Here is a 53,642-nt window from a genome sequence, read left to right as displayed (position 1 = left end):
CCTAAAAAAGATGACACCTGCACAATACAGACATCATCTTCTTCAAGTTGCCTAGAGCTTTTTTTAAAATGTCCTTTACAAAGGGTACACTTTAGTGACAAGAGGGCTTTCTTTTCTTTTCAATATGTGTTGTACCATGTACAATAGAAGGTAGAGAAAGATTGGAAGAGAGGGATCGTGCAAGTGTCAGAAAATATTTCAGTATTAGTAGTAGATGACGAGGATCGTATTCGACGCTTATTAAAAATGTATTTAGAGCGAGAAGGGTACCTTGTTGACGAAGCAGAAAATGGTGAACAAGCGATCGAAAAATCTTTAGAAAAAGAGTATCACTGCATCTTATTAGATATAATGATGCCTGAAAAAGACGGACTAGAAGTATGTGCGGAAATCCGTGAACGTGCAGCAACACCGATTATTTTATTAACTGCGAAAGGTGAGGAAGCGAACCGTGTACAAGGCTTCGAGCTTGGGGCAGATGATTATATTGTTAAACCTTTTAGTCCTCGTGAGGTTGTGTTGCGAGTAAAGGCCATTTTACGTCGTTCACAAGCGTTCTCACCTTCTACAAATGCATCTTCTTCAAAAGATCTTGTTGTGTTCCAACATTTAATGATCGATCATGATGCCCATCGTGTAACAGCAGAGGGTATTGAGGTTAATTTAACGCCTAAAGAGTATGAATTACTTTATTTCTTAGCGAAATCGCCTGACAAAGTATTTGACCGTGAACAATTACTGAAAGAAGTTTGGCACTATGACTTCTTTGGCGATCTGCGTACTGTTGACACGCACGTGAAACGTTTACGAGAAAAGCTCAATCGTGTATCTGAAAACGCTGCAAAGATGATTGTTACTGTCTGGGGCGTTGGCTACAAATTTGAGGTTGTCAATGAATAGAATATGGAATAGTGTTGTCGGGAAGCTATGGGTAACCATATTGCTTCTCGTTTCATTTGTATTATTTGTTTTCACGGTTTTAATGCTGGAGTTTCTTCAAAATTACCATATGCAGCAAGCAGAAATTTCCTTGCGCCAAACTGCTGCAACAGTTGCAAGTATTGTAGATGATAATGAAACAGCAGAATCGACCTCGGAGTTATTAAAAGATATTTTACCTGAAAGTACGAATGCGCTAATTGCAACGGGGTATGATGTAGTATCGTTTGCTTTACAGGAAGGCGTAAACAAAAAAGAAATACAAGATGCGATATTAGCGAATAAATCTTTCCAAGGGATTTATCAATCTGATAAACCGATTATTAAGGAAATGATGATGCCGTCTTCTACAGATAAGGAAAAAATGGAATCATATGTCGTGCTTGGATTTCCAGTGAATGTGGAAAATGCAGTGCACGGGGCTGTTTTTATTTATCAAAGTCCAGATGCACTACATAAAACATCGAAAGAGACGACGAAGATTGTCTTTTTGTCAGCTTTCATTGCCTTTGTGCTTACGACATTTTTCGCCTTTTTCCTATCATCACGTATTACCTCTCCATTACGTAAAATGCGTGAATTGGCATTTGAGATTGCTAAAGGAAATTTTGAAGCGAAAATGCCGACAACACAAAATGATGAAATCGGTCAGCTTGCCGTTGCCTTTAACCAAATGGGCCGTCAACTGAAACATAATTTAGAAGTTATTAATCAAGAAAATGAACAACTATCAAATATTTTGACATCGATGACAGATGCAGTCATTACATTTAATCGTGATCGTACAATATTACTAAGCAACCCACCGGCTGACCGCTTAATGCAAACATGGTTTGTCAATAAGGGTTCACAAAGTGCAAAACCGATTCCACCAGAGCTTTATCATATGCTCGATCATGTATTGATGTTTGAGGATAAGCTTGAAGAGGAAATTGAGATGGACGGAAGCTACTATACGTTTACAATTAGTCCCCTTTATAGTGAGGAATCGATACGTGGAGCCGTTGCAGTTATTCGTGATATGACGGAACAACATCGCTTAGAAAAACTCCGTTCAGATTTTATTGCCAATGTGTCCCATGAGCTTCGTACGCCGATATCAATGCTTCAGGGCTATTCAGAGGCTTTAATGGATGATGATTTTATTCAGGATCAAGAAGAACGTAATGAGATTACCAAAATTATTTATGATGAGTCGAAGCGTATGGGACGTCTCGTAACAGATTTATTAGATCTTGCACGAATGGAATCAGGTCATATGACACTATACAAAGATGAGTTACCGATTAATTCAACCTTTGAACGGATTACACAAAAATTTGCGCAGGTTGCAAAAGAGAAGCATGTCAATCTGGTATTTGATAGTGAATTTAATGATGAGGCCATGATTAGCATTGATGAGGATCGGATTGAACAAGTGTTAACGAATTTAGTTGATAATGCCCTTCGTCATACAGATGAAGGATCAGTAACAGTAAAGGTTGAACAGGAGCCAACCTTTGCCAAGATATCTGTTCAAGATACCGGGCATGGGATTCCTCAAGAAGATCTGCCGTATGTCTTTGAACGTTTCTACAAAGCAGATAAGGCACGTACGCGTTCTAAAGGAGGAACTGGCCTAGGGTTAGCTATTGCTAGAAATATTGTCAAAGCACATTCAGGCAATATTATGGTAGATAGTGTGATGAAAGAGGGTACTACCTTCACGTTTTATTTACCATTTGATTAATATCATCTCTACATTTAGTGGTATTAATTGGATGAAACTTCTGTGAACATTAGACGACAAATTTATAGAACGGGGGTGGAGTGCTTTGAATGACTCCGTGTTCCATCGACTATACGATGCATACCATAAAGATGTGTTCCAGTTTCTTATTTATTTAGTAAAAAACCGTACACTTGCTGAGGATTTAGCCCACGAGGTTTATGTTCGTGTATTGCGCTCATATGAGCAGTTTGCGGGAAAAAGTAGTGAAAAGACATGGCTTTTTGCTATTGCTAAAAATGTCGCGATCGATCATTTTAGAAAGCAGGCTGTACGCCAAAAGCATTCACTTGATTTTTTTGACTGGGAAACGGAACAGCTACATTCAACCACACCATCACCGGAAGAAATGCTACAGGCCAGTGATGAATTTATGCAGGTAGAGTCAGCACTTGAAAACTGTACAGGTGACCAAAAAATGGTCATTATTATGCGTTACTTTCAAGATTTATCAATTGCAGAAACAGCGCAAATACTAGATTGGACAGAAGCAAAGGTAAAAACCACACAGCATCGTGCTATTAAATTTTTAAGGCAACAGCTACAACAGGCTAGAGAACAGGAGGCGAAACGGCAATGACACATAACCAATTTGATGACGACCATCTTGAACATGTACTGAACAATGCCCCTAAGCTCTCTGACCGCCGTTCCAAAGAAGAAGTATTAAATCGATTATTGGCAGATGCTCGATTGCAGGATAATATCCATCTTCAAGAAGCTATAAAACTACCAATAGATGAAGAAAAAACATTGCAAGAACAGCAACACCAGGAAAGTACTGAGACAGCAGTGACAACAAAACGTAAAGTACGTAGATGGCCAATCTTTATGGGTGTTGCAGCTGTTTTCGCCCTAACAGTAATTGTAGGCTCCATGTCTTTGAAAAATAAAGATATAAACGTGGATCAAGCTAGTGCTCCTGAAACTGCTAATTACTCTACAATGCAGGATGAACGAGCTGCAAAAAGTGTTGAAAAACATGACGCTTTAATGGATTCTAACATTGTAGCAGAACATGAACGCATTATGTCACTGCGATCATCTGTATATGAGGAAGATTTGACAGATGCAGTTGTATTCCATATCGGTTTAGCAAGCCGTGATGCGGAAAGTGTACCGATGACATATATCATTCCAAATGAACGAGTTGCTACTGATTTTGGAGAAGATAAGCCTACAACTTTAAAAATGTATGAAAAGTATGCTCCACAAATTGAAGAGGAAGCGAAGGGTTTTACTTCCTATCATCCATATGAAGGGGAATTGAAAGAAAAGGGCGATAAAATTATTCATGTATTGCCAGAGAATAATGATTATGATATTGCTTCTGCGGCAGTTAATGAGTACTTGGGAACATTACAGGATACATTCTCAGATTCCGAGTATAACGATATTGAGTTTGAAAATCCAGATGGTACAGCTTATGAATTTTCTCAGGAAGGAGAACCTAGTAAGTCCATGGCGTTAACAAGCTCAAATCACTTTAATTATTATTTATACCAGAACGAAGATGGAGCAGAGTATTTATCCCCTGATTTTCGTCGAGCTTTTCCCACTGTTACAGAAGCTATTACAGATATGAGTAATATAAATGATGATATATATAAATCAGTCGTGCCTGAAAATATGACATATACTGTAAGTGAGGTAGCGGAAGGTGTTATCGTTACATTTGAAGAGCCTCTTGATTTAACAGCAATGGATCCAGTTCGTGCGACACAGTTAATTGAGGCAATGATGCTCACTGCTGCAAGCTTTGATAAACAATTACGTCTAGACAATGTTGTACAGGAAAGCTGGGAAGGATTTGATTTAACAAAATTCTTACCAAAGCCAGTGGGAGCCAATAAACAATATATGCCATAAACTTCAACACTTGAAGAATAGGCTGGAAAATCAATTTCAGGAGCATTCTTGCGTAGTCGAGAATGCTCCTGTCAGTTTATCTGTACCAGAAGCGAAACGTCAGATAAAGACTCCCACCTCAACGGTCAGCGAAAGCAAAAGAGGCCGTAAAAGCCCGATTAGTGAAGACTAATAATTAGTGAGGATGAAAAAAACACTGATTAAGTTTCTCTCTATGTTGCAATTGTCGACTCTATAAACAACAGGGCATCCACAAAACATATGAATCTAATCGGATTTTTTAAACAGAACTATTTACTTTTCCTTAATAATTCATTATAGTAAAGCTGTAGTATAAAATAATATTGATTCATCTTCGGGGCAGGGTGAAAATCCCGACCGGCGGTAATAGGGTTGTAAATCGCTAATGTTTTCTATCAGAGACATTGGCTCGAATGGTTTACAAAAGACTCTTCAGCCCGCGACCTGTGCAAAGTTTTTTGCATGGCTGACTTGGTGCAATTCCAAGGCCGACAGTTATAGTCTGGATGGGAGAAGATGGAGGTACGATCGTCATTCGTTGTTATGATTTTAGCTATTACGAGTGTTATTTGATGTGACTTTCACAGCTTGCTCAAAATGGCTAATCAATGGCGTTTTTTAATCATGCCTTTTCTCCCTTATGCTCTTTTGCATAAGGGTTTTTTATCTTCATTCAGTAGAAGACTCTCACCTCTACAGGTGGGGAGATGAATGCGGTTTTGTTTCCTTTTCAGTGGTCGAAACATCTACTGAATGAAGATAAAGCCTCCGGCGGATGTCACGGATTTTCAAAGGAATGAATTGTGCCCGCACAATTCAAAATCCGGACGCAATTACGCCAAGGCGAAATTGATAAATAACAATGGATCGTAACCTTTCTTCTTGCGAGATTGAATCAGCAAAGAGGAGAGAGTTTTCGATGAAGAAAAATGTTAAACTTCAATCGTTTATTACGATTGGCATGCTGAGTAGTATTTCGTTTTTATTAATGCTTTTTAACTTCCCAATTCCACCATTCCCGGCGTTTTTGGAAGTGGATTTTAGTGATATGCCAGCATTACTAGCGGCTATCACAATGGGGCCAGTAGCCGGTATTTTAGTAGAATTATTTAAAAATATTTTAGATTGGATCTTCTCGGGTACACCAACGGGAGTGCCGGTAGGACATATCGCGAACTTTACTACAGGTATTTTGTTTATTTTACCAGTAACGTTTATTTTTAATCGCTTTAAGACAATGGCGGGTCTTGTTGGAGGTTTAGCAGCTGGAACAGTCGTTATGGCAGTGGGTATGAGTTTTCTAAACTATGCAGTATTTTTACCGATGTACACTTACTTTTTAGGTATGGAACCTGTTGTAGGTGATTCACTATATAAAATGATTGTAGCTGGGATTTTACCATTTAATATTGTGAAAGGTGTTTTATTAACTGCCGTTATGGCATTACTATTCACAACTATGCGCAAATGGATTGTAAAACAGCGTTCAGTGTATGTAACTAAATAATATAGGAAGAAACCTCGAGTGATTAAATGCTCGAGGTTTTTTTGTATGAGACGGATAGAGCAATCGAAATGATGGATAGAAATGTAAAAGTGACGGGTAGAACGTATAAATTGGCGGATAGAATTGCAAATGTGACGGATAGATCATCCAAATGGGCTGGAATTTAGGTAATTTAGGTAATTAGGTAATGGAATTTGATATAGTCGAGCGTAGTATTTTCGTGTAGAATAAGGTAGAGTTTAGAAATGAGGAGTTTTGTAGAGATGAGTGAAAAAAAGGGACAGTGGTCTAGTAAATTAGGCTTTATTTTAGCATCAGCAGGTGCAGCAATCGGATTAGGGGCAATTTGGAAACTTCCATATGTTACTGGACAAAGCGGCGGGGGAGCATTTTTTCTTATTTTTGTTCTATTTACATTGCTGATTGGTTTACCGATGCTATTATCAGAATATGTTTTAGGTCGTGGTACACAGTCTGAGGCTGTCACTGCATATAAAAAAATAGCACCAACGAAAACAGGCTGGGCATGGATTGGTCGTATAGGGGTGCTAGGCTGTTTTTTATTATTAACTTTTTATAGCGTTGTTGGAGGTTGGATTTTTATTTATAGTGGCCTTGGTGTGACTGGGGCTGTTATTGATCCTGCCAACGATCCTAGTGAACTTTTTGGAAAGATTATAGGTACGCCTTGGATTACATTGCTAGGCTTAGGGTTGTTTACGCTAGCAAACGTACTAGTGATATCCCTTGGTGTGCAAAATGGTATCGAAAAGGCCAACAAGTTTATGATGCCATTGTTATTTATCATGTTTATTGTGCTTGTTGTGCGGGCGGTAACATTAGATGGGGCGATGGAAGGTGTCAAATTCTTCTTATGGCCAGACTTTTCTAATATTACTGGAAAGGCTCTATTAGAAGCGTTAGGACAATCCTTCTTTGGCCTGGCAGTAGGATTTTCTTGTCTTGTGACGTACAGCTCCTATTTAAAGAAGGATGTGAGCTTACCAAACTCAGCGGGCTCAGTTGTTCTTTTAACTGTGCTTGTATCGTTATTAGCAGGATTAGCGATTTTCCCTGTAGTATTTGCTTTTGATTTAGAGCCGGCATCTGGACCGGGCTTATTATTTATGGTGCTGCCAACCGCATTTAGTCAAATGCCGTTTGGCGAAGTGTTCTTGGCGATGTTTTTATTATTATTTTTATTCGCAACGTTAACATCTTCCTTCAGTTTATACGAAATTATCGTTGCTGCATTTATAGAAAAAGGGCGAATGTCACGCTCAGCATTGACACTGTTACTAGGTGTAGTAGTCTTTATTGCTGCAGTTCCAGCGGCACTTTCATCAAGCACCTTAGTGGATGTATCGATCTTTGGGAAAACAATTTTTGATGCAACTGATTTTTTAGTTTCAAATTTAATGCTCCCATTAGGTAACTTACTGATTGCTATCTTTATTGCGCATGTAGTTGATAAAGAATTTGTGAAGAAAGAATTACTAATGGGGAGTCATATGGGGCAGGGTTATTACTCAACGTATCGTTTATTAATGTTAATAGTAGTGCCTATTGTCATTATTGTTGTTTTATTCAATATGCTTATACAATATTAAAGAATAGGGTGTATTCCATCTAACAGGAATACACCCTACTTTTTTATAATGATGGGGCAACAATAGAGTTAATACTCGCTAAGTGATAGTTCGCCCAGCCAACCTTCTTTAATAATCTTTCTTGCTTGCTCCTCGCTTTTCGTAATAGGGAATACTTTATCGACCTGCGAAATAGCAAACAAGTTGCGAATGAAATCATCGACGACAATAATGGCGATTTTCTTTTCTTTTACAGATACCTTTTTAGCGAAATTGACAATCATGCCAAAGCCGGTACTATCAATATTTGTTACCTTTTGCATATCGATAATATATCCAAGCTTTGTATCCAAATTGAGCGTTTGGAGCTCTTTTTTTATTTCTTCAATCATCCCATATTCTAAATCACCAGTAAACGCAATCAAAATATAATCAGCCCTTGTGTCAATATCCATCGCAATTTTCTTCTGATTCATACTATAGCGCCTCCATTTTCTTTTTCGTGTTTGGGAATTCGTAAAACATTAAAACTTGAATTTATTGACTTCATTTTGTAATTTATCAGCAATTGATGCTAACTCATCTGAGCTTTGTGTGATTTCTGCAACAGTTGCATATTGTTCTTCGGATGTTGCAGCAATTTCCTCTGTTGCTGCTGCAGAGTCTTCGATGATACGTGAAATATCTTGGACAGCCTGTTGCACATTTAAGGAGTTATCGTTTACATGCGTAAATGCAGCCTTCATTTGCTCAACACCTTTTTCCGTTTCGACAACTTTCTCCACGATTTCTTTTAAAGCAGTTCCTCCTTTATTAATAATGGTTACTTGCTCTTCTACTGCCAACAGATTACTTTCCATCGTCCGCACTGTCACGGACGTTTCAGCTTGAATATCATTTATGAGGCCAGTGATTTGTCCTGATGCTAAACTTGATTGTTCCGCTAGTTGGCGAACCTCTGAGGCAACGACAGCAAAGCCTTTTCCTTGCTCACCTGCTCGCGCTGCTTCTATAGCTGCATTAAGTGCAAGTAGATTTGTTTGCTCCGCAATGCCTGTGATAACGGTAATAATGCCACCGATTTCTTCGGAGCGTTTACCTAACTTTTGGATAGAATCAGTTGCATAAGACACTGTTTTCGTAACATCACTTAAATGCTTAATAGCTTCGTTAATAGCTTCTTCACCTTTACGGGCAATATGGGTTGATTCTATAGCATTATTTAAGGTACTCTCGGCCTTTTGTAAGCTGCTGGATACTTCTTCAATCGTTTTTTGCATCATTGTTACTATTCGTTCGGCCTGATCAGATTGAGTCGTAGTGCCAACTGCAATTTCATTCATCGTAAGTGCAATTTGGTTAGAAGCCTCACTTGTTTGATGTGATGATTCTGCTAAAGAGTGTGAGGAGTTAGCTATTTGATTGGCGCTACCAGCAACAATTGTCATCGTATCCGTCAAGCGGTTTTTCATATTACTAAAGGCGCTTGCTAGATCCGCAATCTCATCTTTGCCTTTAGGGTTTAATAATTTTACATTTAAATTTAGATCTGCTAGATCTTTGGCATTCGTACTTAAAATATTAATAGGGTTGACAATTTGTCTTTGTAAAAACCAGCTAATTCCTCCAATCATTAAAGTGGCAATTACTAAGGAAATCGCTACATTTTCGAGGGCGGATTTTGTAGCAATGCTGATATAGGGAGCAGTTGGAACAGCAGTCGCCCATACCCCGATAACATCTCCTTGACTATTTAAAATAGGATCATAGGCTGCTTGGTGCATACTTCCTAAGACATTTGCGGAACCGATAAAACGCTTTTTTTCTCCTAATACAACAGTTGCAACTTCATCAGAAACCTTTGTATTTAATGCACGTTGGCCATTATCGACTATATTTGTACTAATACGAGTATCGTTTTGAAAGATTGATACAGCGTTGCCATTTGTGAGCTCTCCAACTTTATCAGCTACCTCAAAATTGTCTGCCATTTTGATATCGCCTTTATATAGTTGGTTGTTCTTAATGGACCATTCTCCGGGGAACTTAGCATTTAAATATTCGTAGCTTACCTGAATATCTGATAAAAGTTTTGTATTAGCACTTTCTAAAAGATTGTTCTTGGAAACATAAAAATTTATTCCTGCCAAAAGGGAAGTAAGTAATAAAATACAAACAAATATCAGCAAATTTATTTTTCTTCGGATAGACAGCTTCATAAAAAATCCTCCAATTTTATGTGTACTTTATACATGAATCTTTTTTGAAATACCAACTAAAAATTTTGTTTCAGAAATTTTTTCAAACCAAATATGATCGACCATATTTTGAACAAACAATAAGCCGCGTCCGCGATCCGCATAATCGGGTTCGTTTAAATCAAATTGCAGAACTTTATCCCAATCATTTTCTGCAATTCCTTTCGCTTCATCAGTGACTGTTACTTTTATTTCTTCGTTAGATTGGGTTACGTGTACTTGAATTTCCTTTTTAGAGCATGTATTAATTTTTTCCATAGCCTCAACAGCATTTATGACTAATTCATGTACGACAAAGCGTAATTCTCGTTTATAAGGTAGATTATATAAACTTGTATAATTTTCCATAATTTGATCTATAAAGGCTATAGCTTGTGTATCAGGATTTACATTGAGTGTGAATTCCATCACCAATCACCTACCCTGTAATGTAATTGTTATTGAAACTACTGTTATATCATCACTGTAATCACTATCAAATAAATCGTACTTTTGCGAAAATTTTTGAAGGGCGTAACTATTATCTTGCGAAGCATAAGAATAAAAAAAGTCCATATCAATTACGTTTTGCTTGTTTAATGTCAATAATCCATCCGTATAAAGGATAATACGATGCCAACCAGATAAAGGTATTGTTTTTTTATTTATTTGAATAGTAGGGAATAGTCCGAGGATCGACGTATTCGAAGGAAGAAACACCGTTTCTCCGTATTTTCCAAATAAAAAACCAGAAGGATGAGCCGCGTTCACATAGTGTAAAGTTCCGTTTTTTGTATCGATAAGTATATAAATTGCCGTCAATAAAAAACGATCCATATCTTCATCAGAGAATAGCTCATAAATTTGCCGGTTGAGTTCTCGCATTACTGCCACTGGATCAATTAATTTCGTAATGATGCCTTTTAATAGAGATCTAATGGACATGGTTACGAGTGATGCGGCGATACCATGCCCCATCGCATCGTATAGAAGAATTGCTGTTAAATGTTCGTTAATCCTAAACCAGCAGTACATGTCACCTCCTAGTGAATTGGATGTCACGTAAAGCCCATCAATTTGAATATGCTCGAGATTTAATGGGGGTGATAATGCATTTTTTTGAAATTTTTTTGCGATCAATAAATCCTTTTGAATCATACTTTCTTGCTGCTTTCGAAGCTTGGCTTCCCACTGATATTTTAAGGCTACCTGAATCCGAGTCTTAAATTGAGTGAAATCAAATGGTTTTAAAATAAAATCGAAAATACCAGCTTCAAAAACCCTATCAATGGTAATGGTTTTTTCATAAGTAGTAGAAAGAAGGATAGGGACGTCAATCCAGTTTTTCAATGCGTTAATGTGCTGACAAATTTCCTCGCAATTTTTGAGCGTCATTTTGGCATCGAGAATAATTAATTCCAGCTCTTCTTGTAAAGAAGAATCTAATAAATAGTTCATTGCAGCTTCGGTCGTTGAAAAGCAATGAATATTTTTGATGTCGATACGATGAAAATACTTTTGCAGACGCAACACATCATTACTTACGCTGCCAATAATTAATACTGACATGCCTACTACATTCACCGCCTTATGTATCTTTAACAGAAGATTTCTAGGGAGCTAACATAATAATTTCTAACTATAAGTATATACGCCATAATTACTTATAAAATGAATAATTTAGAAATTCTAATTTGCTATAAATTTACCAATAAATATGGCAATATACAAGACTTTTGTGATATAAAGTGTGCTTAGCTTATGGTTTCACCTTTCATGCTTTTTTAAGAAGATCAAAAAAATACTTTTTAACATCTTTAAGCACGTGTCCAAACACCCGCTGAAATAGAGGAACTCAGTCTAAGAACGCCACGTCCTGTGGCAATTTATCTGTGCGATAGCGTAGTGCAAACGTAGCGGCAACAACAACTGCTCTATCTATCTAAAAAAGGGATTAATATATTCGGAAAAAACTATGTAATAAAACATAACATACATATTGCGTAATTTACGTTTTTAATGTAACTTAAAATCAGTTATAAATGAATGATGTTAATTAAAATTACATTGGAGTGGTGAACAATGAAACATTATACAAAAGAAGGTATTATACGCCGAGTGAAGGAAGAAAATGTTAAATTTATTCGCCTTCAATTTACTGATATATTGGGAACGATCAAAAACGTTGAAATACCTGTTAGTCAATTAGAAAAAGCATTGGACAATAAAGTTATGTTTGATGGCTCATCCATTGAAGGCTTTGTCCGTATTGAAGAATCAGATATGTATTTACGACCAGACTATAACACCTTCGTAATTTTCCCTTGGACCGCCGAAAAAGGCAAAGTGGCACGTTTTATTTGTGATATTGCTAGACCTGATGGTACTCCGTTCGGAGGCGATCCACGCTCCAATCTTAAGAGGATTTTAAAGGAGATGGAGGAGCTAGGCTTTACATCATTTAATTTAGGGCCAGAGCCGGAATTTTTCTTATTTAAGCTAGATGAAAAAGGGCATCCAACACTTGAGTTAAATGATAGTGGAGGATACTTCGATTTAGCCCCAACAGACCTAGGGGAGAACTGTCGACGTGACATAGTGCTGGAGCTAGAAGGAATGGGCTTTGAAATCGAGGCATCTCATCATGAGGTTGCACCTGGTCAGCATGAAATTGACTTTAAGTATGCGAGTGCTATCGAAGCATGTGATAATATTCAAACGTTTAAGCTTGTTGTCAAAACAATCGCCGCACAGCATGGTCTACATGCGACATTTATGCCAAAGCCTCTATTTGGCGTCAACGGTTCCGGAATGCATTTCAACTTATCTTTATTTGAAGGAGATAAAAATTCATTTTATGATGAAAATGCAGAATTGCAATTGAGCCAAACAGCGCGAAGCTTTATGGCAGGTATTATGCAACATGTACACGGTTTTACAGCAGTAACGAATCCACTCGTTAATTCCTATAAACGATTAGTACCTGGTTATGAAGCTCCTTGCTATGTAGCTTGGTCCGCTCAAAACCGTTCTCCACTTATTCGAATTCCAGCCGCAAGGGGACTTTCAACCCGTATTGAGCTTCGTTCTGTTGACCCAGCAGCAAATCCATATTTAGCGATGGCCGTTATTTTAGCATCTGGGCTTGATGGAATTCGCAAGGATTTAACGCCTCCAGATGCAGTGGATCGTAATATTTATAAAATGTCTCCAGCTGAACGTGAATTAAACAGAATTGACAGTCTCCCATCTTCCTTGGAATGTGCACTTCTTGAATTAGAAATGGACCATATCGTACGTGAGGCACTTGGAGATCATATCTTTGAGAAGTTCACTGCTGCAAAAGAAATAGAATGGAATAAATACCGTACACGCGTCCACAATTGGGAACGTGAAGAATATTTGAGAATGTACTAGAAACGAAGTGTTGGGGCTTAGGAGACTCCAACACTTTTTTATGTGTTCCAAGAAAGTGACAATTCCTTCCTTTTGCACTATGATTGAGGAAAAAAGGGGTGTATGAAATGGCACAAGTGACTCAAGTAGTAACCATCCAAAATAATGATATTGTGCATTTTGAAAATGATATCAATAACGCTCTAGTAGATTTAAGTGATTATTCGATAATAGACATTAAATATAATACCCTATACATAGGGGAACAGACTGTCATTCATTCTGCTTTAATTATTTATAAATAGTAAGTGAAACTATTAATACGGTAATTCCGTAGTTACTAAAGGGGGATGTAATTTGCCAAAAATTTATATGCTATCCATCACTAAAAGAACGGATGAGCTAGAAGTTGAGCAGAATATTATTGAAAAGCTATTTGCCAAAAAATCTGAGCTAAAAGATTTTTTAGAAAAAGAAGGCTACTGCAGGGCATCAAAAAATCAATTTATGAAAATCCATGAAGGATCGATATATGAAGCGACATTTGAAAAAATTAAAATTAAATAATCATCGAAGCAGGGGAATACCCACGGGATCGTGGTAATTACCTGCGTGGAATGGAAGAATAACTGGGGAAGAGGGGAATACCCGCGCGAAATGGAAGAATACCCGCGGAAGAAGGGCGAATACCCGCGCGAAGTGGAAGAATACCCGCGGAAGAAGAGTAAATACCCGCGCGAAGCAGTAGAATACCTGCGGAAGAGAAGTAAATACTCACGCAACAGGGGTATACCAGAACTAAATGAAGAATCATTTGCAATCCTATGTATCTTCCTTGTCCCTGTTTTTCCCGAGTCATGTTCAGTTGAACGTGACTTTGTTTATTATATTTGAATAATGTAAAAGAGATTGCTTATCTGTAAATATTATCGAGCATTGATCAAAGACCTGTTGTCCCCTTCAAACCCTTCCAACCATACAAAGACCTGTTTAGAGTGGAGTTTAATTAAATCAGGCATATGGTTCTATATGAAATAAATCCCACTCTTCTTTACATAAAAATAATACCAATGTTGTAATTAAATAGGCTAGGCCTGGATATTAAATACTTTTAATGTAAGCTGTCCAAAGATAGCATAAAAAGACAGGATTAAATAATTTAGATACTTTAAGCTATAAGCAGGGAGTGAGAGCAAATGAGTTGGATTGAGTCGATTCAAAAAGCCATTAATTTTATCGAGAACAATTTATTAGAGGACATCACCATGGAGCAAATTGCGCGAGAGGTAAATTCTTCCGTCTTTCATTTTCAACGGACTTTCTCAATCTTAACGGATATGTCTATTGCAGATTATATAAGACGTAGAAGACTAACTTTAGCTGCACAGGAATTAATAAATTCAGAGCAAAAAATAATTGATCTCGCTTATAAATATGGCTATGACTCCCCAGAAGCTTTCACAAAGGCATTTCGTAAGCAGCATTACGTAACACCTAGTGAAGCTAGAAAGAAGCAAGGTCAATTACAATCATACAATCGCCTGGTTATTCAGGTAAGCCTGAAGGGAGTAGAACCAATGAAGTATAAAATCGTAGAAAAAGAAAAGTTTCAAGTAGTTGGGATAAAAAGAACATTTAATTGTCTTGATGGTGAAAATACGAGAGGTATTCCTCAATTTTGGGATGAGATGAACAGCAAAGGTTTCGATCATCGTTTAATTCAATTAAATAATGGGGATGTCAAAGGAGTACTAGGCGTTTGTATGCCAGATGCAAGCTATCCAAAAAATGGCCTGATTGATTATTGGATTGCAACTGATCATATTGGGGATGTCCCAGAAAATATGTTAGCAATGGAAGTACCTGCATCGAAATGGGTTGTATTTGAGGTGCATGGCCCTATGCCGGATGCTATGCAAAATACTTGGAAGCAAATATACTCTGAATGGTTCCCCTCTAATCCGTATGAACCTACAGGAACGGCTGAGCTAGAAGTATATACAGACGAAGATCCATTTAGTCCGGAACTTTACTCTGAAATTTGGATTCCGATTAAGTAAAAACGATTGGAAACAGCCAAGAATGTTTACTTCGAACATTCTTGGCTGTTATAGTTTTATTTTAATAAAGAATAAACATTAATATCATAAAAAGAGTCTTTTGATTCGTCATATTCTTGACGTGTTCCTTCAAAAGAAAAATGCAATTTCTCTACTACTTTTATGGAGTTTATATTACCAGGTTCAACTTTTGCTTCAATTTTATTTATGTTTAAAGTGGTGAAAGCATAATCAACCAAAGCCGAAATACACTCTGGCGCATAACCATTACCCCAATAGGCCTTAGCAAGATCATAGCCAATTTCTGCTGTGGCATTTTCTACGTCAAAAGAATTAAATCCACAAGAACCGATTATCTCGTTTGATTCTTTCTCTATAATTGTTAAGCGAATCGCCTTGTGCTCCGTAGCTAATTGATTAATGAAGTCAATCATTTCCTTCGCCTGTTCTTCATGAGTGAAATTTGTGATGTTCATAAATTTCGTAACATCCGGGTCTGACCAAATATTAAATAAACTATTGCTATCTGCCATTTTCATTTTTCTTAAATATAATCTTTTGGTATAAATTTGTTCTATCAATACTCTTACCTCCAAGTGTTGAATTAAGTTTAGATGAAAAATATGGCTATCCGCGCATAGTTCAGTCCCTTCAAATTATATGTATTCATTATACAATATTGAAATATTATATAAAAGTTCTTGGGTCCCTTATAAATGTTATAATAAATTAATTAGGCTCACGGTGAAGCAATGACACCGTGAGCTTTCTTTATATTAGGCGAATGAATCAGTTTAAAAGAATCTATTGCGCACTTCAAAGATATTGTAAAATAATTTGGCATCTCTAGCCATTTTATTATTAAAATTCATATGGGGTAACAAGCAATTTTGAAACAATTCATCACAATATCTTTTATTTCCATATCGTTCATAACATTCGTCATGTTGCTTACAACATGAATCTACTGCATTTATAGGTCTACCTGGCCCTGAACATCCTGGTCCACAGTATTTATAACCAGGGTAACAAAAACCAAAATTACGTCGTCTGTTCATCCTCTAATCTCCTTTCCTAAAAGATATTGTTACTATAAAATATGAAATTTTAGCTTTTAGAAGGGGATTAACAACTAATGAATGTGAAAAAACGTAAGACCTTATGACCGTTCCTTACTAATTGTATTTGTAAGGTTACTGTAAGCTTTAAAAAAAACTACTGTAAGGATTGGAGGCTATGATAGCTATAGAGCAATAAAGTTGAAAGATAAGGAGTTTTAAAACATGAATCCATCCGTACCTCAAAAAGAAAGAATCGTTTCCTTAGATATTATTCGAGGGCTAGCGTTATTTGGCATTTTACTTATAAATGTAGCAGCCTACCAGATAAGGATAGAGGGAGGTCCGATACCTGACGATAGTGGAATTAATGGTATTATTGATAGGCTTATTGGTATTTTCATAGAGAAGAAATTCTTTTCTATTTTTTCATTCCTCTTTGGTGTAGGTTTCTATATTTTTGCTTCGCGTGCAGAAGCTCGTGGTGATAAGCCAAGATGGCGTTTTGCAAGACGTTTACTAGCTTTATTACTAATCGGTATTGTCCATATTTTTGTTTTTTGGGGCTCTATCCTTGCTATTTATGCAGTAATAGGTTTTTTACTCATACCATTCTATAATGCAAAGATTACAACAATTAGTAAATGGCTATTTGCTATCATTACTGTTCATGTCCTTTGCATCCTTGGGCAAATATTTCTGCCAAATCAAGAAGTCTTTTCAACTGTTTTTGGATTATTTGGAAATGATGCAATTACTATTTTCATCATGTTTTTAACTGGTTTTTTAGTAGCAAAAGCTGATTGGATTAGTCATGTAAGTGAATACTCAAAACAAATAAAGTGGGTACAACTTGTGACATTCCCATTCTTTATAGGTATCTCAATCTGGATTTGGTTTGCATCTCAAGGTGAGTATCAAAATCTAAATTCCATTATTAGTTTAGGGGTAATTCCAATAACGTATTTTTATTTAGCTTGTCTATTTATGATTTTGGAAAATAATAAAATCGCGAATCTTCTTAAGCCAATTGGACGAGTTGGTCAGATGGCATTTACAAACTATTTGGCTCAAAGCTTTATTGGTCTAGCTATTATTTCTTTCATGGGGCTTGAAGTTGTTTCGCCTGCTGATGTGGTTATCATAGCTATCTTAATTTTTGTCATTCAAATTATCTTTAGTGTTATCTGGTTCAAATTCTTTAAAATGGGCCCATGTGAAAAGCTATGGCGCTTTATGACCTACGGAAAAAAAGTAATGTCAAATAAATAACAATCGAATAATTGTGCAAAACTCCCTGACAGTTTATCTGTTAGGGAGTTTTAGTGATATAAGAAAACGTTTGAAACTTAAGAGGGAGATATCCATAAAATAGATATCGACATGAAGGGGATTTGACGCTTTGCTTTCGATACAAATAAATTACTGCCCGGTAATGGGGAAAATCGGCGAGACCTTTTCTAAAGTTTCGCCGATAATTTTGGACTACTATTCGTTCCAACCTTTGCAAACGTCTATCCATCCTTGATTTGGTGTATAAGTTTCAAGTTCACAAATAGTGAGCTCAATAGCAGAATTGCTACTACCACATGCAGGGAAAACTGTTGTAAAGCGTTTAAGTGATTCATCTAAATAAATTGCAACGCCCTCATTCACACCGAAAGGACAAACACCCCCTACCTCATGTCCAATCTTGTCATTTACTTCATCCTTTGCGAGCATCTTTGCCTTTGTGCCAAAAACAGCCTTATATTTGGCATTGTCGATTTTGGCATCGCCCGCTGCAACAATTAATATCGCCCCATCGTTCACGAGAAAAGATAAAGACTTTGCAATGCGTTCAGGCTCGCATCCGAGTGCTTGGGCTGCTAATTCAACAGTTGCCGAGCTTACATCTAGCTCCTGTATTCTGTGCTCCGCATGCCATTGTGCCAAATGTTTTCTTACTTTTTCAATTGCCATATGTAAATTCCTCCTTGCTGCTCTATTTTAACATAATTTTCAGAATATATAGTTGTTTAACTTTAGAAAATAGCCCAATTTAAATGTGGTGGGTGTAAATTACACTTTCGGAGATAAGAGGATGCTTAGAGTGGGGGGCCTTGCCACGCTTAGATATGAGAGACAGTGTAGTTATCGTTATGACGTAAAAAGAATAATAGCAAATGAGGGGCAAGTACTAGTCGAAAAAGTTGGCTATGTACCAGTAGAAAATGATTCAATAGTTTGCTATACTAGTGGCACAATCATATATGAAAGTTTTCTAGGGTTCCGTAGCATTTGCTAGTCTGGTCCGAGAGAAAACCGCAAATTGATTTTGTGACACGGAAGGATAAAAGCCTGGGAGATACTGTTGATAGCAGTGTTCTCTAAGGCTTTTTTTGTTTGGCTAAAATAAATGTTGTGAGAAGGAAGTTTAAGTTGAAATCATTTTACTCGAATCAGGTTTCGTAATGCTCAGGAAGCAGGGAAATCGCTCGGTTAAGAGAGAGAACCGCTCAGGAAGCGAAGAAATCTGCTCGGCTATAGTTTAAGAATCGCTCTGGTAGAGAGGAACCCAAACATCATGCGTCCGTGTCCAACAATATAATGGAGGAATTCACAATGAACAAACAATGGTTAAGTGTCATAATTGCCGCTTTTTTTGAAGTAGGTTGGGTTATTGGATTAAAGCATGCAGGTAATGTACTCGAATGGATTGGTACAGCCATTGCAATTTTTATTAGCTTTTATTTACTAATTAAGGCAGGGGAAAGCTTACCGGTTGGGACTGTTTATGCCGTATTTGTAGGCTTGGGAACAGCGGGTACTGTGTGTGCTGATAGCTTACTATTTGGGGAGCCATGGAAATTAGCCAAAATTTTATGTATCGTAGTTTTACTTGCAGGGGTCGTTGGCTTAAAGCTTGTGACAGGAGAGCCTAAAGCTAAAGGGGTGAATGAATAATGGCGTGGGTTACATTAGTAATAGCGGGACTATGTGAGATGACGGGTGTCTATATGATTAGTAAATATAATGATGTAAAAAGTATTAAAAATTTAGTGTTATTGATTTTGGCATTTAGCTTAAGCTTTGCTGGTCTTGCGTATGCCATGGAATCATTACCGATGGGCACAGCCTACGCTATTTGGACAGGAATTGGAGCAGCGGGAGGTGCTTTACTCGGTATGCTGTATTTCAATGAATCGAAGGACTGGAGACGTATTGTTTGTATAGTCCTTGTTTTAGGGGCAGCGATATCTTTGAAATTACTATCATAAAATCTCGAAGATGTAAAAGCACTTCCATATCAATATACGGAAGTGCTTATATCAATTAGCCTCAGCATTATTGTTGCTGTCGCTTCGCTTTCGCACAGATAAACAATGCGTCCGGAATCGGCTATGTGCTTGCATAAAGAGGTTTGAGATTTTTGTATCTGCGCTGTCGCTATGCTTTTGCGCATAAAACATTTGTACCTGCCACTACGCTTTCGGTACCAAAACATTTGCTGAAAGAAGTTAAAACTTATTTTTTAACATCCTTCGTCCATTCAGCAACTTTGTCTGCATTGGTTTCTATCCAGTCTTTAGCAGCTTGTTTTGGATCTTTGCCATCCATAATTTCAAGCATTACATTCTCTAAATCTTCAGATGTCCAGTGGAAGTTATCTAATACTGAATAGACATCTGGTTGATCTTCCTTCAAGCCTTTGCGGACGAATGTATTAATGGTTTCCGCTCCGCCATAAACACCTTCTGGATCATCTAAGTATTTAAGATCATATTTTGCGAATTTCCAGTGTGGTGACCAGCCTGTCACAATGATTTCTTCCTTATTTTTAATTGCTTTAGCAAGGGAAGTTGTCATTGCACCAGATGAAGATGTTAATAGATTCCAATCTGCTAAGTTATCGTATTTTTCTAAAGCTTTTTCTGTAGCAGCAGTAATCCCTGCACCAGGCTCGATACCTGTGATTGTATGATCAGCTTCATTTGTTAAATCCTCAATCGAATTAACATCCATATAGCTTGGTACTACTAATCCTATTTTGGCACCAGCAAGGTTTTCGCCTAACTCGTCTAGATTATCCTTATATTTTTTGTATTGTGAGGCGTGCGTATGTGGAAGCCATGCAGCAACCATACCATCTGCTTCACCCTTTGAAACAGCTTCCCACATAATTGCATTATCAAGTGGCGTTAATGTCACATTATAACCTAAATCCTCAAGCACCTGCCCAACGACATTTGTTGACGCAATTTCTGTATCCCATTCGACGTAGGCAAGGTTGACCTCTTTTGAGTCACCACTAGTTTTACTAGAATCATCACCACTAGTTTTACTAGAATCATCACCACTACATGCAGCTAGTAAAAAGCCAAGTCCTAAGGCCATCCCTAATTTAGATAATGTTTTCAGTTTCATCGAATCTTCCTTTCTTATTTACTAGTTTTATTCAACTACAAAAGCTATACTCTATACGGATTTCTTCTTATTAAAACTTTGTGTTAAGCGGTCTATAATAATGGCAAAAATGACAAGACCTAAACCTGCAACGAACCCATTCCCAACCTGTGTACGTTGTAGTGCAGTTAATACTTCACGTCCAAGACCAGGTGCACCAATCATTGAGGCAGTTACAACCATTGACAGTGATAGCATAACAGTTTGGTTAATCCCTGCCATTATTGTTGATTTGGCAAGAGGGATTTCAACTTTAAATAGTTTTTGACTTGAGGTACTTCCGTATGAATCAGCAGCTTCCACTAATTCTTTTGGTACTTGGCGAATTCCTAGGTTTGTCATACGTACAGTTGGTGGTAAGGCAAAAATAACGGATGCAAAAACACCAGGTACTATCCCAATACCAAAGAAGGCAACGGCAGGAATCAAGTACACGAAGCCGGGCATTGTTTGCATGAAATCGAGTAGTGGCTTAATCACGTTTTCAGCTACACTTGACTTTGACATTATAATGCCAAGTGGAATACCTAAAATGATAGAGATGATACTTGAAAAAAGCACGAGCGTAGTTGTTTCCATAAGATGTGTCCATAAGCCTTGATTATAGATAAAAAACAAACCAATTAATGAAAACGTTGCTAGCCCGAATTTTTTACCGGTAATGAAAAAGGCAAAAATGACAATAAGTACAATAAGAATAATTGGAGGAATGTTAACTAATAAATCAGTGACCTGATTCATGAGTAGTTTTCCATTTTTTTGAATCAAGTTAAAAAACATTGAAAAATTACTCGTCAACCAGTCCATAACTGATTCTACCCACGGTCCAAGTGGTATAGTTGGTATATTGTCTAAAAAATTATTCATGTGCAACTGCCCCCTCATCGCTAGTTGAAAGTGCTTCGATGACAACGCCACGGATCAGAACACCCAGTAAGCGCTCATCTTTTACAACTGCAATAGGAGTAGGACAATTATGAATCAAACCTAATATATCCTGTAAAAGCATATCTGGTGGAACGGTCAATATATCTGATTGAATAATGGAATGTACCGTTTGTTCTTGTCTTTTAGCTGCAGCCAGTGCGTCGTCAGCAGTAATATAGCCTTTCAAATGTCGATTTTTATCAACAGCCATTAGTAAACTAACAGTTTCCTCACGCATTCTTTTAAGTGCTACGGTCGGTCCATCTAGGTCCACATTGACATAGACAGGGCGAACCATAACATTTTCAGCTGTTAATACTTTTGAGCGGTCGACGTCTTCAACAAATGTTTTAACATAATCATTTGCTGGATTCGTTAAAATTTCTTCACCTGTACCAATTTGAATGATTGAGCCGTCCTTCATAATGGCGATACGATCACCAATCCGCAATGCTTCATTCAAATCGTGGGTAATAAATAAAATTGTTTTTTTCAATGTGCTTTGTAAATCAAGTAACTCATCTTGCATTTCTTTTCGAATTAATGGATCAAGTGCTGAAAAAGCCTCATCCATTAGTAATATTTCAGGATCGTTGGCAAGTGCACGCGCTAATCCAACACGCTGTTGCATACCACCCGATAATTGGCTTGGATATTGATCTTTATAAGCGAGTAAGCCTGCATTTGCCAGTGCCTGTTCCGCTTTTGTTTTACGTTCTTCTTTTGAAATACCTCTGATTTCAAGGCCATATTCCGTATTTTGAAGAAGTGTACGATGGGGGAATAAACCGAAGTTTTGAAAGACCATACTCATTTTGTTTCTTCTTACATTACGTAGACTCTCTTTACTCATTTTTGAAATATTTTCTCCATCGATATAAATATTTCCGCTTGTAGGTTCGATGAGACGGTTTAAAAGCCGGATAAGTGTCGACTTTCCACTCCCTGATAATCCCATAATAACGAAGATTTCACCTTCATTCACAGTAAAACTTGCATCGTATACGCCAACGGTTGCACCTGTTTCTTTTAAGATATCAGTCTTGCTTTTTTGCTGCTTGACGAGTTCTAATGCTTGGGGAATATGTTTCCCAAAAACTTTAGAAACATGCTCCACTTTTATTTTTTCCATAGAACCACTCCTTTCGTAGATCACTTTCGCCACAGATAAATTACTACCTGTTAATGCGGGATAAATTCTATTTGAGGATAGCGATACCCAAAAATGAACAAGTAACAACTTAACGTTAACAAAGGGTTGTTACTTTTGTCAAATCAACAAATAAGAAAAAATCCGCTTAAACGCTGTTATATCAGCGCTTAAGCGGATTTTAATTTGGATATAAAAAGCTCTGAACTCGAGCAAAGCTTTCGTCATTACCGATAAAGTAAATGATATCTCCTTCTTCAAATGATACATATGGGCCAGGCGATAGTAATAATTCATTTCCACGACGGATGCCGACAATTGTGCTAGAAGTATTTTGCCAAAAATTCAATGCTTGTACTGTTTGATGGATACAAGGACTTTCAGCTGTCATTTCTAATTGATAAGGGATAAATGGATTAACAGATCGGAAATGCTCAGTACGACTAATAAGTTGTTTGGTCTTTTCCTGTAAGTTCGTTAATTCTTGGTGCTGTTTCTGAATACTAGTCATAAGTTCATTTTGTAGTTCGTGGACAGATTGAACATCCTGGAATTGTCGGACAAAATGCGCTGCTTTTTCATATGATTTAATAATGACCCCACTGCCTTTTGAGGCCTCCACAATTTCCAAGTCCTGCAAAACGGCAATCGCTCTTCTTGCAGTTTCCGCAGATACATTATATTGGCTAGCTAGAGATGATCTTGCGTAAATTTTATCGTCGATTCGATATTTTCTCTCCACGATTTTTGAGGCAAGATCAACAGCAATTTGCTGATACTTTGGCTGCTTCACCTGGACATTTTTTTCTAAGTTCATTCTTAACTTCCTTTCATCGTTACAGTTATCTCAGCTTATTATAGACTAGCCTGCACAGAAAAAATAGCATCTCCATAAGCTATTAGTATATGATGAAAATATTTAGTAACCATTATCATTACGAATATTTATTTAATAGACTAAGAGCTGATGTTTGACAGCGTTTAGTTATTATTATAAACTTGGTTACATTATGTAAGTGTTATAAAAAACAAGTGTTCAGTTAGTAAATTTAGCTAGCTGTTTATAGATAGAAGGTTGGAGAAAAATATGACAATTACTACTAGAGTTATGGATATAGTGAAAGACAAAATGACAATTGTGAAGCAATCTGAAACTGAAAGTATATGCCTAGTTGGTCCTGTAAAATTGCCAGTAAAACAGGGTGAATTTTCAGCTACATTTCAATGGTATAACTGGTTAAAAGTAGATGCCAATCTATCGAAGGAGGAAATTATTGACGGATTAGCAACCGCAAATTTAGCTTTTTTACAGCAGTCATCAGTGCTTGTTTATGGAGATTTTGCACGTGCTAATGATGCATTAATTCGTATGCACAGCATATGTCATACAGGTGATATCTTCGGTAGCCAACGCTGTGACTGTGGTTATCAATTACATGAATCAATGAAAATGATTGTGGAGCATGGCTGCGGTGCTATTTTCTATTTAGCAGATCATGAAGGTCGTGGCATCGGTCTATTCTCAAAATCTTTAGCTTATTTATTACAAGAAGAAGGCTTAGATACGGTTGAAGCAAACCATGCTCTTGGCTTCTCAGACGATACTCGCTCTTATGAGGATGCCATTACTGTGTTAACTGCACTTCGCTCAAAACCAGTGACACTAATTACGAATAATCCGAAGAAGCTTGCTGCATTACAGGCACATGGCTTAGCGGCAGAAGGCCATATCCCGTTATGGGGAGGATTAACGGAGACAAATCGTTATTATTTAGATACAAAAGTTGAAAAATCTGGACATATGCGTGAAGACAAATAAGTGGGGTGCGAAGATGACAACAGATGAAAAATATATGCAGCTAGCACTTGATTTAGCTGCTAGTGCAAGAGGAAATACGAACCCTAATCCACTTGTAGGGGCAGTCATCGTAAAAGATGGCGTAATTGTTGGAACGGGTTTACACAGAAAAGCAGGTGAACCACATGCTGAGGTGCATGCCTTTCGTATGGCTGGAGAACATGCTAAAGGTGCCACACTTTATGTAACGCTTGAGCCATGTTCACATTATGGAAAAACACCTCCGTGCGCAAATTTAGTGAAGGATTCTTTAGTTAGGCGTGTTGTTGTAGCCATGCAAGATCCAAATCCTTCTGTGGCTGGGCGTGGCATTCAACTACTACGAGATGCTGGTATTGAGGTAGAGGTTGGTGTGCTAGAAGCTCAAGCACAACGCTTAAATGAACGCTTCATTCATAATATGTTAATAAAAAGACCATTTGTTATTTCAAAATTCGCAATGACATTAGACGGAAAAATAGCTGCACATACAGGACATTCCAAGTGGGTGACAGGGGAAGTAGCACGTGAGGATGTTCACCACATACGTCATGAGGTGGATGGGATTTTAGTTGGTGTAGGTACAGTCATTGCCGACAATCCTTCCTTAACGACAAGATTAAAGGAAGGCTATGGTAAAAACCCAGTACGCATTATCATGGATAGCGCACTTCGTACACCTGCCCATGCCAATGTACTAAATGTTGAAGAAGCCAAAACGATTATTGTTTGTGATGAAAATGCTAGTTTAGAAAAAATAGCAGCTTTAAAAGAACAAGGTGTAACGATAATGCCTGTTCGCAGTAAACAAGATGGATTAGTGATTGATGATATGCTTGAACAGCTTTATCAGCATGGCATTACTGATATTTTAGTAGAGGGTGGAAGTACCGTAAATGCTTCATTTTTACAACAGGGTGCTATTAACAAATATGTTATTTACATAGCGCCTAAAGTTCTCGGTGGTCGTTTATCATTAACACCTTTTGCTGGTCATAATCCGTCTACAATGGATGAGGCATGGGATGTGGATTTTGATTCCTTTGAGCAGGTAGGGCAGGATTTGCGCATTATTGCCTATCCAAAAAAAGGTGAAGAAAAGTGAATTACGAAGCGGATGTTTGTATTGTAGGAGCTGGGCCAAGTGGTGCACTTCTTTCATATTTACTAGCTAAAAAAGGTCTTTCTGTAATACTACTGGAAAAAAGCGTAGCACTTGGGCAGGCATTTCGTGGAGAGCATTTAAATGAGGAGGGCGAGGCTGTTTTAAAGAGTCACCATCTTTTTGGAGCAGTCGAGGCACTCGGTTTATTACGTATGGAAAAGCTTGAATATTACGCAGAAGGTAGAGCATTTAAAACGATTCTTCCTGATGAAGCAGTAGGGCATCTGGGAATTCATGTGCCACAGGCAAATTTATTAAAGGGAATTCTACAAGAATCACAACATTTTGCGCATTTTTCATGTTTTCTTAATACAAGAGTGACACAGCTTATCATTGATTCTTCTGGCAGATATACGGGTGTCATTGCATCAAAGGATGGAGAAAAAATTAAAATTGCTAGTCAGATAATTATCGGTGCTGATGGCCGTTACTCTACTATTCGTAAGCAAGCACAAATTGATATGCAAAAGCATAAACATGGCTTTGACTTACTTTGGGCAAAGATTCCTGCACCACAGGGATGGGAGCCATCTATTAAAATGGCATTAATAGACGATAAGCAGCTATCATTGTTTACCCAGGTAGGTGGCTTTATTCAAATTGGATGGAATATTAATCAGGGAAGTTTCCTACAGCTGAGAAAACAAGCATTTACACCGTTTATCAATCAGCTCTCTGAGGCATTTCCAGAATTAGCGGTGACAGTGAAGACACATATAACTTCTTGGCATGACTTTGTTTTGCTTGATGTCTTCAGTAGCCATTGTAACAGCTGGGGGACAAAGGGACTTGTGTTGTTAGGAGATGCTGTTCATACGATGACACCAACTGGGGCATTTGGGCTTAATAGTGCACTTAAGGATGCAGATTGTCTAGCGTCCCTACTAAATAAGGATACGATAGTACAATTTGACGTACAAGATTTTCAACAAATGCGCGAGCAAGCAATTGAGGAAGTATTAGCAAAACAAATTGAAAAAGAGCAAACATTTGCGGCTAACTTCATAAACAAGGCTTCTTGAAGGGAAGAACAACTAGATGAAATTTGGCTTTGATATAGATGACACACTAATTGATTTACGAGCACACGCCTTTTCACTTTACAATAAAAAATTGGATAAAAATATTTCACAAGAAGTATTTCAGACCTTGGAAAGAGTTGAAATCCACGAACCATTTGGACTATCAGATGCTGAAGGATCGGCGATGTGGAATAGTTCTTTAGAGGAGATTTATTTTACGAACTGTCCTTCTTTTGAAGGGGCTCTAGAAATGCTCCAAACATTGGTGCAGCAGGGTCATGAAATTTACTATATTACATCACGTCCTAAACAGTATTGTCAGCAAACAAAAGTATGGATGGAAGCACAAGGTTTTCCGATAACAGAAGGTCACTTTTTCTGTGGTATGCGAGATGCCGAAAAAGTAGCTATCATAAAAGAGCTCACTTTAGATGTTTATGTAGATGATAAACCAGCAGTACTAGAAACACTTCACGATATAACTACAAAAGTGATTTTGAAAAATCAATCTTATAACCAGCATGTAGAATTGCCGCGCTTGAATCATTGGCATGATTTTATAAAATTAATGAAGTGATTGTATGAACGAACCCCGAACAGAGGGCACTTAAATAAGTGAGCCTATTCGGGGTTTGTTTTAATACAATTGCTTTTCAATTTCTAACGCGACATTTTGAATGGTTTCTATTAATTGATTTTCATCATAGTCACTATATCGTACTTCCGGTATAACGAGTGACACTGAAGCGATGATTTGGTTAGAAGCGTTTAAAATCGGTGCAGATAAAGAGCAGGCTCCACGTACACGCTCACTATTGCTTCTCGCAAAGCGTTGTCTTTGAATTTGCTGCAAATCCTCCCACAGCTGTTCTTTTGAAAGTATTGTCCTATCCGTGATTGGGTCAAGGCCTATATTTTCTACATATTCTACAACATCGGGCATAAAAGCGAGCAATATTTTAGATGATGCACCTGCATAAAGGGGAGAGGTGTCACCGACAAACATTTTCGTTGATAGCGGATATGTGGAATCATAATTTAAAATACATCGTCTTTCAAACCCATCGATAATATTCATGGAAACACTTTCGCCGATTTCTTCGTTCAACTTTTTTAAAATTGGCTCTGCGACAATAATGAGACTAGATTCTTCTTTTACTAAATTTCCTAAATAGAGTAGTGAATGCCCTAATTGATAGCGTTTTGTACGCTCATCTTTGTGAAGAAAGCCTTCAAACACAAAGGTAGAAACGAAGCGTTGTAAACTGGAAATGCTGATCCCTGTTTTTTTACTTAATTCCGTTAGGGAAAGGCTAGGCTCATCTTTTGTAAAAGCTTTTAATACTTTAATAGCTTTGTGCAGCGATGACATAGTATAGTTTTTTTCGAAAATCTCTTGATTCATCTCAACACCTACTAAAATCAAATTTACAATGTGTCAGACTATTGACTATTACAATCTGAACCATTCTAGGAAGGTTTTATCTTCTTTCAATCAGCCTTGCTTGAGCATTACCAATTCATAAAAAGATAAAAATTACCTCTATTATAGCGTAAATCAATTATAGGAGAGAGGATTTTTGGAATTCATTCGTATGTTCTCCAAGTAACGGTGGTGCTAATTTATATTGAATGTTTAAATTTGAGAACTTTAACGGATTTTTAACGAATTTGATTGTACCATATTGTTCGTGCTCTATTTCACCAATCATGTCACGTGCAATAAATTGCGGTTGCTCTAATGCTTCGGCAATTGTATTCACACGTCCACCTGGAATTTTGTATTGCTGTAATAATAGTATCCATTCATCCCGTGTTTTAGTCAGTGTAATGTCGGTAATCATCCGAACAAGTTCATCTTCATGCTGCTTGCGCATTGTATTCGATAAAAAGCGAGGATCATTTGTCCATTCCTCACGTTTCAACAGAGCACAAAACCTTTGAAATTGTCCATCTGTTCCAACACAAATCATTAAGGGGCCATCCGCACATTGAAATACTTGATAAGGCGCTACATTATTATGGCGATTTCCTAGACGTTGTGAGGTAAATCCTGTATTTAAATAAGCGCTTGCTACATTTGCTAAGCTACTCATTTGAACATCTAATAAAGCTAAGTCAATAAATTGGCCTGTATTTGTTTGATCACGCATCCGTAAAGCGGCTAAAATACTAATAACGACATAATTAGATGTTAAAATATCTGCAATAGGAACACCAACTTTTGTTGCTTCTCCTTCAGTTGAGCCAGTGACATGCATTAATCCACTCATTGCTTGAATAACTGGATCAAACCCAGGTTCTTGAGCAAGAGGACCTGTTTGGCCGAAACCCGTTACTGCGCAATGAATGATTCGTGGATTCACTTTTTTCAATTCCTCATAGCTTAGCCCCATCCGCGCCATGTCACCCGTCTTAAAATTTTCGAGTACAATATCTGCATCTTTGACAAGCTCTTTAAATTTCTCTCTATCTTCTATTGTTTTTAAATCTAATAGGATTGATTTTTTATTGCGATTGGCACATAAATAATACGTACTTTGATCCTTCACAAATGGTCCCCAGTCACGCATACTATCTGAGCCATTCGGATGTTCGATGCGAATTACTTCCGCTCCTAAATCTGCTAGCATCATAGAGCCAGCAGGGGCTGCATAAACACGGGATAAATCTAAAACTCGAATATTTTCAAGAGGTTGCATGGTTTCTCCTCCTTCATACATCATTTATAAACAGGTTTACGTTTTTCTACGACCGCGCTTACACCCTCTTTAAAGTCATCTAGCTCTGTGACAATCGCCATTTGTGAAGAAATGTAATCAAGTGCAGTTCGTAAATCCATGCGTTGACTTTGATAAACAGCACGCTTAATGAATTGTAATGTCGTAGTTGGACGACTTGCTAAGTCCTTGGCATAATTTAATGTGTATTCCTCAAGCTCATGATCTTCTACAACAAATGTCACAACACCTTTATCTTTTGCCTCATCAGCAGTCAGTACACGGGCTGTCCAGAACATGTCCAATGCTTGATCGATGCCTATTAATTTTGGTAAGTAATAAGCACCACCATCACCAGGTACGATAGCTACGTTAATATAGCTTTCTGAAATCTTTGTAGATTTTGCAGTAATTCGAATGTCGCACATTAAAGCCATATCAAGGCCAGCCCCCATGGCAAACCCATGTACCTGTGCAATAACGGGCTTATCAATTTCTTCAAGGAGTAGGGGAATACGCTGGATTTTTTTCCAAAGAGAATTTTTTCGTGCTAAACCTGTAGAAGAGATATCTTCTTCGCTTTGAAAAAACCCTTCACCTGATTGCATGGCTTTAATATCGCCACCTGCACAAAAAGACTTCCCATTTCCTTTTACGATAACAACTCGAATATCCTCAGAATCACGGACAACTTCAAGGGCTTTAATCCACTCAGTAATCATTTCTTCGCTGAAGGCATTGTACGCCTCTGGTCTATTTAAAGTAATTGTTGCAATATGGTCTTGCACTTCAAAAAGTAAATCAGTCATTGTCAACACTCCTTCTAGGTTATTGGCTTTTCACCAAAACGTGTGGTTGAATTCCGTTCCGACTGGGCGCTTTCCTGGGGGCGTCCGATGAGCCGCTTCGCTTCGCTGCAGGGTCTCGGGCCAACACGATGTTGGTCACGAAGGCGTTGTCACACGATGTGACGATTTTAGCCTTCGTTCCTTTTTAATGTAATCCCCAAGGAGTCGCCCAGTCTCCACTCCAATCAACTAATATAAATGGCAAACGTTTTAACAAATACCATCCACAACTTTTGGCGATGAGCCGTTATTATCCATTTACTTCAAAACTCATCCTTGCACTTTGAGCAGTGGAGAGTTTTTGTTAAAAGACGTCAAATATGTCCAAAGACTATCTCCGCTATTTTCTAATAGTTGTAATGCTACAAAATTAGTCCAGTAAGAGGTACTTACTCCTTCATCCCGCCAAGCCCAAAGTCTGCGTGTAAATTGATGCAAACTATGTTCGTGTGTTGTACCAATGGCTGCGTGTACTTGATGTGAGATTGTTGTAACTGTTTGAATGGCTTCTTCAAAACGAATACGGGCATAAGCAATCTCGCTATTTTCATTGTTCATAAGAAGGGCTTCGGTTACATTATTAAATGCTGCTAATGCGATAGCCGTTTCACCTGCTAAATGAACGATATGTTGCTGAACAAGCTGGAAGCGATGAATTGGGCGACCGAATTGCTCACGCTCCTTCGTATATTGAACAGTCAAATCATTAATTTTATCGATAGCACCGGTCATCAAAGCTAATTGAAAGGCTGTGCAGAGTGTTGATATGGCATGTATCTTGTCAGGAGTTAACACAGCAGATATTTGTGAAACTGTCGCATGGTGAAATGTCACCGTATCACGCGGCTCACTTGCTAAATTTGTGCCGTGTCTTAATTCAGCCTGGCTTAAATCTATTTCTACAAGATGTATACCTTCCGTACTCTTAGCAAATGTCACGAGGTGTTTTGTGTGACGTGCCCAAGGAATTTGAATTACCTCACCCGTTAATGTCCCGTTTTCTAGCGTATAGGCTTGGTTTGTAGATACCATATACGTCGCTAAATCATCGGTAACCTGTAAGTTCGTATATTCCAGTAAATAATTCGCAAATGTTGTTTCGGTAAATGGAATCGGTGCAGCGTATTTACCCGTTAAACGAACGATATTCAGTAGATCTTCAATATCGCCACCTGCACCTCCATTTTCTTCGGTAATAGCTACAGCAGTCATACCGTTTTCTTTAAACAAGTCCCATAATGCTGGTGCCCAATTACCTTGTTCTACAGTATCGACTGAATCTTTATCGACATTTTCTTTTAACATGCGTTCGACAACATCAACAATCATGTCTTTCATTTCACTCATTGTGCTATAACTCCTTTCGCTACAACGCCATATAGTACTTCTGAAGTTCCACCTCTGATCGTAAAGCCAGGCGCATGTAAAATGGACTGAGCCATAAAGCGATCGATTTTACGATGTGCATCAAGTGTTGGATAAGTTTGTATGATTAGGCGTGTGATTTCAGGGATACTTTGCTCGAATTTCGTCCCAAGTGCCTTTACAAGTGCTGCTGGAATAGATACGTCTTCACTATTGCCCGATTCTAAAAGCTGGGCGACGCCGATAGATAAGTTTCGTAGACTCCAAAGGCGAGCTACAATTTTTGATGCTTGCATTAATCCTTGTGAATTGTTTTGGCGCTTCAGCTCTTGAATAAGTTCATCAATTAATGGGAATGTACTCAATATTCGCTCTGGGCCACTGCGTTCAAAGGCAAGCTCTGCTAAGCCTTGAGCCCAACCGTCACCGATTTTTCCGACAACCATATTGTCCGGTATAAAAACGTTATCAAAGAACACCTCGTTGTAATGATGCTCACCTGTTAAAAATTTAATGGGAACAATGGTTACACCTTCTGCTCGTAAATCGATGATAAGCTGACTTAATCCTGCATGTTTATTCTTTCCATCAAAAGGACTTGTACGCACTAAGGTCACCATATAATGGCAAAGATGTGCGTTGCTCGTCCATATTTTTTGACCATTCACGATCCAGCCACCATCTACCTTTTCAGCACGTGTACTGACCGAAGCTAAGTCCGAACCACTATTGGGTTCACTTAAACCTATGCCGAAGTAGCATTCACCTTTCGCGATTTGTGGTAAGAAAAATTCGCGCTGCTCTTCTGTTCCATAACGTAAAAGAAGTGGTCCTGTTTGGCGGTCGGCAAACCAATGTGCTGCAACAGGAGCGCCAATAGCTAAAAACTCTTCAGTTAAAATGTATCGATCAATAGTACTTCGCTCTTGGCCACCATATTTTTTAGGCCAAGTTAAGCCAATCCAGCCTTGGTGTCCAATTAATTTAGAGAATTCAGGATCGTCTCCACTTAACCAAGAGTCACATTTCGACGTAAAGGTCCCTTTTGCTAATTCATCCTGTAGAAACGTTCGAACTTCTAAGCGAAATAGTTCCTGCTCCTTTGTAAATTGTACCGTTGGTAAATGAAACATTACATCATTCCTCCTTTTTACCGTAATGTGGTAATTATTATTTTATATGTGTATTTTAGGACTTCTTATGAATGTAGTCAATTCATTTTTTGAATTATTAGAATTTTTTTCGGCAAGAAAGAGGTGAGGCTATAAAAAATAATATTTTAATCAAAAAATGGTAAATTGCAGAATAAACATGTTACTATGTAGAAAATTCTGTTATGGAGGTATGGGCATGCAAATGGCTATTAAAACTTCCCAAAAGGTAATGCAAGTTTTATCAACAAAGCTTGTCCAGCATTTAGAAATACTGCAATACTCAACAAATGAGCTAGAGCGGTACATCAATGACAAAGCCAATGAAAACCCTCTGCTAGTTGTCACCGACCCAACAGTAAAAAGTCAATATGAAGAAATTTTGCAATTAGCAAGCTGTTCCGTTAAGAGTTTTTCTTCGCAATATTATGAACCACAACGTAATTCATTCAGTTCCATTGAGATGAAGCTCGCTGCAAAAGAAAGCTATGAGCAGTTTTTATTAGAACAGGTACCTATGCATAAAAATCTTTCTTCTGTGGATTTAAAAATCTTAACGTTTTTAATTCAATCCTTAGACGACCGTTTATTCTTAGATGTTGATATAGAATTGGTCGCAGATAAATTTAAAACAAGTGATTTGCATGTAGAGGCACTTTTGGATTTACTTCAAACCTTTGAGCCAGTAGGGGTAGGGGCACGTGATACAAAAGAGTATTTACTTATTCAAGTAGACAAGGATGATCTTGCACCCAAATGGACCTACCAATTTATCAAAGATGATTTAGAATTAGTAGCTGCACAGGCAATTAAACAATTAAGTAAAAAGTACAAAACATCTATTCATGAAGTGAAAAAAACGGTTCACTATATAAAAAGTTTAAAACCCGTGATGTCAGAAGATAAAATGGAAACGATTCCTTATGTCATTCCTGAAATTGAAGTAGAGAAGTTGGAAGAAGAATGGTTGATTAAATTAAATCGTGGATATCTACCAACCGTTACAATTGATAAACATTACGTCGAAATATTAAAAAATGATCCAAACTGTAAAACATATTTCCAAGACACCATGAAAGATGCTCTTTTATTAATACAAGGGATCGAGCAACGTGATAAAACACTTTACGAATTAGCTAGATTGCTAGTGAAGTTGCAAGAGGAATTTTTCTATAAAGGGCTAGAGGCCATAAAGCCTATGCGTTTAAAAGATGTAGCTGACATTTTAGGTTTACATGTGTCAACGATTAGTCGAGCTGTTCGTGGAAAATATATAAAAACCTCTCATGGTGTATATGCATTACAAACGTTGTTTACAAAAGGAGTGATGAATACTTCAGGAAAAATGGATTCTATTTCGTATATTAAAAAGCAACTTAAGCAATTGATTGAAGGTGAAGATAAACAAAAACCTTTAACAGATCAACAGATTACAAAACTATTAAGTGCTGAAGGTATACAAATTTCCAGACGGACGGTAGCGAAGTATAGGGAAGAAATGAATATTACGAGCTCATTCAATCGAGCGTATGGATAGATGATGTGATTGAACTGACAATGATGAATTTTTGCATCAAAAGTTTAAAAACGCATATGAAGCTCTTCATGGTTTTTCTAAATTTAAATGACAATAACATAGAGGGCTGGATAATTAATTTTCGAAATTTCCGATAATTGAATAAAGTTGGCATCCGATTTGCTTATTAAACAGTAGACATTGAATTAGAAGGAAGGGACTAGTAAATGTCTACATAAAACACTAAAGGGGTGCTTTAATGGGAGCTTTGCAAAAATCACTGAAAACACGGCATATTACAATGATTTCCATCGGAGGGGTAATTGGTACAGGGCTATTCGTCGGTACAGGGAAAAATATTTTAAGCACTGGTCCAGCTGCGGTAGTTTCCTATACGATTGCATGCTTACTCATTGTTCTAATCATGCAAATGGTTGGTGAAATGGCGGCGGGAGAAATTGTTTTGGGAGAAAAGTCGGGTGGTTCGGCAGAGTTAGGTTCATTTGCTTCGTACGCAGGAAAGTATATTGGTCCATGGGCAGGTTTTACAGTTGGCTGGCTATATTGGGCAAGCTGGGTATTTATTGTGGGGTTAGAAGCAGCACTCATTGGAGGAATGTTGCATAACTGGTTCCCGTTTATACCGATTTGGGTTGGTAGTATCGGTATAACATTGCTGATGACAATTATCAATGTTTATTCTGTAAAATCATTTGGGGAATTCGAATATTGGCTTTCCTTTGTTAAAGTTTCCGCTATTATCGTATTTTTAGTAGTTGGTGTAGCTATGATTTTAGGAATTTGGCCAAACTATGAAGCGAAGGGGTTAGGGATTCTAACAGAATTCGGTGGATTTGCACCAAATGGTGTTGTTCCGATTTTCACGGCAATTGTATTTGTCATTTTCTCCATTTGCGGTGCTGAGGTAGCGGCTATTGCAGCAGCAGAGTCTGAAAATCCAGCGAAAAATATAGTTCGTGCCATTCGCAATGTTGTATTTCGATTAGGTTTATTTTTTGTAGGCTCTGTAGCTATTATGGTTTTAATTATACCTTGGAATGATTCAAAAATGCTGTCAGCACCTTACGCAAATATTTTAACGATGGCAGGGCTTCCTATTGCTGCTCAAATTATTCAAATCGTCATTTTTATTTCATTGATCTCAGTTTTAAATTCCGCACTCTATACAAGCTCACGTATGTTACTTGAGATGTCACGTCAAGGAGATGCACCTAAATTATTCTCACAAATTAAAAACCGTCGAGGTGCACCTGTACCTGCAATTATCGGTAGCACATTGGTAGCTTATATTTGTGCGATGTTATATTTCATCTCACCTGAGGTTATCTTCTATTTTTTAGGTAATTGTGTTGGAGGATTGATGATTGCTGTTTATATTTTTATTGCTATTTCACAAATTCGTTTCCGACGTTACTATGTCAAGGTTTCGGATGAGCCTTTATCAATTAAAACGTGGTTATTCCCATATCTATCGTATGTCACAATTGGTGTTTTAACAGTTGTTTATTTATGCCAAGCGCTCATTGAATCATTACGCTCTCAATTCTATTTAAGTACAATAGTATTAATGGGCTCAGTTTTGTTGTTTATGATTATGCGAAAGCTGTCAACAAGATCAGCTGAAGAAATAGAGGAAAAGTTAGCCTCAGAATAGAATAATAGGGTGATAGGAATGTCCGGTTCTGGATGCTCCCAACCGTTGAGATTTTAGTTAGCATACAAAAAATTCGCAACCATTCTGCTAAATAGCAAGCCAAGTGATAAAGCGAAGGGCTTTAGCATCTTTAGGCTTGCTGATTACCCGTAGAACGTGAGCGGATTTTTTTGTATGAACAAATTACATCTTCAAGTTCGAGAGGAAGTGGTCTATATGTCGATAACTGAACTTCATAAAGATGAACATTTTTTTCTTGTTAAAAACGATGAAGTGATTGTAAAAAGTGATATCCAAATAGAACTTCTTGAAAAAATATTAAAAAAATATAGTAAAGGAACACAAACATTTGATGCAGAGGGCTGCTTTATTCATGTATTAGAGACTTCACAAGGGAGCTTATTTCATATTAGACCATTAACGCTGTTTAGCCATATTGATTTTATGAATCCGCTATCCAACAAAGTACTAAATTCCATATCAGATGGCATTACAATATGTGATCGCGATGGCAAAATACTATTTCAAAATGATATTGATATTGAAATTGTCGGCATTGATTTAATGGGCAGGTATGCAAAAGATGTAATAGCTGAAGGATTAATGAGTGATTCCATATCAATGAAAGTGATTGAGTCAAAAGAAAAAGTAACAATATTGCAAACGTTCATTAATGGAAAATGTTTTTTAGTTTCGGGCAAGCCAATATTTGATGAATATGGTGCATTACAATACGTAGTAGCCATTACACGTGATATGACTCAGTTAAAACTGTTAGAAACAGAAGTGAAAAAGTTAGAGGTTCAAAACGAAAATTTTAAAAATAAGCTACAAGCCTTACATAATAAAGAAGCGACAACAAGTAGTTTAATTGCTGTGTCTCCTGCAATGATGCAAGTCGTAAATCGTGTAATGCGAGTTGCTGAGGTAGATTCTACTGTATTAATTGGTGGTGAATCGGGCGTCGGTAAAGAAGAAATTACAAAGCTAATCCATGCAAATAGCAGACGTAGCCATAAGCAAATACTAACGATTAACTGTAGTGCAATTCCTGAAAATCTATTAGAGTCCGAGCTTTTTGGCTATGAGGCAGGAGCATTTACGGGAGCATCTAGAGGTGGGAAGGCCGGGTTATTTGAAATTGCATCAGGAGGTACAGTATTTTTAGATGAAATTGGAGAGATGCCGTTGCTACTACAGGCAAAATTATTACGTGTGCTCCAAGAGTCAGAGGTTCAGCGTATTGGTAGTGGCAAGCCAATTCCAATTGATGTGCGCATTATTGCAGCGACGAATCGCAATTTAGCAGAAATGGTACGGCAAGGTAGTTTTCGTGAGGATTTATATTATCGTTTAAATATTATCCCGATTGAAATTCCACCTTTAAGACAGCGCCGTCAAGACATTGTTCCATTAGTTAACCATTTTTTAGCGCTAATTGGAGAGAAATACGGTATTCACCGAACGATTGAGTCAACTGCTATGAAAATATTGGCGTCTTACGATTGGCCAGGAAATATACGTCAGCTCAAAAATATGGTGGAGCGTATTTGCTTATTAGCTACACAGCCAGAAATAACAGCGTATACTGTACAACAAGAATTAGATAGTAATCCAACGAATATACGTGAAATTGAACATCTCGAGCAAGTGCCAAATTTACAGGAAGCAGCTGTTACGACAATGTTTAGTGGCACATTAAAGGAGCAAGTAGCTGCGTTTGAAAAGCAAATTATTAAGCAAGCGTTGTCTGAATATCCAAGTATAAGGCAAGCAGCCAAATCACTTGGCTGTGATCAGTCAACATTAGTACGTAAAATACAAAAGTTCCAATTAACACGCCATATGTCATATAAGGATTAATGATGTGTTTTTGCATCAAATTTTCGTTTATGCATAGCGATTGGTAATAATGCAAAGATTGTTTGTGGCCTAATGCAAAGAAAATGATGAAATGCATCAAAAATGTTCATTAATTTAAGTAAGTAGTGAAGAGGGGCATTTTCAAACAAGAGAATGCTCCTTTTTGTAGCGCATGAAAATAATAAATTTTTTTTGGAAGAAAGTTTTGTAAACAGTTGGCATGAGAGTTGCTATTAAAAAGGTGTATGAAATTTTAAACGAAAAGAGGCTGATATTTATGGCAATTCAATTAAAGGAAGAGCTAAAAACATTAGATCAAAAGCACTTTTTACACCCAACATCTTCAATTGAGCAACAGCAAACACAAGGTCCAGCTGCCATTTTTACTGAAGGAAATGGCATTTATTTAAAAGATGTAGAAGGGAATATCTACATTGATGGGATGTCTTCATTATGGAATGTAAATGTTGGGCATGGTCGTCAAGAAATTGCAGATGTCGCAAAGGAGCAAATGTCTACATTAGCATTTAGCTCATGCTTTGCTACATTTAGCAATGAACCAGCAATTCGTTTAGCGGCGAAAATTGCATCTTTAACTCCAGGAGATTTAAACACTGTATTTTTCACTTCTGGTGGCTCAGAGTCGAACGATACAGCGATTAAATTAGCACGTCATTATTGGCTTCTAAAAGGACAGCCAGAACGTCAAAAAATTATTTCACGCACACAGTCCTACCACGGTGTAGCGATGGGTGCTACAAATGCAACAGGTTTACAGGCATTTCGTGATTTTACTAATTCGCATGCTCCAGATTTCCACTATGTATACAATCAATCAATACGTCATTTACGCGAAACTATTGAAGCTCTAGGTCCTGATACTGTAGCAGCATTTATTTCTGAGCCAGTACAGGGGGCAGGTGGGGTCATTATTCCACAAAAGGATTACTTTAAAGAAGTACGAAAAATTTGTGATGAGTACGGTATTTTATTGATCGCGGATGAAGTTATTACGGGATTTGGCCGTACAGGTAAACTTTTTGGGATGGAACATTACGATGTAGTGCCAGATATGATGAGCTTCGCAAAAGGCGTATCAAGCGGTTATGCTCAACTTGGTGGTGTGGTGATATCAGAAAAACTTCATCAAGATTATTGTGAGCTTTCCAAAGGCACATTAATGCACGGGTACACTTACAGCGGTCATGCACTCGCTTGTCAAGTTGGCTTGAAAAATATTGAAATTATTGAGAATGAGAATCTTGTAGAAAATGCAGCAATCATGGGAGAAGCCATGTTAGAAGGATTCCAAGCACTGCAAGAAAAATATAGCTTTATTGGACGCGTGCGTACAATTGGATTACTTGGAGCGATTGAATTAGTAAAAAGCCGTGAGACAGGTGAATTGTTCGAGTCACCCCTTAGTCCAACTTTTGTACAGGAAACGATGAAACGAGGGTTAATCCTTCGAACAGTTACGTATGATCAAGATACAGTTGTTTTTGCCCCGCCTCTCATTCTATCAAAAGTAGAATTGGACGAAATGCTACGTATATTAGACGAAACATTTGAGCATGTACGTAAAACTATCGTTGAAAAAGAAATTTAAGCAAATATAGTGAAACGCATTTGGAACATAGGTGATTGAAAAAAGGAGGGGTTTTATGACAACCATTGTTAGAGAAATACGTGAACAATTTAATCCAGCGAGACCAACCCAATGTATTGGTACAGTGGAGCTTTTGACACAAGACGAAACGAAAGCAGTTGTAACTACAGCTCACGATGCATTTGATAGTTGGAAAAATACATCGTCTGTAGCACGTGGAGAAATTTTACGCGTGACAGCGGATTTACTTGAGAAAAATATAGATAAAGTAGCTGAAATAGCTTCATGTGAAATGGGTAAAACGAAAAATGAAATGCTAGGGGAAGTAAAACGAGGAGCTTCCATTTTGCGTTATTTTGCCCAAGAGGGGATGCGTGCTACAGGTGAGGTGTTACCCTCTGCCAATGAAGAAAAAATTTTATATACAATGCGTGTACCACTTGGAGTAGTCGCAGCAATAACCCCTTGGAATTTCCCTGTTGCCATTCCACTATGGAAAATTGCCCCGGCTTTAGTGTATGGCAATACAGTTGTCTGGAAGCCGTCTATTGAAACAGCTTTAACTGGAAAGTTAATAGGGGAATTATTTCAACAGGCAGGCTTACCAGAAAACGTGTTACATGTTGTGCAAGGCCGTGGTTCAAAGGTGGGTCAGGTTTTATTGGAGGCACCTGAAGTAAAGGCGATTACATTTACAGGTTCAAATAGTGTCGGGCAAAGTATTTTAGAAACTGCTGGAGCTACTCATAAAAAAATTCAACTGGAGCTTGGAGGCAAAAATGCAGCTATCATTTTAGCTGATGCTAATATCAAGCAAGCGGCAAAACTAACCTTAGAGGGTGCTATGAAACAAACTGGACAGCGTTGTACAGCAACTAGTCGAGTGTACATCGAGGAAGCGGTTTATGAAAAGGTGCTGGAGCAGTTAATTGAAGAAGTAAAAAAAATCGAAGTAGGAGTAACGATGGGACCTGTTTCCTCCAAGGGGCAGTATGATTCTATTTTAGCCGCCATTGAAAATGCAAAACTAGCTGGAGCTGAGCTTGTGTTTGGCGGTGGTGCAACTCAAGGAATACAAGAGGGATATTATATCGATCCTACTATTTTTACGAATGTAACACATGACATGGCGATTGCTCGTAAAGAGATTTTTGGGCCAGTTCTAGCCGTCATAAAGGTAAAAGATTATGAAGAAGCAATTCGACTATCGAATGATTCTGATTTTGGATTGAGCGCTTCTATTTATACAAATAACCTACAAAAGGCATTTGACTTTATTAACCGTAGTGAAGTTGGACTTGTACAGGTAAACGATGAAACTGGAGGAGCTGAGCCTCAAGCACCGTTCGGAGGAATGAAAAACTCGAGTACAGGTGCACGGGAGCAGGGGCAAGCAGCGAAAGAGTTTTTTACAACATTCAAAACGGTTACGATTGGCACCAAAAGTGAATAAAAATCTAAAGAATAATTGAATAATTATCAAAACAATACATGCCTCGGTGTAATGACCTCGGATTTTTCTCAAAACGACTTGTAATCATTTGAAAAAAATCTGGGGAATTCCCTTGAGGCTTGATTTAATACAAAGCCTATTTATGATTAAAATGCGTAATTCGTTCAAACCAATTAAACGAAGGAAGGTATAACTATGGCACAAAGTCGTTTAGCAATTGATGTTGGCGGTACGTTTACGGATGTATTTGTTTTTAATGAAGAGACAGGAGAAGTATTTGTGACAAAAACATCTTCAACACCTTCGAATCCAGAGCAGGGAATTTTAAATGGGGTTGAAAAAGCGGAATTAAACGGAGAGGAAATTAAAATTTTTTCTCATGGCACAACGGTTGGAACAAATGCCTTAATTGAGAGAAAGCTTCCGAAAACTGCTCTTATTACAACAAAAGGCTTTAGGGATGTCATCGAAATACGTCGTGGGACGAAGGAAGATATTTGGGATACGTATAAGGATACGGCTAGGCCCTATATTCAGCGCCGAGATCGATTTGAAGTTATAGAACGAATAGATTATGAGGGAAAGATTCTTCAAGCTATTGATGAAGAGGAGATTCGTTTATTAGCAAAAAAATTAAAACGTCGAGGAACGGAATCCATTGCAGTGTGTTTTCTCAATGCCTATGTGAACGGGGAAAATGAGGCGAAAGTCAAAAAAATTTTAAAAGAAGAATTACCGAATGTGTATGTTTGTATTTCAAGTGAGGTGCTTCCGGAAATTTTTGAGCATGAGCGTATGAGTACAACCATTATCAATGCCGTACTTGGTCCAATTATGAGTAAATACATTGGTAAGTTAAGCAATGAAATGCAGAAAAAGGGCTATAACGATGAAATATTAGTTTTACATTCTGGTGGTGGGGTCATGACTTCAAGTACCGTTCCTCGCTATGCTGCTAGATTGGCAAGTTCTGGGATCGCTGCTGGAGCTATTGCAAGTAAGCATATCGCAAAGTTGTGCGGATTTGACAACGCAATTGGCTTAGATATGGGTGGTACAAGTACTGATATTTCACTGATGTATAAGGGAGATATACGAATTACAAAGGATTGGTCTATAGAATATGGCTATCCAATTGGTTTTCCGAGCATTGAAATATTAACAATAGGTGCAGGTGGAGGTAGTCTCGCATGGAAAGATGAAGGAGGTTCTTTACGGAATGGACCACAAAGTGCAGGGGCAGTTCCAGGTCCAGCATGCTATGGTCGAGGCGGTGTTGAACCAACTAATTCAGATGCAAATTTAGTGTTAGGGCGTCTTGGTGTAGATTTGCTTGATGGTACGATGCAGTTAAACAAAGAGGCAGCAAGAGATGCTGTGAAAAAAATCGCAAACGCTTTCAATCAATCAGTGGAGGAAGCGGCTAATTCAATTATTGCAGTTGCAAATGCCAATATGAGTGATGCAGTACGATTAATATCCGTTCGGAGGGGCTATGATCCGCGCGATTTCGCACTTGTAGCTTTTGGTGGTGCCGGCCCATTACATGGTGCATATTTGGCAAAGGATTTAAACATCCCGAAAGTCATTATTCCTACACATCCTGGTGTAGCAGCAGCAATGGGGTGTCTACTTGTAGATGTTCGTCATGATATCTCTAAAACATACGTAAAAAAGCTGAATGAGGTAACTGCTGAAGAACTGACAAAACAATTTAAAGAATTACGTATGGAAGCAAAAACGTTATTAGAAGAGGAAGGAATATCTGATAATACATCGTCATTAACGAACTATATAGATCTTCGTTATAAGGGACAGTGGCGGTCTCTTGCCGTCCTTGTACCAGAACAAATAACTTCTCTAGATCCAATACTAGAAGCATTCCATAAAGAACATGAACGAGAATTTGCATTTTCCGATAACAACCAAAGCGTTGAAATATTTGGGCTACGAGTAACAGCTATAGGAACAGTACCAAAGCCTAATTTCCCTCAATATGTTCCTGAAGGCTCTTTAGAAGATGCTTTCAAGGAAACACGTCCTGTTTATTTTGAAGGTAAATATATTGAAACAAACGTATATAATCGCGATAAAATACCTGTTCATACGCAATTTGCTGGTCCAGCTATTATTGATCAACTTGACACAACGACCGTTATTCCACCTGGGTTTACGGCGGAAGTAGATGTATATAAAAATATCATTATTACGGTGAACTAAAACACGATAAGGGGGAATTGGGTGATGACTACAACGAAATTAGAAACAAATCATAAGGTCCAAAATTTAGACCCAGTAACATTTGAAGTGTTAAAAAACGGCTTTGTCAATTTAGTAGATCAAATGGCTGAGCAAATGCTGCGTACATGCTATTCGTTTGTTATTTATAATAGAGATTTTAGTTGTGCATTATGTGATGCGCAAGGAAATACGGTGATGCAAGGAACGCAAGATATTTCAGTACATGTCGGGACATTACATTTAACTGCAAAAGCTGTATTAGAAGATTTCGCTGATGATATTCATCCTGGTGATGTATTTTTAGTTAATGACCCTTATCGTGGTGGTACACATTTTAGTGATGTACGTGTGATTTTACCGGTATTTCATGAAGGCAAACTAATTGCACTTATGCAAACGAATGGACATTGGGCAGATGTCGGTGGTTCTAACCCAGGTTCTTTTGATATTACTGCAAAAGAACATTATGGAGAAGGATTACGTATTCCACCTGTGCGGATTTATAGTAAAGGGCAATATTTAACCGACGTTGTAAAGATTATTGTCATGAATATGCGCCTTCCAGAAGAACGTATCGGGGATTTACGGTCTCAAGTGGAAGCGGCGAAAGTTGGAGAAAAGCAGCTGACGGAAATGATTGAAAAGTACGGTATTAATACGGTGCTAGTAGCTTTTGAAGAAGTTCAAAATTACGTCGAACGATTAATGAAAGTGAAAATAAAAGCTTTACCTAAAGGACAATGGGAAACGGTGGACTACATCGATATGGATCCTGAATTAGGAGATGGTCTTATTCCCATCCATGTGAAAATGACTATTACAGAGGAAGAAATAGCTTATGATTTAAGTAATTCTCATCCATATATTAGCTGCTTTTTAAATGCTGGATTTGGCTCAGCACTTTCTGGTACTTATGCGGGAACTAAAACATTCTTCCCAGACATCCCACTAAATTCAGGATTCTATCGGGTTGTGAAAATTTATCTTCCTGAGAACTCTGTAGTCAATGCTCCTAGCCCAGTTGCTGTCTCAGGATATTGTTCAGGAGCCTTTGAAAAAATAATGAACGCCTGCTTTGAATTATGGTCAACGATCATGCCTGAACGTGCTATCGCATGCTCCTTTAATTTAGAATATTTATTAATTGGTGGCTATGATCAGCGCAGAGATAGTAGTGAATACTTTATGTGGTATGACTGGATGGCGGGCGGCCATGGTGGACGTATTGACCGTGATGGTGCTAATACCACATCACCTGTATTCGGGGTAGGGTTGAGTGTACAGCCCTGTGAGGGGCAAGAGCGTTTGTCACCAGTTGTGACAACAAAGCATGAAATTATGATAGATTCTGCAGGACCAGGTAAATACCGTGGTGGTTGTGGCGTTGAAAAGGGAGGCGTATTAACGGATATAAACCAAACTGTGATGTCCTATTGCTGTGACCGTTCACGTTCTATTACATGGGGCATAATGGGCGGTTTACCTTCTATTGCCCAAGGAGCTATTTTAAATCCAAATAAAGAGAGTGAAGAATTTTTAGGTACAATTTTCTCTAATATTAAATTGGAGAAAGGAGATTCCTTTACACGTCCGTCTGCAGGTGGCGGTGGTCTAGGTGACCCATTAGAAAGAGATGTAAATGCTGTTTTAGAGGACGTTATAGATGAATATGTTTCGATTGAGCGTGCAAAACTTGATTACGGTGTAGTCATCCATGAAATTGACCGTGATATAGATGCCTTCGAAATTGATGTTACGGCCACATTAAAAGAACGTGATTATATTCGCAAAAATCGGCATAGATGGTTAGAGACAGATCCTATAGAAGTTGAACAGATGTACAACAATGGAGAAATTAATCAAATGGATGTTGTCCGTAGATATGGTGTCATTATGGATTACAAAACGGATAAAGCATTGCCAATCTCAACACAACAATACCGAGAGGCGATGAAGAAACGTTCTTTGGCCTACTGGTAAAACCTTAATAAACATGATCAAGGAAGACTTAATTAAAAAGTCCTCTTTGATCGTGTTTTTAAATTCATGGTGTCATTGTGCATGAAATCGACTAACCTTAAAGAGTGATAAATCCTGCTTACTTTTTCCGTTTAGCACTAAATCCGCTAGTACTTCACCAACGGCACTACTAAATTTAAAGCCATGACCTGAAAAACCCGCTGCAATAACTATATTTTGATGCTTAGGTAAAAAGTCAATAATGAAATCTTCGTCTGGTGTCATTGAATATTTGCAAGTTTTGCCGTATTTTAATGCTCCATGCTGTGGCATAAATCGCTGAATGAAATTTTGTAAATCAACTGCATCGTGTTCAGCAAAAGGACGTAGAGGGGCGTTTGGATTGATCGCTTCGCCGCCATCATGTCGACCAAGCTTCAGTCCCGCCCCATCAATACTCGGAAATCCATAGTACGAGGAATCTGCAAATTCAAAACAATAGGCAGGAAAAATATCTTCACCATAAAGTTGCTCATCAGCTTCAAACCATGCAAAGGTTTTTCGAGTTGGTGTAACAGGGATGGTGATGTCCAGTGTTTGTAGTAACTCAGTTGCCCAAGCACCAGCTGTCACAATTAATTGTTTAGCTTCATAGACATTTTTTGCTGTTTGGACACGTACAACGCTCCCAGCTTTGATGGATTGTACTTTTTCATTAGTATGTAATGTGGCTCCTGCCTCCAGCGCTAATTTTCTATAGGCACGAATGCAGGCTTCTACTCGAAGAACACCAGCAGTAGGCTCAAAGCAAGCAACATAATGATCAGGTAAGGATAATCCAGGCCATTTTTCCTTGGCTTCAGCTGCTGAATACTGTTCTAATGCTAAATCATAAAGCTTAGCACTAGCTTTCACATTTTGAATAAATGAATGGTTTTCTTCACCGACATTCATTACACCTGTTTGTAAAAATAAAGTTTCATCCGTCAGCGTTTCAAGTTCTTTCCATAATTCACCTGCTCTTTTGACGAAAGGTACATAGCTAGCACCTTCACCATAAGCAAAACGAATAATTCTTGTTTCCCCATGATGACTTCCTTCTTCATGTGGTGGATCAAAGGCATCAAGCATCAATACGTTTTTTCCTGATTTCGCTAAATAATAGCCCGCTGCTATTCCCATCGATCCCGCACCAATGACAATCACGTCGTATATCATTTTAATCCCTACTTTTTTGCTTTAGTATAGCAGACTTATAGTATATAAGATAGAAATTTCAGAAAATAGTGTAAGAAAAAAATGCACAATCTCTTATTGGAATAGGAGATTGTGCATTTGAGTATAGTTATTTTACTCTGGGTAATGATTTATTCAACAATATATATACTATAGCAGCTGTTTCTATTGAGATCCGATAATTTTTAAACTCTTGTTGGCAATAAATATAAGGAATCTTTAGAAAGTAAGTTAAGATTACCAGTACTGTGATTACTATACTTTATTTACAGCATTTAAAATAAATTCAATTGCTGTGTTTGTTCAATAAATCGTTTTGCTACAAAATCAACCGCCCACTCAGAGATTGGTGTGGCAACCGCTTTCGCGAGTAAAACTGGCACGGCATTACCAATTTGTTTGTATTGTTTATCGAGGCGATTGTTAGCAGAAACATTCATATTTCTACCGTCGCTAAATGTATACCAATCAGGAAATGTTTGAATACGGGCGATTTCAAGGACGGACAAACGACGATGTTGCTCCTCACCATCTGGGAAAATCCACATATCCTTACCGACCTTCTCCATCGGCAAACCACTAGGATGTAGAGGAGCCTGTCTACCAGACGCCTGAATCGTAAAACTCTGTTCATTCCAATTTTTTTTACGATTACGTGACATGTAAATGCTGGAGTAAGAGCCTGTAAAATAAGGTCCTGGATTTGCCTCTAAATCACCTATTGTCTGCTGTAACGTCGCAAATGGTAGTAACCCTTCACCATGAGTAGCCTTTGGAAAATGATATTTAAAGTCAAGTCCTTTTTTGACACCGACAATAAATACACGTTCACGGAGCTGAGGCACACCATAATCACGAGCATTCAATAGTTTGTATTGCACATCATATCCACTAGCCGCAAAATCCTCAGTAATTTGTTTAATGACCTCACCTTTTCCGAGTGTCATCATCCCCTTTACATTTTCAGCAACAAAAATATCCGGTTGTGCCTGTGTAATGCAGCGAATAAAGTGAATATATAAAAAGTTTCGCTCATCATCTACTAATCGTGGACCAGCTTCACTGAAGCCGGGGCAAGGGAAACCACCAATAACTAGATCTGCCTTCGGAAAATTACGCACCTTTCGAATATCAATACCGTGCTGAAAAACGGACTTCGGAAAATTTGCTCGATATGACTCATTCGCTTCTATAAATAAATCATTTGTATAAATTGTATGAAAAATACTTTGCCCACGTAAGGCGTCATAAGCTTCTTTCGAATAAAATGCCTCTAGTGCCAATTCTTCTCCGATAACCGCCGCGAGACCTGCCAGTTCAAAGCCAAGGTCCAATCCTCCAGAGCCAGAGAATAAGCTAATGGTGTTGATTTTGTCCGGTGCATAATGAATAGAAGTCAAATAATCTGAGTCAATGTTTGCATGCAACACTTTGCTATTTTCTTCGATTATTTTTTCATGCAGCACACGCTTCACATCATCAATACTATAGTTGGAAGCGGGTTTAAACTTCCCTCTCCCTTTTTGTTCTACCTTGATGCTCATCATTATTCCCTCCTAAATTGCTTGTATTATTATATCAAATCGTGTAATAAAAGGCCAGCAAGATGTTTTCGAAATATAAAATAGGTTAGAATGGAAATAAGAGGTGATAAGAGATGGCAAAGTCGAGTGAGGACGGGAAAGCACATGTTTTAACAGTTTACGCATCTTTACTGAATAATATAAGCTACCCAACAGCTAATTATATTAAACAGCTTTATCCGAATATCAAATCTATTGTGAATAAATATCAAACAAATCAGCCTGATCAGCATCCAGATTTACTTCTCATATTGCAAAATGAGGATGAAGTCAAAATCAATCTTTTCTCTATAGGAGGAAAATCATCTATTCAGCCGAAAAATTTAGGTGCGAAAAGCTTTTTAACTAAATATTTCAATAGTGAAGCTTTGCAAAAAATGTTTAATGTTGATTTTGAACATGAACTTAAAGCATTTTATCGTGAAATCGTAAGTCGAAAAGAGCAAATAAACGAATATGATACGACTACAATATTAAGAAGTAAGGTGAAGGGGTATTTCCCAAAATTCACGAATGAAATCAATCCACTACGTCGTGCATTTTTAGCACAAATAAGAGATAATGCATTTTATTTACTGACTGAAGCCTACAATGCGAAGAAGGGGTTACTAGAAGAAACATTTCGAATACTAATGATGACAGACAGTATAAATATTGTATCTAGACACAACAAAGAAGGCATTTATAAGGTAGAGCAATGGCAAACCCAAATCGATTTTACTAAGTCATTATTTATTTATAAAAAAGGTAATGATACAGTGGGATTACGAATTGGTGAACATGCGTTAACGCTACGCTTTAAATTTGAAAGTAGACCGTTTACTTCTATTAAAATCGCAACAAGTTTTGAATACTTCCCAGAGGATGCAAAAGTGTTGAATGAAAATTTACAAAGCATTGAAGCGTTTGAGAAAAAGATTGAGCAACATGTACAGACATGTACGAAAAATAGTAGTAATGCGATTGGAAAATGTAACGAAGCAATCGTCTATTACCAATTATTAAAAACAAATCCATCGCTTCAACAAGTGGAGGAATCAGCTTACCAAGGAATGATGACTTCTTACAGTTCGATTGTTGCTCATGATGTATTACTACAAATTGTAGAATCGTCAGTTATTACTAGGGAAAAAATAGAGGAGTATTTTGCGAATAAGTATGGTGAATACCAGCTTCAAAGTATTCAGCTAGTTCCAGAAAGCTATATAAAGGACAGACTTGATACAACAGATTTAAAAATAATATTAATAGCGAACGGGCAATATATCGAAGAAGGTTTATCACTAAAAGCCATTGCAACCAAAAACGTTAAAATAACAGTAAAAAATCCTGGCGCTGGACAAATTTTAGGACCGCTATATTTCAATATCGGCTCATTAGTTCCGCTGTTGGATGAATTAAAACAGCAATTCGATTTTGGAAAAAAGAACCATCGTGAATGCTTGGAAGAGATATCAGCTGAATTTGGGCAAGCAGTAGGAAATGCTGAATTGAGCAAGCTACAAATAGGTTTAGTTGCCATACTAGGTAATGCAACAAAAGTTGTTACAATGTACAAACAAAACGATTGCCGCATTTTAGAATACAGCAAAACCATAGATAATATCAAAATTTATCAGCAAACACCATCTACTATCCAAACGACCTTTATTTGTAATGATGGGGAACTGAAATTAACCTTAAGGGCGAAATATAGTGCTGGACAGAGTAAGGGCTGGTCTTCGGTGAAATTTGTTGGGGAGATGGGGATTTAATCTATTTATATAGTAGATAAATAATTGAAGAAATTAAGGATAAATTGATGATTGATGTAACATTAATAGCATATAAGTTTACTATATTCAAAGAGACAACAATCGAAAAAGGTGCGGGATGTAAAGATAATATATGTTCTCAGGCGTATTGATTAGGGAAAGCGAAGGGCTACTCGACTCCCGCTAGAAAAAGCGAGACTGATGAGGTCCTGCACGAAGCAAAATAACTTTACACCCGCCTGCAGGAAAGTGAGTAGTCCCTAATCAATAAAAATAGGTAAAAGTAGTTAATTGAAGTGAAGTATCTGCTAAGTTCTATTCCTATCAAACAATCGAATTCCTTTTTGCGAGGAATCGGTTTTTAAGCTGAAAGTTGATTGGAATCTTAAAATAACCTCATTTGTTCAGACAAAGTTTTATCAATTGATTTGTTTTCCAACAATCTATACCCCAACGAACGATAACTTTTTAATCTTTTTTCAAACATAACTTTGAACATTTGCACCTGACAATCTACATAATCATAGACCTTCACTTTTGATTTAGAATCATGCTGACGATGTAGCCTCCCAACATATTGTTGCAATGTACCTTTCCATGAAAAAGGCATAACTAAAAATAAGGAATCTAATCGAGCATAATCAAAACCTTCTCCTATATATTTCCCTGTTGCAATAATCAGTCTTTCTTCATTCTCAACAAGCACATCTAAGATTTTAAGATTTTCTTTTTCTTCTTTTTTACTTAATCTCCCTGTTAAAATGATAACGTTCTTTACAAACCCTTTAAATTTAGATTCTAAATAAATGGCATGCTCAACTCTTTCGGTTAAAATAATGGGTGCTGAACCGTTTTCTAATTCTCTTAAAACATCTTCAAAAATCATTTGATTTCGGCTTTCATCTTTTGTAAGTTCTGAATATATTTTTTGGATGTCCTTTTCATCGCTCTTAAACTTTGTGTAACGGGGGATCAATATTTGTTCAAAAGAGCTGATTTTCGATTGATCTTTGGCATTTACTTTATAACGTACAGGTCCTAACTGCATCGTCATAATTGGGTGTAATCCATCTTTTCGTATAGGGGTAGCAGTTAATCCAAGAATATACTTGGCATTCACCTTTTTAAGCACTTGCTCAAAGCTGAACGCTGCAATGTGATGGCATTCATCGACGATAATCTGACCATATTTTGTAACCAGTTCTTTTACTTCACCTTTGTGATTTAGACTTTGTATGGTTGCAATATCGATGATGCCTGTTTGCTTATTTTTGCCACCGCCAATTCGACCAATTTGTTTTTCTTCAAGATTCTGAAATGTGGATAAACTTTTTTTCCATTGATCGATTAATTGATTTCGATGAACAATAATTAAGGTATTTGTCTGTCTTTTTGCAATTAACGCCGCAGCTATTACAGTTTTTCCAAATCCAGTAGTAGCAGATAAAATACCAATTGGATTTTCTAATAATTTTGTTACTGCTTGTTCTTGTTCCGTTCTTAAATTACCTTCAAATTTTAATGATATTTTGTTTCCTGAATTTGTACCATCTACAAAATCATAATCTATAGAGACTTCTTTTAATAGGTTTAGTATGTCATCTTTGCAACCACGTGGCAGTATTAAATACTCCTCTGTATGATCGTAACAAGTAATGTTTCTTGGTATATTATGAGTCGATAATCGTTTTGCTTGTGTTTTATAAAACTCAGGATTTTTGAAAGTTCCGAGTTGCATAAGCTTGTGAATGAGGGAAGAAGAGAGACCTTTTTTTGGGATATATAAACCGTTCTTTTCAATAACTGTGACGTAAGTTGAAAGCTGAAATTTGTCCTCATTCGTTAATGGTTGTATATCTTTTGCATACATGGAAGAATCATTGTTTAGATGATATGTTTTTATAATTTCGTTAATATCCTCTATCTTCATTTTTCTTATTTGATGCAAAAAGTGCCATTGATCTGGATAAGGAATAAAATGTTCATCGACAAAAACACTATTTCCGTTCTTCCTTGGACCATTCTGTAAAGGCAGTGCAATTAAATTCCCAAAACCCCCCTTTGGTAGTGTATCTTGATTTGGAAATAAACGGTCATATGAATCCATGCCCACTTCATAACATTTTGAAAGTGTTTTTGATAATAAAACATTTCCAAGGTTACGGGCTAAGAAAGCTGGGACGGCTTGATTGAAAAAAATCCACACGTGGCATCCGTTCCCTGAACGAGAGCGCTCAATACTTGCTGGGACATCTAATTCCTTGCAGGTTTCAATAAATGATTGAACGTCTCTTGACCAGTTTTTCTTATCAAAATCAACGGCTAAAAACCAGCTCGTTTCATCTTGTAGAAGGGGATAGAGCCCAATAGTTTTTCTGCCAGAAAGATGGTCATAAATATCTTGATCTGTTAAAGGTAATAATTTTCGATTCTGACAATTTGAACACTTTATTGTTGGTTTCTGACATAAAGTTGTATGCCATTCATTTTCACACGCGGGCATATAGCCAGACTTCCCATTTTTAGCCTCCCATCTTACTGCATATATATCTGTCCTCCCTTTGAAAAGATTCTGATATATTTTCATTCTTTCTTGTATCTTTTGCTCTTTAGTAATAGCAACTTCTTTTGTTTTTTGAAAATAGGGGGTCGTATCAGGGCTGATATTATGGTATTTCAGTAGTTCTTTTAATGTTTGATTTTCTAACCTCAGGCGTTCGCACTCTTTTAATACTAGCTGAAGTTGTTCCTCAAGGATTTCCACTTTAACCACACAACTTCCATCTATAGTTTTTAGCAACTTTTCATGTGTACTTCATTAAAAAAATATCAGTAGTATTGTAATGAAATATTTCAGTATTAAAAATACCCAAAATGTTCAATGATATATCTTCATTCAGTAGAAGACTCCAACATGGACAAGATTACATAAATTTTATTTGGATAATGGTTTTCACCTTTCACATGATTTTGTTAAATGATTAATCGCACTAATTACAATAACGTCATATATCAGTATAATCCCTATTGTTTAGTTATAGTATAACAAGGGTCAGAAATTTCTGGAAATAATTTGAGCAAGAAAAAGCACAATCTCTTATAGGAATAGGAGATTGTGTATTTAAAAACTATTTCGCACTCGATAATAATTTATTTAACAATATTGCTACTACAGCAGCTGTTGCTATTGGAGACCCGAATAAGTATTAAACTGTTGTCGTAATGAGTATAAGGAATCATCAGGAAGTAATCTTAGGGCCGATGTTAAAATAACCGGTACTGCCGATTGCATACGCTTTTTTACGGTTCATCACCAAAAGTCGGGGATGACAAAATCAATGCCCTGTTTCCAATTGTAAGCGAAGGAACAGGTGGATCTCATTTCGATAGCCAAATCCACGTCTTTTGATGAGTTTAATTTTATTATTTGTGCCTTCCATAATGCCGTTTGAAAAGGGAGAGACAATCGTTTCAATCATTTCTTTTTCTCGAGCAATTACAGTTTTGGCGATTTTTGCGACGACACCACAAGTGTGAAATTGATAGCGTTTTAACCAGGCTTTTAACCGGCTTTTGGCTTGTCTGCATGTCGTCGCTTTTAACACGTAACGCATGTGATTCAGTGCTTGATAAATGTGCTTTGTGTGGAGATCTTCCTGCTGCCATTCCTTCACAAAA

45 protein-coding genes and 2 riboswitches are annotated in these 53,642 nt (G+C 37.5%); of the genes, 25 read left to right on the top strand and 20 right to left on the bottom strand.

The window, feature by feature from the left end; genetic code table 11:
* Positions 1-183: 183 nt before the first annotated feature.
* The 6 genes from ACIQXF_RS18665 (at position 184) to ACIQXF_RS18640 (ending at position 7,714) form a co-directional block, all read left to right on the top strand.
* Positions 184-900 carry a response regulator transcription factor gene (locus tag ACIQXF_RS18665; protein WP_049668637.1) on the top strand — a complete coding sequence of 239 codons (717 nt, stop codon included), beginning with the start codon at positions 184-186 and terminating at the stop codon, positions 898-900.
* Positions 893-2,668: an ATP-binding protein gene (locus ACIQXF_RS18660; RefSeq protein ID WP_402785865.1), complete on the top strand. Its 1,776-nt coding sequence runs from the start codon at positions 893-895 to the stop codon at positions 2,666-2,668. Before ACIQXF_RS18665 ends, ACIQXF_RS18660 begins: the two co-directional genes overlap by 8 nt.
* An 85-nt stretch (positions 2,669-2,753) precedes the next feature.
* Positions 2,754-3,287: an RNA polymerase sigma factor SigX gene (gene sigX, locus ACIQXF_RS18655; protein WP_402785862.1), complete on the top strand. Its 534-nt coding sequence runs from the start codon at positions 2,754-2,756 to the stop codon at positions 3,285-3,287.
* Complete coding sequence (locus ACIQXF_RS18650; protein WP_402785859.1) at positions 3,284-4,576, top strand: RNA polymerase subunit sigma; 1,293 nt, start codon at positions 3,284-3,286, stop codon at positions 4,574-4,576. The genes sigX and ACIQXF_RS18650 overlap by 4 nt, the downstream gene beginning before the upstream one ends.
* Before the next feature lie 347 nt (positions 4,577-4,923).
* A riboswitch (FMN riboswitch) is annotated at positions 4,924-5,119 on the top strand.
* Between the two features lie 397 nt (positions 5,120-5,516).
* Positions 5,517-6,104 (top strand): ECF transporter S component, encoded by a 588-nt coding sequence (locus ACIQXF_RS18645; RefSeq protein WP_402785856.1) that lies wholly within the window; start codon positions 5,517-5,519, stop codon positions 6,102-6,104.
* Positions 6,105-6,367: 263 nt separating this feature from the next.
* On the top strand, positions 6,368-7,714 hold the full coding sequence (locus tag ACIQXF_RS18640) for a sodium-dependent transporter (protein ID WP_402785853.1): 1,347 nt from the start codon (positions 6,368-6,370) through the stop codon (positions 7,712-7,714).
* A 68-nt stretch (positions 7,715-7,782) separates the two neighbouring features.
* Here the strand turns inward: ACIQXF_RS18640 and ACIQXF_RS18635 are convergent, their stop codons facing one another.
* The 4 genes from ACIQXF_RS18635 to ACIQXF_RS18620 are packed head-to-tail and all read right to left on the bottom strand — an operon-like array spanning position 7,783 to position 11,499.
* Positions 7,783-8,169 (bottom strand): STAS domain-containing protein, encoded by a 387-nt coding sequence (locus ACIQXF_RS18635; protein WP_402785850.1) that lies wholly within the window; start codon positions 8,167-8,169, stop codon positions 7,783-7,785.
* 48 nt (positions 8,170-8,217) lie between these two features.
* A complete protein-coding gene (locus tag ACIQXF_RS18630; protein ID WP_402785847.1) occupies positions 8,218-9,912 on the bottom strand; it encodes a methyl-accepting chemotaxis protein in 1,695 nt (564 codons plus the stop codon).
* 27 nt (positions 9,913-9,939) lie between these two features.
* Positions 9,940-10,359, bottom strand: a complete 420-nt coding sequence (locus ACIQXF_RS18625) for an ATP-binding protein (protein ID WP_402785844.1) — start codon at positions 10,357-10,359, stop codon at positions 9,940-9,942.
* Between the two features lie 6 nt (positions 10,360-10,365).
* Complete coding sequence (locus ACIQXF_RS18620) at positions 10,366-11,499, bottom strand: SpoIIE family protein phosphatase (RefSeq protein ID WP_402785841.1); 1,134 nt, start codon at positions 11,497-11,499, stop codon at positions 10,366-10,368.
* Between the two features lie 513 nt (positions 11,500-12,012).
* Between ACIQXF_RS18620 and glnA the strand changes: the two genes are divergently transcribed.
* The 4 genes from glnA (at position 12,013) to ACIQXF_RS18600 (ending at position 15,386) form a co-directional block, all read left to right on the top strand.
* Entirely contained in the window at positions 12,013-13,347 is a 1,335-nt protein-coding gene (gene glnA, locus ACIQXF_RS18615) for a type I glutamate--ammonia ligase (protein ID WP_402785838.1), read from the top strand.
* 107 nt (positions 13,348-13,454) lie between these two features.
* On the top strand, positions 13,455-13,631 hold the full coding sequence (locus ACIQXF_RS18610) for a sporulation protein Cse60 (RefSeq protein WP_402785835.1): 177 nt from the start codon (positions 13,455-13,457) through the stop codon (positions 13,629-13,631).
* 52 nt (positions 13,632-13,683) lie between these two features.
* Entirely contained in the window at positions 13,684-13,893 is a 210-nt protein-coding gene (locus tag ACIQXF_RS18605) for a hypothetical protein (protein ID WP_402785832.1), read from the top strand.
* A gap of 629 nt (positions 13,894-14,522) precedes the next feature.
* Positions 14,523-15,386: an AraC family transcriptional regulator gene (locus ACIQXF_RS18600; RefSeq protein ID WP_402785829.1), complete on the top strand. Its 864-nt coding sequence runs from the start codon at positions 14,523-14,525 to the stop codon at positions 15,384-15,386.
* Between the two features lie 56 nt (positions 15,387-15,442).
* Here ACIQXF_RS18600 and ACIQXF_RS18595 read toward each other — a convergent pair whose 3' ends face one another.
* Positions 15,443-15,967 (bottom strand): GNAT family N-acetyltransferase, encoded by a 525-nt coding sequence (locus ACIQXF_RS18595; RefSeq protein WP_402785826.1) that lies wholly within the window; start codon positions 15,965-15,967, stop codon positions 15,443-15,445.
* A 213-nt stretch (positions 15,968-16,180) separates the two neighbouring features.
* Positions 16,181-16,444 carry a phospholipase A2 family protein gene (locus ACIQXF_RS18590; protein ID WP_402785823.1) on the bottom strand — a complete coding sequence of 88 codons (264 nt, stop codon included), beginning with the start codon at positions 16,442-16,444 and terminating at the stop codon, positions 16,181-16,183.
* A 225-nt stretch (positions 16,445-16,669) separates the two neighbouring features.
* On the opposite strand from ACIQXF_RS18590, the gene ACIQXF_RS18585 reads away from it, so the two are divergent.
* Positions 16,670-17,716: a DUF418 domain-containing protein gene (locus ACIQXF_RS18585; protein WP_402785820.1), complete on the top strand. Its 1,047-nt coding sequence runs from the start codon at positions 16,670-16,672 to the stop codon at positions 17,714-17,716.
* A 216-nt stretch (positions 17,717-17,932) separates the two neighbouring features.
* Here ACIQXF_RS18585 and ACIQXF_RS18580 read toward each other — a convergent pair whose 3' ends face one another.
* The gene (locus ACIQXF_RS18580) at positions 17,933-18,406 is read right to left on the bottom strand and encodes a YbaK/EbsC family protein (RefSeq protein ID WP_402785819.1); all 474 of its coding nucleotides are present in this window, start codon (positions 18,404-18,406) and stop codon (positions 17,933-17,935) included.
* A gap of 290 nt (positions 18,407-18,696) precedes the next feature.
* Positions 18,697-18,793: riboswitch (guanidine-I (ykkC/yxkD leader) on the top strand.
* 255 nt (positions 18,794-19,048) lie between these two features.
* On the opposite strand from ACIQXF_RS18580, the gene ACIQXF_RS18575 reads away from it, so the two are divergent.
* Both ACIQXF_RS18575 and ACIQXF_RS18570 read left to right on the top strand, forming a co-directional pair.
* A complete protein-coding gene (locus ACIQXF_RS18575; protein ID WP_402785816.1) occupies positions 19,049-19,390 on the top strand; it encodes a DMT family transporter in 342 nt (113 codons plus the stop codon).
* Positions 19,390-19,704: a DMT family transporter gene (locus ACIQXF_RS18570; RefSeq protein ID WP_402785813.1), complete on the top strand. Its 315-nt coding sequence runs from the start codon at positions 19,390-19,392 to the stop codon at positions 19,702-19,704. Before ACIQXF_RS18575 ends, ACIQXF_RS18570 begins: the two co-directional genes overlap by 1 nt.
* Positions 19,705-19,951: 247 nt before the next feature.
* Here the strand turns inward: ACIQXF_RS18570 and ACIQXF_RS18565 are convergent, their stop codons facing one another.
* From ACIQXF_RS18565 to ACIQXF_RS18550, 4 genes are all read right to left on the bottom strand, one after another.
* A complete protein-coding gene (locus tag ACIQXF_RS18565; RefSeq protein ID WP_402785810.1) occupies positions 19,952-20,851 on the bottom strand; it encodes a glycine betaine ABC transporter substrate-binding protein in 900 nt (299 codons plus the stop codon).
* A gap of 51 nt (positions 20,852-20,902) precedes the next feature.
* Positions 20,903-21,757, bottom strand: coding sequence for an ABC transporter permease (locus ACIQXF_RS18560; protein ID WP_402785807.1), 855 nt, complete (start codon positions 21,755-21,757; stop codon positions 20,903-20,905).
* Complete coding sequence (locus ACIQXF_RS18555) at positions 21,750-22,949, bottom strand: quaternary amine ABC transporter ATP-binding protein (protein ID WP_402785804.1); 1,200 nt, start codon at positions 22,947-22,949, stop codon at positions 21,750-21,752. Before ACIQXF_RS18555 ends, ACIQXF_RS18560 begins: the two co-directional genes overlap by 8 nt.
* A 199-nt stretch (positions 22,950-23,148) precedes the next feature.
* Positions 23,149-23,784 (bottom strand): GntR family transcriptional regulator, encoded by a 636-nt coding sequence (locus tag ACIQXF_RS18550; protein WP_402785801.1) that lies wholly within the window; start codon positions 23,782-23,784, stop codon positions 23,149-23,151.
* A gap of 270 nt (positions 23,785-24,054) precedes the next feature.
* Between ACIQXF_RS18550 and ACIQXF_RS18545 the strand changes: the two genes are divergently transcribed.
* The 4 genes from ACIQXF_RS18545 to ACIQXF_RS18530 are packed head-to-tail and all read left to right on the top strand — an operon-like array spanning position 24,055 to position 27,568.
* Complete coding sequence (locus ACIQXF_RS18545; protein WP_402785798.1) at positions 24,055-24,786, top strand: GTP cyclohydrolase II; 732 nt, start codon at positions 24,055-24,057, stop codon at positions 24,784-24,786.
* Positions 24,787-24,799: 13 nt separating this feature from the next.
* Positions 24,800-25,909 (top strand): bifunctional diaminohydroxyphosphoribosylaminopyrimidine deaminase/5-amino-6-(5-phosphoribosylamino)uracil reductase RibD, encoded by a 1,110-nt coding sequence (ribD, locus tag ACIQXF_RS18540; protein ID WP_402785868.1) that lies wholly within the window; start codon positions 24,800-24,802, stop codon positions 25,907-25,909.
* Complete coding sequence (locus tag ACIQXF_RS18535; RefSeq protein WP_402785795.1) at positions 25,906-26,991, top strand: FAD-dependent monooxygenase; 1,086 nt, start codon at positions 25,906-25,908, stop codon at positions 26,989-26,991. Before ribD ends, ACIQXF_RS18535 begins: the two co-directional genes overlap by 4 nt.
* 16 nt (positions 26,992-27,007) lie before the next feature.
* On the top strand, positions 27,008-27,568 hold the full coding sequence (locus ACIQXF_RS18530) for a 5' nucleotidase, NT5C type (RefSeq protein ID WP_402785792.1): 561 nt from the start codon (positions 27,008-27,010) through the stop codon (positions 27,566-27,568).
* Between the two features lie 60 nt (positions 27,569-27,628).
* On the opposite strand, the gene ACIQXF_RS18525 is transcribed toward ACIQXF_RS18530, so the two are convergent.
* The 5 genes from ACIQXF_RS18525 to ACIQXF_RS18505 all read right to left on the bottom strand — a co-directional run bounded on the left by ACIQXF_RS18525 (position 27,629) and on the right by ACIQXF_RS18505 (position 33,057).
* Positions 27,629-28,396, bottom strand: coding sequence for an IclR family transcriptional regulator (locus ACIQXF_RS18525; RefSeq protein WP_402785790.1), 768 nt, complete (start codon positions 28,394-28,396; stop codon positions 27,629-27,631).
* A gap of 157 nt (positions 28,397-28,553) precedes the next feature.
* Positions 28,554-29,693 (bottom strand): CaiB/BaiF CoA transferase family protein, encoded by a 1,140-nt coding sequence (locus tag ACIQXF_RS18520; RefSeq protein ID WP_402785787.1) that lies wholly within the window; start codon positions 29,691-29,693, stop codon positions 28,554-28,556.
* A 20-nt stretch (positions 29,694-29,713) separates the two neighbouring features.
* The gene (locus ACIQXF_RS18515) at positions 29,714-30,520 is read right to left on the bottom strand and encodes an enoyl-CoA hydratase/isomerase family protein (RefSeq protein WP_402785784.1); all 807 of its coding nucleotides are present in this window, start codon (positions 30,518-30,520) and stop codon (positions 29,714-29,716) included.
* A gap of 309 nt (positions 30,521-30,829) precedes the next feature.
* Positions 30,830-31,906 (bottom strand): acyl-CoA dehydrogenase family protein, encoded by a 1,077-nt coding sequence (locus ACIQXF_RS18510; protein WP_402785781.1) that lies wholly within the window; start codon positions 31,904-31,906, stop codon positions 30,830-30,832.
* Complete coding sequence (locus tag ACIQXF_RS18505) at positions 31,903-33,057, bottom strand: acyl-CoA dehydrogenase family protein (protein ID WP_402785778.1); 1,155 nt, start codon at positions 33,055-33,057, stop codon at positions 31,903-31,905. Before ACIQXF_RS18505 ends, ACIQXF_RS18510 begins: the two co-directional genes overlap by 4 nt.
* A 217-nt stretch (positions 33,058-33,274) precedes the next feature.
* Here ACIQXF_RS18505 and rpoN point away from each other — a divergent pair, with 217 nt between their 5' ends.
* From rpoN to ACIQXF_RS18470, 7 genes are all read left to right on the top strand, one after another.
* Positions 33,275-34,612, top strand: a complete 1,338-nt coding sequence (gene rpoN / locus ACIQXF_RS18500; RefSeq protein WP_402785775.1) for an RNA polymerase factor sigma-54 — start codon at positions 33,275-33,277, stop codon at positions 34,610-34,612.
* 238 nt (positions 34,613-34,850) lie between these two features.
* The gene (locus tag ACIQXF_RS18495; RefSeq protein ID WP_402785772.1) at positions 34,851-36,266 is read left to right on the top strand and encodes an amino acid permease; all 1,416 of its coding nucleotides are present in this window, start codon (positions 34,851-34,853) and stop codon (positions 36,264-36,266) included.
* Between the two features lie 174 nt (positions 36,267-36,440).
* Entirely contained in the window at positions 36,441-38,129 is a 1,689-nt protein-coding gene (locus tag ACIQXF_RS18490; protein WP_402785769.1) for a sigma-54 interaction domain-containing protein, read from the top strand.
* 277 nt (positions 38,130-38,406) lie between these two features.
* A complete protein-coding gene (locus tag ACIQXF_RS18485; protein WP_402785766.1) occupies positions 38,407-39,738 on the top strand; it encodes an aminotransferase family protein in 1,332 nt (443 codons plus the stop codon).
* 55 nt (positions 39,739-39,793) lie between these two features.
* A complete protein-coding gene (locus tag ACIQXF_RS18480; RefSeq protein WP_402785763.1) occupies positions 39,794-41,191 on the top strand; it encodes an aldehyde dehydrogenase family protein in 1,398 nt (465 codons plus the stop codon).
* A 195-nt stretch (positions 41,192-41,386) separates the two neighbouring features.
* Positions 41,387-43,411 (top strand): hydantoinase/oxoprolinase family protein, encoded by a 2,025-nt coding sequence (locus ACIQXF_RS18475; RefSeq protein ID WP_402785760.1) that lies wholly within the window; start codon positions 41,387-41,389, stop codon positions 43,409-43,411.
* Positions 43,412-43,435: 24 nt separating this feature from the next.
* Positions 43,436-45,412, top strand: a complete 1,977-nt coding sequence (locus ACIQXF_RS18470) for a hydantoinase B/oxoprolinase family protein (protein ID WP_402785757.1) — start codon at positions 43,436-43,438, stop codon at positions 45,410-45,412.
* 72 nt (positions 45,413-45,484) lie between these two features.
* Here ACIQXF_RS18470 and solA read toward each other — a convergent pair whose 3' ends face one another.
* Both solA and ACIQXF_RS18460 read right to left on the bottom strand, forming a co-directional pair.
* A complete protein-coding gene (gene solA, locus ACIQXF_RS18465; RefSeq protein ID WP_402785754.1) occupies positions 45,485-46,609 on the bottom strand; it encodes an N-methyl-L-tryptophan oxidase in 1,125 nt (374 codons plus the stop codon).
* 293 nt (positions 46,610-46,902) lie between these two features.
* Complete coding sequence (locus ACIQXF_RS18460) at positions 46,903-48,174, bottom strand: DNA cytosine methyltransferase (RefSeq protein ID WP_402785751.1); 1,272 nt, start codon at positions 48,172-48,174, stop codon at positions 46,903-46,905.
* Between the two features lie 110 nt (positions 48,175-48,284).
* Between ACIQXF_RS18460 and ACIQXF_RS18455 the strand changes: the two genes are divergently transcribed.
* Positions 48,285-49,964, top strand: coding sequence for a hypothetical protein (locus ACIQXF_RS18455; RefSeq protein WP_402785748.1), 1,680 nt, complete (start codon positions 48,285-48,287; stop codon positions 49,962-49,964).
* Between the two features lie 385 nt (positions 49,965-50,349).
* Here the strand turns inward: ACIQXF_RS18455 and ACIQXF_RS18450 are convergent, their stop codons facing one another.
* Positions 50,350-52,764, bottom strand: a complete 2,415-nt coding sequence (locus tag ACIQXF_RS18450) for a TOTE conflict system archaeo-eukaryotic primase domain-containing protein (protein ID WP_402785745.1) — start codon at positions 52,762-52,764, stop codon at positions 50,350-50,352.
* A gap of 535 nt (positions 52,765-53,299) precedes the next feature.
* The coding region (locus ACIQXF_RS18445) for a transposase (protein ID WP_402785742.1) at positions 53,300-53,642 on the bottom strand (343 nt) is incomplete at its 5' end.

This window comes from Lysinibacillus sp. NPDC097231 (assembly GCF_044761885.1).
In the GTDB taxonomy this organism is placed as follows: domain Bacteria; phylum Bacillota; class Bacilli; order Bacillales_A; family Planococcaceae; genus Lysinibacillus.
This window is presented reverse-complemented; position numbering and strand designations above follow the sequence as displayed.

Excerpts from the sequence above, each read along its gene's own strand:
- ACIQXF_RS18620 (WP_402785841.1), bottom strand. The coding sequence starts at position 11,499 with ATGTCAGTATTAATTATTGGCAGCGTAAGTAATGATGTGTTGCGTCTG.
- ACIQXF_RS18515 (WP_402785784.1), bottom strand. The coding sequence starts at position 30,520 with ATGACTGATTTACTTTTTGAAGTGCAAGACCATATTGCAACAATTACT.
- ACIQXF_RS18545 (WP_402785798.1), top strand. The coding sequence starts at position 24,055 with ATGACAATTACTACTAGAGTTATGGATATAGTGAAAGACAAAATGACA.
- ACIQXF_RS18580 (WP_402785819.1), bottom strand. The coding sequence starts at position 18,406 with ATGGCAATTGAAAAAGTAAGAAAACATTTGGCACAATGGCATGCGGAG.
- ACIQXF_RS18460 (WP_402785751.1), bottom strand. The coding sequence starts at position 48,174 with ATGATGAGCATCAAGGTAGAACAAAAAGGGAGAGGGAAGTTTAAACCC.
- ACIQXF_RS18585 (WP_402785820.1), top strand. The coding sequence starts at position 16,670 with ATGAATCCATCCGTACCTCAAAAAGAAAGAATCGTTTCCTTAGATATT.
- ACIQXF_RS18600 (WP_402785829.1), top strand. The coding sequence starts at position 14,523 with ATGAGTTGGATTGAGTCGATTCAAAAAGCCATTAATTTTATCGAGAAC.
- ACIQXF_RS18490 (WP_402785769.1), top strand. The coding sequence starts at position 36,441 with ATGAACAAATTACATCTTCAAGTTCGAGAGGAAGTGGTCTATATGTCG.
- ACIQXF_RS18575 (WP_402785816.1), top strand. The coding sequence starts at position 19,049 with ATGAACAAACAATGGTTAAGTGTCATAATTGCCGCTTTTTTTGAAGTA.
- ACIQXF_RS18525 (WP_402785790.1), bottom strand. The coding sequence starts at position 28,396 with ATGAATCAAGAGATTTTCGAAAAAAACTATACTATGTCATCGCTGCAC.
- ACIQXF_RS18645 (WP_402785856.1), top strand. The coding sequence starts at position 5,517 with ATGAAGAAAAATGTTAAACTTCAATCGTTTATTACGATTGGCATGCTG.
- rpoN (WP_402785775.1), top strand. The coding sequence starts at position 33,275 with ATGCAAATGGCTATTAAAACTTCCCAAAAGGTAATGCAAGTTTTATCA.
- ACIQXF_RS18550 (WP_402785801.1), bottom strand. The coding sequence starts at position 23,784 with ATGAACTTAGAAAAAAATGTCCAGGTGAAGCAGCCAAAGTATCAGCAA.
- ACIQXF_RS18505 (WP_402785778.1), bottom strand. The coding sequence starts at position 33,057 with ATGTTTCATTTACCAACGGTACAATTTACAAAGGAGCAGGAACTATTT.
- solA (WP_402785754.1), bottom strand. The coding sequence starts at position 46,609 with ATGATATACGACGTGATTGTCATTGGTGCGGGATCGATGGGAATAGCA.
- ACIQXF_RS18495 (WP_402785772.1), top strand. The coding sequence starts at position 34,851 with ATGGGAGCTTTGCAAAAATCACTGAAAACACGGCATATTACAATGATT.
- ACIQXF_RS18475 (WP_402785760.1), top strand. The coding sequence starts at position 41,387 with ATGGCACAAAGTCGTTTAGCAATTGATGTTGGCGGTACGTTTACGGAT.
- ACIQXF_RS18610 (WP_402785835.1), top strand. The coding sequence starts at position 13,455 with ATGGCACAAGTGACTCAAGTAGTAACCATCCAAAATAATGATATTGTG.
- ACIQXF_RS18630 (WP_402785847.1), bottom strand. The coding sequence starts at position 9,912 with ATGAAGCTGTCTATCCGAAGAAAAATAAATTTGCTGATATTTGTTTGT.
- ACIQXF_RS18510 (WP_402785781.1), bottom strand. The coding sequence starts at position 31,906 with ATGAGTGAAATGAAAGACATGATTGTTGATGTTGTCGAACGCATGTTA.
- glnA (WP_402785838.1), top strand. The coding sequence starts at position 12,013 with ATGAAACATTATACAAAAGAAGGTATTATACGCCGAGTGAAGGAAGAA.
- ribD (WP_402785868.1), top strand. The coding sequence starts at position 24,800 with ATGACAACAGATGAAAAATATATGCAGCTAGCACTTGATTTAGCTGCT.
- ACIQXF_RS18480 (WP_402785763.1), top strand. The coding sequence starts at position 39,794 with ATGACAACCATTGTTAGAGAAATACGTGAACAATTTAATCCAGCGAGA.
- ACIQXF_RS18635 (WP_402785850.1), bottom strand. The coding sequence starts at position 8,169 with ATGAATCAGAAGAAAATTGCGATGGATATTGACACAAGGGCTGATTAT.
- ACIQXF_RS18625 (WP_402785844.1), bottom strand. The coding sequence starts at position 10,359 with ATGGAATTCACACTCAATGTAAATCCTGATACACAAGCTATAGCCTTT.
- ACIQXF_RS18530 (WP_402785792.1), top strand. The coding sequence starts at position 27,008 with ATGAAATTTGGCTTTGATATAGATGACACACTAATTGATTTACGAGCA.
- ACIQXF_RS18455 (WP_402785748.1), top strand. The coding sequence starts at position 48,285 with ATGGCAAAGTCGAGTGAGGACGGGAAAGCACATGTTTTAACAGTTTAC.
- ACIQXF_RS18640 (WP_402785853.1), top strand. The coding sequence starts at position 6,368 with ATGAGTGAAAAAAAGGGACAGTGGTCTAGTAAATTAGGCTTTATTTTA.
- ACIQXF_RS18660 (WP_402785865.1), top strand. The coding sequence starts at position 893 with ATGAATAGAATATGGAATAGTGTTGTCGGGAAGCTATGGGTAACCATA.
- ACIQXF_RS18520 (WP_402785787.1), bottom strand. The coding sequence starts at position 29,693 with ATGCAACCTCTTGAAAATATTCGAGTTTTAGATTTATCCCGTGTTTAT.
- ACIQXF_RS18485 (WP_402785766.1), top strand. The coding sequence starts at position 38,407 with ATGGCAATTCAATTAAAGGAAGAGCTAAAAACATTAGATCAAAAGCAC.
- ACIQXF_RS18570 (WP_402785813.1), top strand. The coding sequence starts at position 19,390 with ATGGCGTGGGTTACATTAGTAATAGCGGGACTATGTGAGATGACGGGT.
- ACIQXF_RS18470 (WP_402785757.1), top strand. The coding sequence starts at position 43,436 with ATGACTACAACGAAATTAGAAACAAATCATAAGGTCCAAAATTTAGAC.
- ACIQXF_RS18555 (WP_402785804.1), bottom strand. The coding sequence starts at position 22,949 with ATGGAAAAAATAAAAGTGGAGCATGTTTCTAAAGTTTTTGGGAAACAT.
- ACIQXF_RS18590 (WP_402785823.1), bottom strand. The coding sequence starts at position 16,444 with ATGAACAGACGACGTAATTTTGGTTTTTGTTACCCTGGTTATAAATAC.
- ACIQXF_RS18650 (WP_402785859.1), top strand. The coding sequence starts at position 3,284 with ATGACACATAACCAATTTGATGACGACCATCTTGAACATGTACTGAAC.
- ACIQXF_RS18565 (WP_402785810.1), bottom strand. The coding sequence starts at position 20,851 with ATGAAACTGAAAACATTATCTAAATTAGGGATGGCCTTAGGACTTGGC.
- ACIQXF_RS18560 (WP_402785807.1), bottom strand. The coding sequence starts at position 21,757 with ATGAATAATTTTTTAGACAATATACCAACTATACCACTTGGACCGTGG.